Origin of the sequence: Companilactobacillus bobalius (assembly GCF_002179915.1) — a bacterium.
Lineage (GTDB): Bacteria > Bacillota > Bacilli > Lactobacillales > Lactobacillaceae > Companilactobacillus > Companilactobacillus bobalius.
This window is the reverse complement of record NZ_MYFM01000004.1, coordinates 1-57,671: the sequence shown is the minus strand read 5'-3', so window position 1 is coordinate 57,671 and position 57,671 is coordinate 1. Positions and strand designations below refer to the sequence as shown.

Annotated in this window: 56 protein-coding genes and 3 pseudogenes (1 of these 59 running past the window's edge); 33 read left to right on the top strand and 26 right to left on the bottom strand. The window is 34.8% G+C overall.

Features of this window, described 5'->3' with window-relative positions; translation table 11 throughout:
- The 5 genes in view from LKACC16343_RS06945 to LKACC16343_RS06925 are tightly spaced (at most 32 nt apart) and all read left to right on the top strand, a layout consistent with a single transcriptional unit that may run on beyond the window.
- A protein-coding gene (locus LKACC16343_RS06945) for a PTS sugar transporter subunit IIA (RefSeq protein WP_234032527.1) crosses the window boundary here: on the top strand, positions 1–426 show its 3' portion. 51 nt of this gene lie to the left of the window's left edge; only the last 426 of its 477 coding nucleotides appear in the window; the start codon falls outside the window, past its left edge; its stop codon occupies positions 424–426.
- Positions 427–445: 19 nt separating this feature from the next.
- Positions 446–739, top strand: coding sequence for a PTS sugar transporter subunit IIB (locus tag LKACC16343_RS06940; RefSeq protein ID WP_054643972.1), 294 nt, complete (start codon positions 446–448; stop codon positions 737–739).
- A 32-nt stretch (positions 740–771) separates the two neighbouring features.
- Entirely contained in the window at positions 772–2,142 is a 1,371-nt protein-coding gene (locus LKACC16343_RS06935) for a PTS galactitol transporter subunit IIC (protein WP_054643973.1), read from the top strand.
- Between the two features lie 19 nt (positions 2,143–2,161).
- On the top strand, positions 2,162–3,307 hold the full coding sequence (gene dgoD, locus LKACC16343_RS06930) for a galactonate dehydratase (RefSeq protein ID WP_056954784.1): 1,146 nt from the start codon (positions 2,162–2,164) through the stop codon (positions 3,305–3,307).
- A 19-nt stretch (positions 3,308–3,326) separates the two neighbouring features.
- Positions 3,327–3,902: a hypothetical protein gene (locus tag LKACC16343_RS06925; RefSeq protein WP_056954782.1), complete on the top strand. Its 576-nt coding sequence runs from the start codon at positions 3,327–3,329 to the stop codon at positions 3,900–3,902.
- Positions 3,903–3,961: 59 nt separating this feature from the next.
- On the opposite strand, the gene LKACC16343_RS06920 is transcribed toward LKACC16343_RS06925, so the two are convergent.
- Entirely contained in the window at positions 3,962–4,855 is an 894-nt protein-coding gene (locus LKACC16343_RS06920; protein ID WP_054643976.1) for an aldo/keto reductase, read from the bottom strand.
- Between the two features lie 135 nt (positions 4,856–4,990).
- On the opposite strand from LKACC16343_RS06920, the gene LKACC16343_RS06915 reads away from it, so the two are divergent.
- The 6 genes and pseudogenes from LKACC16343_RS06915 to LKACC16343_RS06890 all read left to right on the top strand — a co-directional run.
- On the top strand, positions 4,991–6,880 hold the full coding sequence (locus tag LKACC16343_RS06915; protein WP_056954780.1) for a fructose-bisphosphatase class III: 1,890 nt from the start codon (positions 4,991–4,993) through the stop codon (positions 6,878–6,880).
- Positions 6,881–7,019: 139 nt separating this feature from the next.
- Positions 7,020–7,439 carry a helix-turn-helix domain-containing protein gene (locus LKACC16343_RS06910; RefSeq protein WP_056954778.1) on the top strand — a complete coding sequence of 140 codons (420 nt, stop codon included), beginning with the start codon at positions 7,020–7,022 and terminating at the stop codon, positions 7,437–7,439.
- Positions 7,440–7,558: 119 nt separating this feature from the next.
- A pseudogene (locus LKACC16343_RS06905) lies at positions 7,559–8,401 on the top strand (IS3 family transposase); the annotation flags it as partial.
- 242 nt (positions 8,402–8,643) lie between these two features.
- Complete coding sequence (locus LKACC16343_RS06900; RefSeq protein WP_056954774.1) at positions 8,644–9,216, top strand: hypothetical protein; 573 nt, start codon at positions 8,644–8,646, stop codon at positions 9,214–9,216.
- 116 nt (positions 9,217–9,332) lie between these two features.
- Positions 9,333–9,752, top strand: a complete 420-nt coding sequence (locus tag LKACC16343_RS06895; RefSeq protein ID WP_056954773.1) for a helix-turn-helix domain-containing protein — start codon at positions 9,333–9,335, stop codon at positions 9,750–9,752.
- Between the two features lie 119 nt (positions 9,753–9,871).
- Positions 9,872–10,705: pseudogene (locus LKACC16343_RS06890) on the top strand (IS3 family transposase); the annotation flags it as partial.
- 89 nt (positions 10,706–10,794) lie between these two features.
- Here the strand turns inward: LKACC16343_RS06890 and LKACC16343_RS06885 are convergent.
- A complete protein-coding gene (locus tag LKACC16343_RS06885) occupies positions 10,795–12,123 on the bottom strand; it encodes a uracil-xanthine permease family protein (protein WP_056954770.1) in 1,329 nt (442 codons plus the stop codon).
- A gap of 212 nt (positions 12,124–12,335) precedes the next feature.
- Between LKACC16343_RS06885 and LKACC16343_RS06880 the strand changes: the two genes are divergently transcribed.
- From LKACC16343_RS06880 to LKACC16343_RS06870, 3 genes are all read left to right on the top strand, one after another.
- Positions 12,336–12,944: a histidine phosphatase family protein gene (locus tag LKACC16343_RS06880; protein WP_056954768.1), complete on the top strand. Its 609-nt coding sequence runs from the start codon at positions 12,336–12,338 to the stop codon at positions 12,942–12,944.
- A gap of 10 nt (positions 12,945–12,954) precedes the next feature.
- Complete coding sequence (gene ubiE, locus LKACC16343_RS06875; protein WP_056954766.1) at positions 12,955–13,665, top strand: bifunctional demethylmenaquinone methyltransferase/2-methoxy-6-polyprenyl-1,4-benzoquinol methylase UbiE; 711 nt, start codon at positions 12,955–12,957, stop codon at positions 13,663–13,665.
- Between the two features lie 230 nt (positions 13,666–13,895).
- The gene (locus LKACC16343_RS06870; protein ID WP_056954764.1) at positions 13,896–14,843 is read left to right on the top strand and encodes a LacI family DNA-binding transcriptional regulator; all 948 of its coding nucleotides are present in this window, start codon (positions 13,896–13,898) and stop codon (positions 14,841–14,843) included.
- Positions 14,844–15,566: 723 nt separating this feature from the next.
- Here LKACC16343_RS06870 and LKACC16343_RS06865 read toward each other — a convergent pair.
- Together LKACC16343_RS06865 and LKACC16343_RS06860 are read right to left on the bottom strand one after the other, a co-directional pair.
- Positions 15,567–16,004, bottom strand: a complete 438-nt coding sequence (locus LKACC16343_RS06865) for an Hsp20/alpha crystallin family protein (RefSeq protein WP_056954762.1) — start codon at positions 16,002–16,004, stop codon at positions 15,567–15,569.
- Between the two features lie 94 nt (positions 16,005–16,098).
- Positions 16,099–16,536 (bottom strand): Hsp20/alpha crystallin family protein, encoded by a 438-nt coding sequence (locus tag LKACC16343_RS06860; protein ID WP_056954760.1) that lies wholly within the window; start codon positions 16,534–16,536, stop codon positions 16,099–16,101.
- A 169-nt stretch (positions 16,537–16,705) separates the two neighbouring features.
- Here LKACC16343_RS06860 and LKACC16343_RS06855 point away from each other — a divergent pair, with 169 nt between their 5' ends.
- From LKACC16343_RS06855 to LKACC16343_RS06845, 3 genes are all read left to right on the top strand, one after another.
- Positions 16,706–17,065, top strand: coding sequence for a DUF488 domain-containing protein (locus LKACC16343_RS06855; protein ID WP_056954758.1), 360 nt, complete (start codon positions 16,706–16,708; stop codon positions 17,063–17,065).
- A gap of 27 nt (positions 17,066–17,092) precedes the next feature.
- On the top strand, positions 17,093–17,938 hold the full coding sequence (locus tag LKACC16343_RS06850; RefSeq protein WP_056954756.1) for a helix-turn-helix transcriptional regulator: 846 nt from the start codon (positions 17,093–17,095) through the stop codon (positions 17,936–17,938).
- A gap of 196 nt (positions 17,939–18,134) precedes the next feature.
- Positions 18,135–19,538, top strand: coding sequence for an APC family permease (locus LKACC16343_RS06845; protein WP_025085911.1), 1,404 nt, complete (start codon positions 18,135–18,137; stop codon positions 19,536–19,538).
- 14 nt (positions 19,539–19,552) lie between these two features.
- Here LKACC16343_RS06845 and LKACC16343_RS06840 read toward each other — a convergent pair whose 3' ends face one another.
- On the bottom strand, positions 19,553–20,323 hold the full coding sequence (locus LKACC16343_RS06840) for a TerC family protein (RefSeq protein ID WP_056954754.1): 771 nt from the start codon (positions 20,321–20,323) through the stop codon (positions 19,553–19,555).
- A 168-nt stretch (positions 20,324–20,491) separates the two neighbouring features.
- A complete protein-coding gene (locus LKACC16343_RS06835; protein WP_162255723.1) occupies positions 20,492–21,895 on the bottom strand; it encodes an Nramp family divalent metal transporter in 1,404 nt (467 codons plus the stop codon).
- A gap of 274 nt (positions 21,896–22,169) precedes the next feature.
- Between LKACC16343_RS06835 and LKACC16343_RS06830 the strand changes: the two genes are divergently transcribed.
- Positions 22,170–22,637, top strand: coding sequence for a hypothetical protein (locus LKACC16343_RS06830; RefSeq protein ID WP_056954750.1), 468 nt, complete (start codon positions 22,170–22,172; stop codon positions 22,635–22,637).
- A 226-nt stretch (positions 22,638–22,863) separates the two neighbouring features.
- Here the strand turns inward: LKACC16343_RS06830 and LKACC16343_RS06825 are convergent, their stop codons facing one another.
- The 3 genes from LKACC16343_RS06825 to LKACC16343_RS06815 all read right to left on the bottom strand — a co-directional run bounded on the left by LKACC16343_RS06825 (position 22,864) and on the right by LKACC16343_RS06815 (position 25,477).
- Entirely contained in the window at positions 22,864–23,160 is a 297-nt protein-coding gene (locus LKACC16343_RS06825) for a bacteriocin immunity protein (RefSeq protein WP_056954748.1), read from the bottom strand.
- Positions 23,161–23,834: 674 nt separating this feature from the next.
- Complete coding sequence (locus LKACC16343_RS06820) at positions 23,835–24,590, bottom strand: LytR/AlgR family response regulator transcription factor (RefSeq protein ID WP_056954746.1); 756 nt, start codon at positions 24,588–24,590, stop codon at positions 23,835–23,837.
- On the bottom strand, positions 24,587–25,477 hold the full coding sequence (locus tag LKACC16343_RS06815; protein WP_158106612.1) for a sensor histidine kinase: 891 nt from the start codon (positions 25,475–25,477) through the stop codon (positions 24,587–24,589). The genes LKACC16343_RS06820 and LKACC16343_RS06815 overlap by 4 nt, the downstream gene beginning before the upstream one ends.
- A 600-nt stretch (positions 25,478–26,077) precedes the next feature.
- Between LKACC16343_RS06815 and LKACC16343_RS06810 the strand changes: the two genes are divergently transcribed.
- The 3 genes from LKACC16343_RS06810 to LKACC16343_RS06800 are packed head-to-tail and all read left to right on the top strand — an operon-like array spanning position 26,078 to position 27,067.
- On the top strand, positions 26,078–26,392 hold the full coding sequence (locus tag LKACC16343_RS06810) for a bacteriocin immunity family protein (RefSeq protein WP_054642900.1): 315 nt from the start codon (positions 26,078–26,080) through the stop codon (positions 26,390–26,392).
- 16 nt (positions 26,393–26,408) lie between these two features.
- A complete protein-coding gene (locus LKACC16343_RS06805) occupies positions 26,409–26,702 on the top strand; it encodes a bacteriocin immunity protein (protein ID WP_056954743.1) in 294 nt (97 codons plus the stop codon).
- Positions 26,703–26,725: 23 nt separating this feature from the next.
- Positions 26,726–27,067: a bacteriocin immunity protein gene (locus LKACC16343_RS06800; protein WP_056954741.1), complete on the top strand. Its 342-nt coding sequence runs from the start codon at positions 26,726–26,728 to the stop codon at positions 27,065–27,067.
- Positions 27,068–27,131: 64 nt separating this feature from the next.
- On the opposite strand, the gene LKACC16343_RS14705 is transcribed toward LKACC16343_RS06800, so the two are convergent.
- From LKACC16343_RS14705 to LKACC16343_RS14700, 3 genes are all read right to left on the bottom strand, one after another.
- Positions 27,132–27,902: a CPBP family intramembrane glutamic endopeptidase gene (locus tag LKACC16343_RS14705; protein ID WP_056954739.1), complete on the bottom strand. Its 771-nt coding sequence runs from the start codon at positions 27,900–27,902 to the stop codon at positions 27,132–27,134.
- 71 nt (positions 27,903–27,973) lie between these two features.
- Entirely contained in the window at positions 27,974–28,312 is a 339-nt protein-coding gene (locus LKACC16343_RS06790; protein ID WP_056954738.1) for a bacteriocin immunity protein, read from the bottom strand.
- Between the two features lie 23 nt (positions 28,313–28,335).
- Positions 28,336–28,965, bottom strand: a complete 630-nt coding sequence (locus LKACC16343_RS14700; protein ID WP_420838536.1) for a CPBP family intramembrane glutamic endopeptidase — start codon at positions 28,963–28,965, stop codon at positions 28,336–28,338.
- Between the two features lie 220 nt (positions 28,966–29,185).
- On the opposite strand from LKACC16343_RS14700, the gene LKACC16343_RS06780 reads away from it, so the two are divergent.
- Together LKACC16343_RS06780 and LKACC16343_RS06775 are read left to right on the top strand one after the other, a co-directional pair.
- Positions 29,186–29,506 carry a bacteriocin immunity family protein gene (locus LKACC16343_RS06780; RefSeq protein WP_082604605.1) on the top strand — a complete coding sequence of 107 codons (321 nt, stop codon included), beginning with the start codon at positions 29,186–29,188 and terminating at the stop codon, positions 29,504–29,506.
- A gap of 222 nt (positions 29,507–29,728) precedes the next feature.
- Positions 29,729–31,315 (top strand): ATP-binding cassette domain-containing protein, encoded by a 1,587-nt coding sequence (locus LKACC16343_RS06775; RefSeq protein WP_056954733.1) that lies wholly within the window; start codon positions 29,729–29,731, stop codon positions 31,313–31,315.
- A 443-nt stretch (positions 31,316–31,758) separates the two neighbouring features.
- Here LKACC16343_RS06775 and LKACC16343_RS06770 read toward each other — a convergent pair whose 3' ends face one another.
- Entirely contained in the window at positions 31,759–32,754 is a 996-nt protein-coding gene (locus tag LKACC16343_RS06770; protein WP_056954731.1) for an aldo/keto reductase, read from the bottom strand.
- Between the two features lie 127 nt (positions 32,755–32,881).
- Here LKACC16343_RS06770 and LKACC16343_RS06765 point away from each other — a divergent pair, with 127 nt between their 5' ends.
- A complete protein-coding gene (locus LKACC16343_RS06765; RefSeq protein WP_056954729.1) occupies positions 32,882–33,679 on the top strand; it encodes a hypothetical protein in 798 nt (265 codons plus the stop codon).
- A gap of 30 nt (positions 33,680–33,709) precedes the next feature.
- Here LKACC16343_RS06765 and LKACC16343_RS06760 read toward each other — a convergent pair whose 3' ends face one another.
- From LKACC16343_RS06760 to LKACC16343_RS06750, 3 genes and pseudogenes are all read right to left on the bottom strand, one after another.
- A complete protein-coding gene (locus LKACC16343_RS06760) occupies positions 33,710–35,326 on the bottom strand; it encodes an ABC transporter permease (RefSeq protein ID WP_056954727.1) in 1,617 nt (538 codons plus the stop codon).
- Positions 35,316–36,238 (bottom strand): annotated as a pseudogene (locus tag LKACC16343_RS06755) (ABC transporter ATP-binding protein). The gene LKACC16343_RS06760 and the pseudogene LKACC16343_RS06755 overlap by 11 nt, the downstream one beginning before the upstream one ends.
- 223 nt (positions 36,239–36,461) lie before the next feature.
- A complete protein-coding gene (locus tag LKACC16343_RS06750; RefSeq protein ID WP_056954725.1) occupies positions 36,462–37,112 on the bottom strand; it encodes an endonuclease III domain-containing protein in 651 nt (216 codons plus the stop codon).
- A gap of 152 nt (positions 37,113–37,264) precedes the next feature.
- Between LKACC16343_RS06750 and LKACC16343_RS06745 the strand changes: the two genes are divergently transcribed.
- Positions 37,265–37,543, top strand: a complete 279-nt coding sequence (locus tag LKACC16343_RS06745) for a hypothetical protein (protein WP_056954723.1) — start codon at positions 37,265–37,267, stop codon at positions 37,541–37,543.
- Positions 37,544–37,607: 64 nt separating this feature from the next.
- Here the strand turns inward: LKACC16343_RS06745 and pcp are convergent, their stop codons facing one another.
- The 8 genes from pcp to LKACC16343_RS06705 all read right to left on the bottom strand — a co-directional run bounded on the left by pcp (position 37,608) and on the right by LKACC16343_RS06705 (position 46,629).
- Positions 37,608–38,255: a pyroglutamyl-peptidase I gene (gene pcp / locus LKACC16343_RS06740; protein ID WP_056954721.1), complete on the bottom strand. Its 648-nt coding sequence runs from the start codon at positions 38,253–38,255 to the stop codon at positions 37,608–37,610.
- A gap of 15 nt (positions 38,256–38,270) precedes the next feature.
- On the bottom strand, positions 38,271–39,188 hold the full coding sequence (locus LKACC16343_RS06735; RefSeq protein ID WP_056954719.1) for a DUF979 domain-containing protein: 918 nt from the start codon (positions 39,186–39,188) through the stop codon (positions 38,271–38,273).
- A 17-nt stretch (positions 39,189–39,205) separates the two neighbouring features.
- Positions 39,206–39,862, bottom strand: a complete 657-nt coding sequence (locus LKACC16343_RS06730) for a DUF969 domain-containing protein (protein ID WP_056954717.1) — start codon at positions 39,860–39,862, stop codon at positions 39,206–39,208.
- 137 nt (positions 39,863–39,999) lie between these two features.
- Entirely contained in the window at positions 40,000–41,466 is a 1,467-nt protein-coding gene (cls, locus tag LKACC16343_RS06725) for a cardiolipin synthase (RefSeq protein ID WP_056954715.1), read from the bottom strand.
- 112 nt (positions 41,467–41,578) lie between these two features.
- On the bottom strand, positions 41,579–42,274 hold the full coding sequence (locus LKACC16343_RS06720) for a zinc metallopeptidase (RefSeq protein WP_025085738.1): 696 nt from the start codon (positions 42,272–42,274) through the stop codon (positions 41,579–41,581).
- 6 nt (positions 42,275–42,280) lie between these two features.
- On the bottom strand, positions 42,281–42,730 hold the full coding sequence (locus LKACC16343_RS06715) for a hypothetical protein (RefSeq protein WP_056954713.1): 450 nt from the start codon (positions 42,728–42,730) through the stop codon (positions 42,281–42,283).
- 343 nt (positions 42,731–43,073) lie between these two features.
- On the bottom strand, positions 43,074–45,833 hold the full coding sequence (locus tag LKACC16343_RS06710) for a YhgE/Pip domain-containing protein (protein WP_179207688.1): 2,760 nt from the start codon (positions 45,831–45,833) through the stop codon (positions 43,074–43,076).
- Positions 45,834–45,873: 40 nt separating this feature from the next.
- Positions 45,874–46,629 carry an alpha/beta hydrolase gene (locus tag LKACC16343_RS06705; RefSeq protein ID WP_056954711.1) on the bottom strand — a complete coding sequence of 252 codons (756 nt, stop codon included), beginning with the start codon at positions 46,627–46,629 and terminating at the stop codon, positions 45,874–45,876.
- 68 nt (positions 46,630–46,697) lie between these two features.
- Between LKACC16343_RS06705 and LKACC16343_RS06700 the strand changes: the two genes are divergently transcribed.
- Entirely contained in the window at positions 46,698–47,390 is a 693-nt protein-coding gene (locus LKACC16343_RS06700; protein WP_082604603.1) for a ribonuclease H family protein, read from the top strand.
- Positions 47,391–47,526: 136 nt separating this feature from the next.
- Here the strand turns inward: LKACC16343_RS06700 and LKACC16343_RS06695 are convergent, their stop codons facing one another.
- The gene (locus LKACC16343_RS06695) at positions 47,527–47,985 is read right to left on the bottom strand and encodes an ASCH domain-containing protein (RefSeq protein WP_056954707.1); all 459 of its coding nucleotides are present in this window, start codon (positions 47,983–47,985) and stop codon (positions 47,527–47,529) included.
- A gap of 180 nt (positions 47,986–48,165) precedes the next feature.
- Between LKACC16343_RS06695 and LKACC16343_RS06690 the strand changes: the two genes are divergently transcribed.
- From LKACC16343_RS06690 to LKACC16343_RS06670, 6 genes are all read left to right on the top strand, one after another.
- The gene (locus LKACC16343_RS06690) at positions 48,166–50,730 is read left to right on the top strand and encodes a sigma 54-interacting transcriptional regulator (protein ID WP_056954705.1); all 2,565 of its coding nucleotides are present in this window, start codon (positions 48,166–48,168) and stop codon (positions 50,728–50,730) included.
- A gap of 122 nt (positions 50,731–50,852) precedes the next feature.
- Positions 50,853–51,278: a PTS sugar transporter subunit IIA gene (locus LKACC16343_RS14545; RefSeq protein WP_056954703.1), complete on the top strand. Its 426-nt coding sequence runs from the start codon at positions 50,853–50,855 to the stop codon at positions 51,276–51,278.
- A 12-nt stretch (positions 51,279–51,290) separates the two neighbouring features.
- The gene (locus LKACC16343_RS14540) at positions 51,291–51,782 is read left to right on the top strand and encodes a PTS sugar transporter subunit IIB (RefSeq protein ID WP_056954701.1); all 492 of its coding nucleotides are present in this window, start codon (positions 51,291–51,293) and stop codon (positions 51,780–51,782) included.
- Positions 51,783–51,809: 27 nt separating this feature from the next.
- The gene (locus LKACC16343_RS06680) at positions 51,810–52,634 is read left to right on the top strand and encodes a PTS mannose/fructose/sorbose/N-acetylgalactosamine transporter subunit IIC (RefSeq protein WP_056954700.1); all 825 of its coding nucleotides are present in this window, start codon (positions 51,810–51,812) and stop codon (positions 52,632–52,634) included.
- 19 nt (positions 52,635–52,653) lie between these two features.
- The gene (locus LKACC16343_RS06675; RefSeq protein WP_056954699.1) at positions 52,654–53,481 is read left to right on the top strand and encodes a PTS system mannose/fructose/sorbose family transporter subunit IID; all 828 of its coding nucleotides are present in this window, start codon (positions 52,654–52,656) and stop codon (positions 53,479–53,481) included.
- Positions 53,481–55,145 carry a glycoside hydrolase family 13 protein gene (locus LKACC16343_RS06670; RefSeq protein WP_056954697.1) on the top strand — a complete coding sequence of 555 codons (1,665 nt, stop codon included), beginning with the start codon at positions 53,481–53,483 and terminating at the stop codon, positions 55,143–55,145. The genes LKACC16343_RS06675 and LKACC16343_RS06670 overlap by 1 nt, the downstream gene beginning before the upstream one ends.
- Before the next feature lie 51 nt (positions 55,146–55,196).
- Here the strand turns inward: LKACC16343_RS06670 and LKACC16343_RS06665 are convergent, their stop codons facing one another.
- A complete protein-coding gene (locus tag LKACC16343_RS06665) occupies positions 55,197–56,138 on the bottom strand; it encodes a DUF1002 domain-containing protein (RefSeq protein ID WP_056954695.1) in 942 nt (313 codons plus the stop codon).
- Positions 56,139–56,386: 248 nt separating this feature from the next.
- Between LKACC16343_RS06665 and LKACC16343_RS06660 the strand changes: the two genes are divergently transcribed.
- Positions 56,387–57,547, top strand: coding sequence for a PTS sugar transporter subunit IIC (locus tag LKACC16343_RS06660; RefSeq protein WP_087721275.1), 1,161 nt, complete (start codon positions 56,387–56,389; stop codon positions 57,545–57,547).
- Positions 57,548–57,671: the final 124 nt, after the last annotated feature.

Below are 57,671 nucleotides of genomic sequence, written 5' to 3'. Positions count from 1 at the left end.
GCGGATGATAGCACTGATGTTATTGAACAACTTTCTTCTCAGCTTTATGAAAGCGGTTACGTGAAGAAGGATTATATAAATGCTATTAAAAAAAGAGAAATGGAGTATCCAACTGGCCTCCCATCAAAGAGTCCGGCAGTGGCGATTCCCCATGCGGATTTTAATTTAGTTAATAAGACAACTGTGGCGGTTGGTACCTTAGAGACGCCAGTAGAATTTCATGATATGGAAGACATAAAAAAAACAATTCCTGTTCAAATAGTAATCATGCTTGCAATTGGGGAGCCACATGGCCAAGTAGAAATGCTACAAAGAATTGTTGGAATTATACAGGATGAAAAATTACGGAATGATATTTTGAATGCTAATACATCAGAAGAATTATTGAATCTAATTGAACCATCATTGTTAGGAATTTTAAATTAATATTTGGAGGAATTATATTATGCCAGCACGTATATTAGTAGCTTGTGGAAACGGAATCGCAACATCAACAGTTGTTGCTTCAAAAATCAGAAGTTTCATGGAAGACAAAGGTTTGCCTGTAGATACTACTCAAACTAAGTTAATGGAAGTACCCGGTAAAGTTGAGGGTTTTGATTTATTAGTAACGACAGGAGAATTTGATGGAAAAACACATGGTGTACCTTACGTTAAAGGAATGCCAATTTTAACCGGAATAGGGGCAGACAACACTTTCAATGAAATTTATAAGATTATAAAAGAAAAAGAAGGTTAAATTACGATTTAACTATCAGGGGGTGAATAAACATGCATATTATAATGGATGTCTTTAACTGGTTGATTGCTGCTGGACCGACGGTATTATTACCAGTAATTATCACGATTATTGGTCTTATATTTGGATTAAAGATTACTCGTTCATTTAAATCTGGATTGACGCTTGGGATTGGTTTCGCTGGTATCAAATTGATTCTTGATTTTATGACAACAAATGTTGGACCTGCCGCTAAAGCAATGGTAGATAGAACTGGGGTTCATTTAACAGCACTAGATGTTGGATGGGGTTCAATCGCCGCTGTTACATGGGCATCACCAATTATTGCAATTTTGATTTTTGGAATTCTTTTAGTAAATATTATTTTATTGATTTTAAAGAAGACACATACCTTGGATGTTGATATTTGGAATTATCATCATATGGCAATTGTCGGAGTTATGGTTTACTTCGTTACTAAAAATATTTGGTTAGGTATTGGTTCATCAATTTTGATGGCCTTGATTACTTTCAAATTAGCCGACTGGTCTCAGCCAATTGTTGAATCGTTCTTTGGTATTCCAGGAGTGTCCTTGCCAACAGTTTCGGCTTTGTCATCACTAGTTATTGCTTGGCCTTTGAATTGGCTTTTGGATAGAATTCCTTTCATGAGAAATAATAAGTTTTCTATAAAGGATGCTCAAAAGTATTTAGGATTCTTTGGAGATTCAATGATTATGGGTCTGATTATCGGTATGGTCATTGGATGGTTAGCTGGATACGATCTAATGAAAGTTATGCAATTAGGTGTTTCAATGTCAGCTGTCCTAGTATTGATTCCAAAGATGACTTCATTATTTATGGAAGGATTAATGCCAATTTCAGATGCCGCACAAAAGTGGTCTGAAAAGAGATTTAAAGGTAGAAAACTCTTTATTGGTTTGGATGCTGCCGTTGTTGTTGGTAATCAAGATGTTATCACCACAGCTCTGATTATCATTCCATTGACTATTGCAATGGCTTTGATTTTACCAGGAAATTCAGTTCTACCATTTGCTGATTTAGCTGTTGTACCATTTAGAGTTGCTTTGGTTGTAGCACTTACAAATGGTAATTTGATCAAGAATATTATTATTGGATTAGTTGTAACAGCTTCACTTCTATGGTGTGGTACTGCAACTGCTCCAGTATTAACTGCAATTGCCAAGTCTGTTGGTATTAAATTAGGTGCAAATTCACTATATATTAGTTCATTTGCGGCCACATCAATGATTCAAAGTTTCATCGTATACTTTGCATTCACATGGCATCCACTTATTTCTATACCAGTATTAATCATTGCTTTCGCTGGAATATGGTACTTCTTTGATGGTATAAAGCATGTTAATAAGAATATGGAAATGCAGGATGCTGTAACTGATTAATAGATTAGGGGTAGATATTTTGAAAATTTCTGATATTAAAATTTATAAAGTAAAGCCACGTTGGATTTTTATTAAAATTCTAACTGATGAAGGTATTACCGGATGGGGCGAAATGATTTCAGGAACTAAAACTGAAACAGTAGTAGCCGGTGCTGAAGAGATGGGTAAGAAAATCATTGGACGTGATCCATTTGAAATTGAACGTATCTGGCAAGAGTTACATCGTTCATTCTTTAGAGGTGGTCCTATTAACGGAACAATTATTTCAGGAATTGAGATGGCCTTATGGGATATTAAAGGAAAAGCATTGAATGTTCCAGTTTATGAACTATTAGGTGGAGCTGTTAGAGACAAGATTAGAGTATATTCATGGATTGGTGGAGATCGTCCTAGTGATGTGGCCAAACAAGCCAGAGAACGTGTTGATAAAGGATTTACTGCAATTAAAATGAACGCAACTTCAGAATTACACTATGTTGATTCTTATAAAAAGGTTCAAGCAGTAGTTGATCGTGTTGCTTCGATTCGTGATGAAGTTGGCGATGATCTTGAAATTGGAATTGATTTTCATGGACGTGTTCATAGACCGATGGCTAAAGTTCTGGCAAAAGCATTGGAACCATATCACCCTATGTTTTTGGAAGAAGTTGTTTTACCCGAAAATTGGGAATCATTTGATGATATTGCTAGAGAAGTTTCAATCCCATTGGCTACCGGTGAAAGACTTTATACTCGTTGGGCCTTTAAGAATTTGTTCAGACAAGGTGCAGTTGATATTGTTCAACCAGATGTAGCTATGTGTGGAGGTATCTTAGAAACCAGAAAGATTGCTGCTGAAGCGGAATCATTTGATATGGCCTGCGCACCTCATGCACCATATGGACCAGTTTCATTAGCTGCAACTTTGCAAGTTGATGCATGTACACCAAATGTGTTCATTCAGGAACAAAGTCTGGGTATCCATTATAACCAAGGCTTTGATCTATTAGATTTTGTTAAAAATAAAGAAATCTTCCAATACAAGGATTCATATGTTCAACTACCTAAGAAACCAGGTTTGGGTATTGAAATGGATGAGGATATGATTAAGGATGTAGCTCAACAAGGTTTGGTTTGGAGTAATCCTTCTTGGAAGAACTATGATGGTACAATTGCCGAGTGGTAGTTAACAGGAGGTAGCAACAATGGGAGAATCTATCATAATGATAGTTTTAATAGGTGCCTTGTTAGTATTCGAGTTTCAACAGCAAGCATCAATTAAAATAAAAGCTAAGTCATCAAATTTGAAATACTTAATAGCAATCGTAGCAGCATTATTAATCGTCGTTTTATTTTGGTCACACTCCATGCAATCAAACATAAAAGTAGTTTTAATTGCTGTATTGTTTGCTAGTGTTGCGTTTTATAATCAAGGACTTGGAAATGATAAGGTCGTTACTTACGGTTCATTATCAAAGGCTTCTGATTATGGTAGATATGATCAAATTATTGTTGAACCTGTTAAAAAAGACACTATGGTAACATTTGCATCTAAAAAAGGTGGTAGTTATTCTTTAATGTTTACGGATAATGAGGAATCAATTCGACATTTTATTCGTAAACGCGTTCCTAAAACAGTCAAGGTATTGACTGGAGAAGAGTATCAAAGACAACTAACTATCAAAAATAGAAAGCATAGAAGTTTAGAGTCTAAGCAACTAGAAATGATTAGAAATAGACCGAATAGAAATAAATTTGTTGCTATTAGAAAAAAGAGTTAAATAAAAAAATAAGCTAGAAAAAATCTATCATAGATTTTTTCTGGCTTATTTAAGTAAATTTACTTTTCAGAGTCGTCCCATTCTTCAACAGAGTCAACATAACCATCAGGGTTACCGCTCCAGAAGAAGTCGCCGTACCAAAGACTTCTCTTATCATTATCGAAGCCATTGATTTCTTTCATATCAGCATCGCTTAATTCAAAGTCATAAACATCTGAATTTTGAACGATTCTTTCTTCGTGAACTGACTTAGGAATAGTAATAATACCATTTTGTAAGTCCCAACGAAGGATAACTTGAGCAACTGACTTGTTATACTTGTCAGCAATTTTCTTTAATCTGGCGTCACCTAGAACAGAACCACCACCAAGTGGAGACCATGCTTCAAGTAGAATATTGTTTTCGTCACAGAAGTTCTTGATATCAACTTCTTGGCAAAGGGGATGATATTCCATTTGGTTAACGGCAGGTTTGATTGAACAATTCTTAAGAATATCCTTTAATCTCTCAATATTGAAGTTAGAAACACCAATAGCACGTGCTTTGCCTTCTTTGTAGATTGTTTCCAACGCACGCCATGTGTCCAAGTATGTGCCATCTACTGGCCAGTGAATCAAGAGAAGATCTACATAGTCTGTTTGTAATCTCTTTAATTGACCTTCAAAGTTGTCGAGTGTTGATTGATAGCCTTGGTCACCATTAAAGATCTTTGTTGTTAAAAAGATATCTTCACGTTTGAGACCATTATCTGCAAAGCCCTTTTGTAATCCTTCACCAACACCAGCTTCATTACCGTATTGTTTTGCAGTATCAATAGCTTTATAGCCGTGTTTCAAAGCCCATTGTACAGATTGAGAAGCACCCGTATTGTTTACTTTCCAAACACCCATACCTAATTGGGGCATTTCAACACCATTATTCAAAGTTACAGTAGAATCCAATTTTAAATTCATATTCTAACCTCCTATAAGTATAATTTTAACTCAAATATAACTGTGATACTTGGAATATTGCTTTTCGTTTGGTATAGTTCAATCTGAATGCGCTATCATTAATATAGAATGTATTGTTCCTGGGGGAAGCTATTAATGAAAAATAAATTTACGAACGTAATTGAAAATAAAAACGAAATTAAATCTGAAATTATTAATCTATCTGCTACTCTGAATTTACCCAAGGGAACAGAAGCTTTTATCAGTGATGTTCATGGAGGATATGACCGTTTTTCGCACATTATGCGCAGTGGTGCCGGTAATATTAGTAAAAAAGTATCAGAAGTTTTTTCTGGTAAATTGATGCCGGTCAATCAAATGAAATTATCTTGTTTGATTTATTATCCGTCAGAAGTCCTTAAAGAAACCAAGAGTAAAATTACCGATGCAGATGAATTAGAACAGTGGTATATGGATTCATTCAATAATCTAATTGAGATGTTGCGCTATGTGGCTAATAAGTATCCTAAGAGCCTCGTGCAAAAAGCTATTCAACCGGATTTTTGGAATATTACTGAGAATCTATTGATGATCGATACTAATTTCAAAGATAAACGACTCTATTATCAAGGCTTATTGTCCAGTATTGAACGTTTGAATATGGCCGATGATTTTATCATTGCTATCAGTCATGCAATCCAACGTTTGGCAATTGAGAGGATTCACATTGTTGGAGATATTTATGATCGAGGTTCACGTCCTGATTTGGTCATTGATTATCTAATCAATCACTGGCAAAATTTTGATATCCAATGGGGAAATCACGATATTTTGTGGATGGGAAGTATGGCCGGCTCCAAATTATGTATGCTCAATTTGATCAGAATTTGTGCCCGTTACGACAATCTAAGATTACTAAATGATGCTTATGACATCGACATGACTTCTATGATTAAGTTAGCTCGTCACAGTTATCGTCCACTATCGAATTTTGATCCTAAAGTTGATTTGACTGAAATATCGGAAGAAGATCGAATCACTGATAATTGTGTCCAACAAGCCGCTGCTATTATGCAATTCAAATTAGAAGGTCAAGCTATAAAACGTCGTCCTGAGTTTGAAATGGATGATCGACTATTCTTGGACAAGTTGAGTCAAGATAAGAAGTCAGTCAAGATTGATGACAAAGATTATCCAATCGAAAATGGTTGTTTCCAACTAGTTAATCCCGGAAATCCCTATCAAATTTCACATCCCGAACAAGTCGTATTGATCGATTTAATTAATCAATTCATTCACTCAACCAAGTTAAACGAGCACATGTGGTTTATGTACGATCATGGCTCAATGTACCTTAAGCATAACGGAAATCTTTTGCTCCACGGTTGCGTACCAGCAGACGAACAAGGCAATTTTGTTAAATGGAAGATAGACGGTCGTAATTATTTAGGGAAAGATTTGAGTGACTACTTCCAAGTTATAATGCGGGATGCAATGCGCCATCCCACAACCGGAGATTGTTTCAATTCTGATGTGCTCTGGTATCTATGGTGTGGAAAAGACTCGCCATTATTCGGTAAGGATAAGATGACTACATTCGAACGTTACTTCATAGATGATAAAGAGTTACAAAAAGAAACCTTGAATCCCTTCTATAAATTACGTAAAAAAGAATGGTTCGCCGATCGAGTTAAAGATGAATTTGGAGTGGGAGAAGAAGGACATATTATAGTAGGACATACACCAGATATTGACGAAGAGAATCTTCCTATTATGTCCAAAGGAAAAGTTATTCAAGTAAACGGTGGCCGCCCCAAGATGGAACACAATGGAGGATTCACTCTGTTATACGATTCCTATGGAATGCAGCTATTACAATTGAAACCATTTATTTCCTTATCAACTTCATTGAAAGATTTGAACGATGTGATTTTGAAACGAAAGATCGTTGAAAATTCGGTTGAACGAAAAGTGGTCATGGATACCGATCGAGGAGATAAGATAAAACAACAAATAGCTGATTTGTCGGCAGAACTAAACGATTAGAGAGCGAAACAAACTCGTTTCTACTATAGAGCACAGAACAACGGTTACACTTAAATAGAACGTAAAAAAGGTCCAAGATAATATTGAAGTGCCCTAAAATTGTTAGACATAATCTAACAACTTTAGGAGCACTTTTTTTATGACCAAATACTCTTCAGATTTCAAAGTTAAATTAGTAAACGAATACCTTGATGGACAAATTTCTATACTTGGATTATCAAAAAAATATGGAATGCCCAGTAAATCACCGATTTATCGTTGGGTCCATGAAGCGGAGGCGAATGGACTTGATTATTTGATAAGTAAGAAATCCCATAAAGAATATTCTCAAGATTTCAAATTATCCGTGATAGAATATTATAAATTACATGAGATCAGTCGCCTTGATACTGCAATTTATTTCAAGATATCACCCAGTCAAGTTGATTCATGGATCTATAAATATAATCACTATGGTGTTATCGGATTAAGGCGTCGTCCCAGAGGGAGACGACCGTTAATGGCCAAGAAAAAAAAGAAACAAACACGTTTAAATTCCATAAAAGAAGAGAAATATTAACAAGAGATTCTCGATCTAAAAGCTAAACTACATGATGCCGAAATGGACCGTGATATTTTAAAAGCACTAAAGACCTTGCGAGAAAACGATCACAACTCGAAAAAGCAAAATTAGTCAAATCATTACTTAAAAAATACAAGTTGAATGAGTTATTAACTAAGGTCGATCTACCAAGATCAACTTATTATGAACGCCTTAGTAAAACTGATAAAACAGATAAATACGCTCAACTAAAAGAGTTTATTGTTAAAACATATCACGATTCAAACTCAACCTACGGTTATCGTCGAATCTGGAAGGAGTCTCTCAAGGTCGGATCCAAAAATTCTCCAGAAACAATTCGGCATTTAATGACCAAACTTAAATTAAAAGTAGTTATTTTTTCAAAACACACATCTGGTTACTGTTCCTATAAGGGTAACCTTGGGAAAATAGCTCCTAATATAATCAAACAGAAATTCACTGAGACAGAACCATTAAAAGTATTACATACGGATGTAACTCAAATACGTTTGCGCAAAGACAAATGGGGCTATATATCCGCCGTGCTGGACCAGGCCAGCGGCGAAATATTATCTTATTCAATAAGTTTGAGTCCTAATAAATTACTAATATTAGATACACTAGAAAAATTGAAGCAAAATATAGTTCCCTCTTTAAAACCAATTCTTCACTCTGATCAAGGATGGCATTATCAACTTAAATATTATCGAGATACCCTAAAAATAATGGGCATTGAACAAAGTATGTCTCGAAAAAGCAATTGTCACGACAATGCCCCAATTGAGAGTTTCTTTAATCTGCTCAAAAGAGAATGTCTTTATAGGTATAATATCGATGACCTAACCGAATTAAAGAACTTAGTCGCTAAATATATTAATTGGTACAACAATAAATGTATTTCTTTAAACAAAAATGGATTGTCCCCTGTAGAATACAGGGAGCAATCCATGATTTTTTAAAACTTATAAAAATGTCTAACTTTTTTATTGCACTTCAATAAATCAAAAATTATCTAGGTTCTTTTTATATTATTTAATTTTCCGATCAAGTTTCTTAAATCTTTTAGATTATATTTCTAAAAGATTTTCATTCACATTATTTTTTTTTTATTTTCATATACCATAATCGGGCTTTTATTACATTTTCAAATATGTGAAAATGAATTTTTAAGAAATGAATTTTTAAGAAATGGATTTTTTCTATGATTAAAATAAATAACAATTTAACAAAAGCAGATTGGAAATATGTTTTTTTATTGTTGAAGAAAAATAACATTCTAAGCTCTTTTAATAAAAGAATCAGATTTTGCCAGTTTCTCTCTGTAATAAGTTTTTCCTTTATTATAATTATCTCTCTACTTGATGACCCTCATGAACTAACACTAGTAAAATTGATATATTCCATACAAGATCTATTGGCAATGATTTTTTGTATTTTCTTTTTAAAATTTTTAATGTGGAAAATATTTATTAATAAGAATGTTCAGATTTTAGCAAAAAAAGACCACACTATTTTTTTTGACAATGGAATCAATATTGATAAAAGATCAATAAATAATTCTTCCTATGGTAAATTTAAGTATATTATTGATTCTGATTATTTTTATATTCTGGTTCGTCCCATAAAAATAGAATATTCTCTTAAAAAAAGATCACAAACCGTTCTTCCAATTGTGCCCATAAAAAAGAATAAAAATACTTTAAATACACTTCCATCAACGGATTCCATATTCCAATTATTAGGTTATAAGATTCCTAACATTATAAAAGTCTAAATATTTTCCAGTTTATTATATACGTCGTTAAAAAAAGTGACATGGTAAATAGCCAACTATTTGAAGTGCCCTAAAATTGTTAGACATAATCTAACAATTTTAGGAGCACTTTTTTTATGACCAAATACTCTTCAGAATTCAAAGTTAAACTAGTAAATGAATACTTTGATGGACAAATTTCTATACTTGGATTATCAAAAAAATATGGAATGCCCAGTAAATCACCGATTTATTACTGGGTCCATGAAGCGGAGGCAAATGGACTTAATTATTTGATAACTAAAAAATCTCATAAAGACTATTCTCAAGATTTTAAATTATCCGTGATAGAATATTATAAATTACATAAGATCAGTCGCCTTGATACTGCAATTTATTTCAAAATATCACCTAGCCAGGTTAATTCATGGATATATAGATATAATCACTATGGTGTTATTGGATTAAGGCGTCGTCCCAGAGGGAGACGACCGTTAATGGCCAAGAAAAAGAAGAAACAAACACGTTTAAATTCCACAAAAGAAGAGAAATATTAACAAGAAATTCTCGATCTAAAAGCTAAACTACATGATGCCGAAATGGACCGTGATATTTTAAAAGCACTAAAGACCTTGCGAGAAAACGATCACAACTCGAAAAAGCAAAATTAGTCAAATCATTACTTAAAAAATACAAGTTGAATGAGTTATTAACTAAGGTCGATCTACCAAGATCAACTTATTATGAACGCCTTAGTAAAACAGATAAATATGCTCAACTAAAAGAGTTTATTGTTAAAACATATCACGATTCAAACTCAACCTACGGTTATCGTCGAATCTGGAAAGAGTCTCTCAAGGTCGGATTCAAAAATTCTCCAGAAACAATTCGGCACTTAATGACCAAACTTAAATTAAAAGTAGTTATTTTTTCAAAACACACATCCGGTTACTGTTCCTATAGAGGTAACCTTGGAAAAATAGCTCCTAATACAATCAAACAGAAATTTACTGAGACAGAACCTTTAAAAGTATTACATACAGATGTAACTCAAATACGTTTGCGTAAAGACAAATGGGGCTATATATCCGCCGTGCTGGACCAGGCCAGCGGCGAAATATTATCTTATTCAATAAGTTTGAGTCCTAATAAATTACTAATATTAGATACACTAGAAAAATTGAAGCAAAATATAGTTCCCTCTTTAAAACCAATTCTTCACTCTGATCAAGGATGGCATTATCAACTCAAATATTATCGAGATACCCTAAAAACAATGGGTATTGAACAAAGTATGTCTCGAAAAGGCAATTGTCACGACAATTCCCCAATTGAGAGTTTCTTTAATCTGCTCAAAAGAGAATGTCTTTATAGGTATAATATCGATGACCTAACCGAATTAAAGAACTTAGTCGCTAAATATATTAATTGGTACAACAATAAACGTATTTCTTTAAACAAAAATGGATTGTCCCCTGTAGAATACAGGGAGCAATCCATGATTTTTTAAAACTTATAAAAATGTCTAACTTTTTTATTGCACTTCATATTGCCATCAAAGTGATAGCATTATCTTGGACCTTTTAAAATCAAAGAGATTTAAGCATCTTCTTTATTTTTCCAATCATCTTTCTTTTCATCCCAATTTTCTGAGAGGGCATGTTTAGGAAGAATCAAGTTAAGCACGATACCGACAACTGTGGCAACACCAACTCCAGTGAATTGGAAGGAACCCATTTGTAAGTATGCATTACCAATACCGATAACGAGGATAACAGAAGCAATCATTAGATTACGTTTTTCATTGAAGTCGACTTTGTTGTCAACCAGAATTCTTAGACCACTTGAGGAGATAACACCGAATAGCATAAAACTAATACCACCGATTACGGGTCCAGGAATAGTTTGAATCAAAGCACTTAATTTACCAACAAATCCGAACAAGACAGCGAAAACAGCAGCACCGATAACAACGTAGACACTGAAAATCTTGTTAACAGCCATAACACCAATATTTTCACCATATGATGTAACAGGAGGACCACCAAGGAAGGCGGCAACGATTGAAGCTGTACCATCACCAGCTAGTGTCTTGTGTAAACCGGGATCTTTGAAGAAATCACGATTAGTTAATTCATCAAGTACCATGATATGTCCCAAGTGCTCAGCCATAGTAACGAAGGCAATTGGCGCAAAACTCAGGATTGCACCCCAGTAGATTTGATGAGGCATGTAGTTAGCAAACATAATATCAAAAGCGGGTAGTTTGAACCAAGGTGTTGAAGCAACCTTAGAGAAATCAACGATACCGCAGAAGACAGAGAGAACGTATCCTCCGACAATACCTAGAAGAATAGCAATATTACTCCAAAAACCACGAAGGTACATGTTCAAAAGAACAGTTAGGAAAAGTGTAAACATAGCGATTCCGAAATACTTCAAGTCATAATGTGAACCGTTCATCATAGCATTATCAGCGGCACTTCCGGCAACTGACATACCGATAACTACGATGATAGGACCAACGACGATTGGTGGTAAAGCTTTATCGATCCAAGCAGAACCGGCAAAACCAACAATGATAGAAACAATCAAGTATACACAACCAACAGCGATAGTACCTTGAGCGACTCCTTGATAACCAACCGTCTTCATTAACGAGACCATCGGAACAATGAAGGAAAAACTAGAACTCATGTAAGCTGGAATTTTTCTGTGTGTAATCAAAATGTGAAGCAAAGTTCCGACACCGGAACTGAATAAGGCAATACTTGGATCCAATCCAACTAGTAGAGGTACAAGGACTGTGGCCCCAAACATTGAGAATAAGTGCTGTAATGATAGGAAAGCCCAACTGCTTAACGGTGGCTTTTCATAGACATCCAAAACTGCGTCTGGATTACGATATTGTTCTTCGTTTTTACTCAAAAAAACATCCCCTTAGTATTTTTTTGTAAAAAAATAGTCCCCTATCCCGTGTATGCGAAATAAAAGACTGAACGTGTTTCCTTATTAGCCTCACGGGACCAAAATTTAAAGGATCATTTATTTAATTACACTTAATATAATTGAGTTGCATTGTAAAGTCAATAATGAAATACTAAAAGGAGAATTTAAGCGTTAACAAAGAGGAGATTTTTATGGTTGAATTATATATTGTAAGACATGGTGAAACGGACACTAACTCTGAGGCTCGAATCAACGGAATGTCTACTGACAAACCCCTAAACGCCAAAGGTATCAAGCAAATTGAGGAATTAGAAAAGCATATTGATATCACTGATTTTGATGAAGTTTATGCAAGTCCAATGAAGCGTGCAATGCAAACAGCTGAAATTTTGAATCAAGGAGCACACGAAATTCAACAAGATAAACGTCTAGTTGAAGCCGACTATGGTTCATGGGATGGTTTGAGAGAAGAAGAATTGATCGTAAAACACCCAGATGCCTTTGATGAAAACAAATATTTGTTACCAAATTATACTAAGTACGCCGTTAATGGTGAAGAATACGCTGATGTTTACAAACGTGTTGAAGATTTCATGAATGATATGGCTAAAAAAGGTGACGAGAAGATTTTGGTAGTTTGTCACGGTTTCGTTAGTCGTTCATTTGTTAAAGTCACAACTGGTGCTAAAGATATTTCAAACATCATTCAACCTGATAACGGTGGTGTATCGAAGTATAAAGTTTCCGCTAGTGGCAAGAAGTATCTAATGTATTATGGACGTTTAAATAATATCGATTAGAGGGTAGACAATGAGTCTGACTAATAAAGTTCCCGAAAAGGATGTTCAAACGACTTTCAATAACATCGCGGGCAACTATGATAAATTAAATTCCATTATGAGTTTGGGAACACATCAAAAGTGGCGTAAGAAAGCTACTGAAAAAATCGTCAATCATCCTCAAAAAGTGTTGGATCTTTGTTGTGGTACAGCTGATTGGACGATTATGTTAGGGCAAAGATTTTATCATGCTCAAATTATTGGTGTGGATTTCAGTCAAGAAATGCTTAAATTGGCTCAACAAAAAGTTGCTCAATCCAAGTTAACTAATATTATTTTGGAAACTGGTGACGCCATGCAATTAAATTTTGCAGACAATAGTTTCGATGTAGTCACAATCGGTTTTGGATTAAGAAATGTGCCTGATGCCGATAAAGTACTGCGTGAAATCTATCGCATTTTGAAACCATGTGGGCAGTTGATCTGTCTGGAAGCATTCAAAGTCGAGACGCCAGTAGTTAAAATTGGTTGGAAATTGTATTTTAATAAGTTAATGCCCTTAATGGGAAAAGTTTTTGCGAAGAATAAATCTGATTATCAGTACCTAGATGATTCAGTTAATCGTTTTGTCAGTATCAAAAAACTATGTCAGATGATGCAAGATGCCGGATTCAAAGATATCGAAGTTACTGATTTAATGATGAAAGCAGCGGCTATTCATTCGGCAATTAAAAGTATTTAGACAAAACAAAAAGAACACCCGGGGAAGGTGTTCTTTTATTTTTTTAGGGGATTAAATATATATGTTATAGGGGGGATGAGATGAGATATCTCTCATCTACAAGTAATACTATAACCAATAAGTGTGAACCAATTATATTGAAAATGTGAAGATTTTGTGAAGTTCTATTTATTTAGAAATATTATTTTATAACTGTTGTAGCAAGCTAACAATTAAAAGGGGTGCTCAAAATGTCAAATATCAGAGATGTCGCCAAGCTTTCAGGTCATTCAGTTTCAACTGTTTCAAGAGTCATCAATAATCAAAGTTATGTTGCTACCGAAACTAAAGAAGAGATTCTCAAGGCAATGAAGGAATTGAATTATCATCCTAATGATATTGCTAGAGCCTTAAGTACCGGCAAAACTTACCGTGTTGGTGTCGTTATGCCTTATAGTAATCATCCTTATTTTCAAAAGTTAGTTTCCGCTATCACTCAGGCCGCCTTCAAAGAAAACTATCAAGTTACTTTATTGCCTTCTCATTATAATGTTAAAAGTGAGATTAAATATTTAGAAATGTTGAAGCATCAAGCATTCGATGGACTGATTTTTACTTCCAGAGCCATTCCATTTGAAACAATTGTCGAATATCAGAAATACGGTTCGATTACTTGTTGTGAAGATACCTTGGATTACCCCATTTCTTGCGCATACACTGATCGGGAAAAGTCTTATATAGATGCTTTTGGATTATTAAAGAAATTAAAATTTCAAAATATAGGCGTTACGGTAAGTCGTAACGAACAAACGAGTCGAAGTGCTAAATCAACGGTCGATTCTTATTGCAAAGTATTTGGAAAAGAGTGTCCGGAAAAATTATTAGTTCGAAATATGCAGTTTTTTAAAGACGGAATTGAGGCTGCTAAGGAGTTGACTGCTAAAAATCTAAATCTGGATGCAGTTTTTGCCAATGGCGATCAAGTTGCGGCTGGAATTATTTATCAATTAAAGAAAATGCAAATTGATGTTCCAGTTATCGGCCAAGAAAATTTGGATTATAGTTACTTAATGAATTTTTCAACGATTGATCATAAGTTGAATGAAATTGGTGAATATGCTTTTTGGTCTCTGTTTGAAAAAGAAGTCGTTAAGAAGTTGATTCCTGCCGAATTTATTTTACGAGGAGCATTAATTTAATATAAAATATCAAATAAAAAACACCCTTTTTTCGGAAAGGGTGTTTTTCTAGGGGATTAAATATTGTTTATAGGGGGGATGAGAGAAGAGTATTGGCTCTTATCTACAGTTTAATATTACTGGCTTATCAGAAGTTCATAGTTGTTTGAAAATTGTAAAGCATTTTTGGATAGCCCATAGTTGATAAGTCTTTTATATTTTTATAAATTCTTTGTCCTTTTGTAACTTTTAAAGTTACATCCCATGAGAGCAGAAAAAACTACTCTGCAAGGAATAGTATATCGTATTTTACGACTAACTACTACCAACTGGCACGTAAAAGACAATAAAAAAAGTACCTCGGGGAAAGGTACTTTTTATTTAGGGGATTAAATATATATATGTTATAGGGGGGTGAGAAAAGGGATTATCTATATCTCTCATCTACAATTTATATAATACTCAACCTTTATGAATTAAATATTTATAAAATGTGAAGATTTTGTGAATTCATATAAAATGCCGTCCTCCACAACAAGAAAATTTGGCTGGAACGCCATGGGCCGACTTGGAGCTAATTATTTCACACTTCGTGCAAAATAATGGATCTCTAAGTTCGGCCTTTATCTAAGCAATAAATTGCTAAGATAAATCTCATGGCTGAGCCAATTTTCTTGTTGTTCCGGACTAAATCCGGCTTTGTTTCTTAGATGTTTTAAAACCTAAATAGGAACTGCATCTATATTAGTCAATATCGATATGGTGTTCTGAGCTAGTTTTCTTTTCTAACTTAGGGAGGATAACCTTCAAGACACCATTGTCATAGTTAGCTTTGATGTTCTCAACGTCGGCTGCTGGTAAGTGATATTGTCTCATGAAGCGGCCACTTGTGCGTTCGGACATAATCATGTCGCCGTTCTTATCGTTATGATCATTAAAGCTGTCGCGACGGCCACTAACGGTCAAAACATCATCTTGATAATTGATGTCGATATTCTTCTTATCAAAAGCTGGCATATCAATATGTACTTCATAATCTTTATCTGTTTCTTTAATGTCAGTCTTCAAATTAGAACCTTCTAAAGCACTATCTTCGAATAATGATGGAAAACTAGTCATCCATTTGTCTCCATTGAAAAAGTCTCTCATTAAATTGTTACGATTCATAATTTCATTTACCATAAATAATTAACTCCTTTTTAAAAGAATAAATTTGTTTTTTAGCACTCATCGAGTACGAGTGCTAATGGAACTCCAAAAAAATAAGCTTAAAGCGTTAGTCAATATCGATGTGATGTCCAGAATCTACTTCCTTATTTATCTTTGGAAGAGTGATTTCCAAAACACCTTTGTTATATGTAGCTTTGATATTATCTTGATCAACTTGTGGCAATCTGTATTGTCTCATGAAATGACCACTTGAACGTTCAGACATAATTACATCACCATTTTTATCATTATGATCAGTGAAACTGTCACGGTGACCACTAATAGTTAAAACATTATTATCATACGTAATATCAATGTTCTTCTTATCAACTGCGGGAAGATCAACGTGTACTTCATAATTTTGATTATTTTCTTTAATATCAGTCTTTAATGTTGAATCTTCGGGAAAATTATTGTCAAATATAGATGGAAAACTATTCATCCAAGAGTCACTATTAAACCAGTTTCTCATTAAATCGTTACGGTCCATAATTTCATTTGCCATATTTTATTACTTCCTTTCCCTTAATTACAAATACAGTATAAAACCTGAATTATGGAAGTTCAAGAATTTAGCACTCTTAATTAACGAGTGCTAATTTTAGCAAAAAGTAAGTAAAAAATAACCGTATATTATGTGATACAATTAACTTAGTAAAGAAGAGGATGTTAAGATGACTAAATTAGTTATGAAACGTATTTACGACAAAGATTTACCAGCAGGGTATCGTGTGCTGGTAGATCGGCTTTGGCCACGTGGTATGTCTAAAGTACGTGCAGACCTTGACTTATGGGCAAAAGAGATAGCCCCATCAGCAGAATTGCGTAAGTGGTTTGGACATGATCCTGAAAAATATTTAGAATTTAAGAACAAATATTTAGATGAGATTAACAATAATCCATATACCAAAGAATTTCTAAAGTCCTTAAAAGAGGCTCTTCAAACACAAGACGTACTGATACTATATAGTGCAAAAGATGAAGAACATAATGACGCTGTAGTGCTAATGGAATATCTAAATTCGAATATTTAAGTATTGTAGATTGGTTGGCTAACAATTATGGAAGAATTTGATTTGCAATCTTTATTATCTAGTAGTGATAAGTTATTGATTCATCTGTTGCAATCATATGCACAGACCAATGATATAGCTATTTTTGTGTTAAACAATGAGGATCATTTACAGGCTGGAATTTTTGGTAAACTAACGAGGAAAACTGAATTAACACGGGTAAATAAAACTAGAGACTTATCTAAGTTGAGTATTAACAAATGTAAGTATGATATGGAATATGCTGATGCACCGTTGCGTATTTCTATAATCAATCAACGAATAGGAAAAATTTGTGTTGCTCAGGATATTTTGAAAAATACTGATCCGAGTAATATTGTAGTAATTCAAAAATTACAGCAACAAGTTGAATATTTAAGATATTTATTTGAGAGTGTATCAAAGCTGATCATCAAGGAGAGAGGAATTGATGATTTCATAATTAAATATTCACTAGATGTCGACGAAGCTATCGATGATCTCGAAAATGATGAGAGTGGTGCATTGAAGAGAATCAGACATCTGTCGACTTCAAATGAATCGATTATTTCTGCAATTGAGTTTATTGATAATAATTTAGATAAGCGTTTAACACTTGATCAAGTATCGGGCAAAGTTTATTTGTCGGATTATTATTTCAGTAAACTGTTTAAGAGGGAAACAGGTTTGAGTTTTTCGGTGTATTTGAATGCCCGAAAAATTCAAAAAGCCATGATTCTCTTAAAGGAATCAGATAACAGTATTAATGAAATTTCGGATGCATTAGGTTTTACTAGATTGAGCTACTTTAGTCAGACGTTCAAAAAGTACACTGGCTATGCACCGACGAAATATCGTATTGATGGAAAAGAGTAATAAAAATGTAGGGGGCATTCTTACTAATGCTTCCTGCATTTTTTGTTTACCCTGATAATTATTTCAATGTGTAAGCGATAACTAGACGTGTGTACAGGATTTATGCACAAATTATCTTTTTTTATGAAAAAAATTGTAGTAAAATTTAGGCTTAATGTAAATTACTTGTTTTTGTGTAATTTAAGGAGAGATATTTATGAAAAATGTCTTTAAGAAGGAATCCGTCGACACTTATATCAAGGCGGATTCGAGATTAACAAAGAGTTTAGGGGCAAGGGATCTCTTGTCACTTGGGATTGGAGCCGTAATCGGAACTGGTATTTTTATCTTACCAGGACATGAAGCGGCGTTACATGCCGGTCCAGCGGTGGCAATAGCATTCTTGATTGCTGCACTGGTCTCTGGCTTAGTCGGCATGGCTTATGCTGAATTTTCTTCGGCAATGCCTGTCGCAGGTTCGGCTTATTCATTTGGTTCCATTATTTACGGTGAAATAGTCGGCTGGATTCTAGGTTGGGCTTTGATTTTGGAATACTTCTTAACCGTTTCAGCGGAAGCAGTTGGTTTTGCTTCATATTTTAACAACAATATTTTGGGAGCTTTTGGAGTACATCTACCTAAGTTCTTATCGGCAGGTCCTCTGGAAGGTGGTGGAATCAATATTTCAGCCACATTGATCGTCTTATTGATTGCTATCATCATTTCCCACGGTGCCAGTCTTTCTAAGAAAGTTGAAAACGTTGCGGTTGTTATCAAAGTAGCGATTATCGTCCTCTTCGTTGTGGTCGGTTTCTTCTATATTAAGACTAGCAATTATGTGCCATTCTATCCTAAACAGTTCCATACTGAACCCTTTGGTTTAGGTGGAATCTCGACAGCTTGTGCTACAGTCTTCTTTGCTTTCGTTGGATTCGATGCTTTGGCAGCCAATTCAGCGGAGACCATTAATCCGAAAAAGGATATGGTTAAAGGAATTCTAGGAACAGTTATTGTCGCAGTAATCTTGTACGTTTCCTTCTCACTTGTTTTAACCGGAATCGTCAATTATAAGGACTTAAACGTTGATGATCCAGCCGCTTATGCGTTGAAAGTCGTACATCTCGATACTTGGAATAAACTGATCACCATTGGCGCCTTAGTTGGTATCTTCACATCATTGTTGACGATGTTCTTTGGTGGATCTCGTCTAGTTTACGCTTTGGGCCGCGATGGATTGTTGCCTAAGAAAATGGGACAAGTCGACTTCAAATATTCAGTTCCAAAGAATGCCATTTTAGTAGCGACAGTAGTTCAAGCTTTCTTTGCCGGCTTGGTACCATTGACTGAATTAACATCATTGATCAATGCCGGAACCTTGTTGGCCTTCGTCTTTATTTCTTTCGGTATTATTCCGTTACGTCATCGTAAAGACATTCCTAATACAGGTTTCAAGATGCCTTGGTATCCATTCCTACCAATTTTTGCTGGAGTAGCTAGTTTATACTTCTTATTGATGTTGCCAGCTATTTCTAAAATCAGTGTTGGAATTTGGATCTTGATTGGAATCGTCGTTTACTTCACTTACAGTTTGAAACATTCAAAATTGCAAAATAAAAAATAGCTTCCTGACGGAGGCTATTTTTTCTTGCTCTTGGGAGCTTTATTGTTGTTGATTATATGAATAATTAGGGTAACGATGATGGCACCAACTAAAACACCTACGAAGACAAGATTAGGTATTTCGATGTCAATTGCTGGAATCGACAAGAATAATTTTACCGAAATGAACATGATCAAGAAGTAAGCCATACCGTTTAGTTCAGGAATCTTACTCATCAAGCCCATGATTAGTTCAGCGATACCTCTCATAGCTAAGATACCGATCATACCACCAATTAAGACGATAACCGGATTACTAGAAATAGCCAATGAGGCCAAAACAGAATCAATTGAGAAGACGATATCCATTAATTCAATTGAGATAACGACTTGCCAGAATCTGGAAATGTGAAGATGCTTTTCTAGAGCATTCTCTTTTTTAGGTTCAGTTGGAACCTCAACTTTTTTATTCTTACTGAAGAAAAAGTGATTTAAGAAGAGATAGAACAAGTAGGCGGCACCAAAGACTTTGATCCACCAGAAATTAATCAAGTAGACCCCGACACCGATAACTAAGAATCTAAAGATGTAAGCACCGAATAGTCCGTAAAATAGTGACTTTTCCTGTTCAACTTTGTTAGGTAGTGATTGTGTTTGAGCGGCCAAAACTACCGCGTTGTCGACTGACAACATACACTCCATGACTACCAATGATAAGATAACTAACCAATCTTCCCCCGATTCAATAACAGTTGCCCAGTTATGAAGATCAAAGAATGGACCGTACATATTTATTAATGCATTCAATCAGTATTCCTTGCTTTCTATTTGTATTGTTGGGTAAATGATACCAGATTAGAGGATCGATTTACAATTAAGGTTTGAAAAAGAAAATGGAAGTATACTTCCATTTTGATATAAGGAGTAAATAAAAAAAGCAGTTCCCTCATTTTCGAAGAAACTGCTCTTTAACTTTTAAGCGGTTGGTACAAATGTTGTATAGATTAACCAAATATTCAAAATAGTTAGCACCACTGCAACAAAGTAACCTAGATATTCAATAAATTTATTATTGGCAAATTCACCCATAAGTTTCTTGTTACTGGAGAATCTGATCAATGGAAAAATTGAAAATGGTAAAGCGACACTCAAGAATACTTGTGACAATGTCAAAAGTGATTCGATCTTAGCTTCGTTACCATGGAAAATAATGGCAAACGAGATAACTGGAATAATGGATAGAAGACGAGTAATAACACGTCTTGCCCATAGTTTCATCTTCATGTGGATGAAACCTTCCATAACAATTTGTCCGGAAAGTGTACCAGTGATAGTTGAGTTTTGACCAGATGCCAATAGGGCAACGGCAAACAAAATACTTAGTACGGGACTAGCAACTGCACCAGCAACCTTTGGATTTTGAAGGGCGTTAAATAGATCAACGAAACGTCCCAAATCACTATTTGTACCATAGAACAATGCGGCACCAAGTAGTAATAGTAAAGTATTAACGACAAAGGCTAATGTTAATTGGATATTTGAATCCCAAGTTGAAAATCTAACGGCTTGATGAACACTCTTTGGATCATCACGGTCATATTTTCTAGCTTGTGAAATAGATGAGTGCAAGTACAAATTATGAGGCATAACTGTTGCACCAACAATACCTAATGATAGATAAAGCATACTCTGATTTTGTAAAATTTTAGGTTCGGGGATGAATCCAACCATCATTTGACCAACATCTGGTTTAGCCAAAATAACTTCGTACAAGAAGACTAATAGAATAACCATAATAAGTGTGGCTACGATAGCTTCAATTTTTCTGAATCCTAGTTTCATCAAGACCAATAGTAATAGAACATCAAAAGCCGTGATGATAACACCCCATAATACCGGTATATTAAATAGCAATTTCAAGGCAATCGCTGAACCGATAATTTCGGCGATATCGGTTGCCATGATAGCCAATTCGGTGATGATCCATAAACAGAATCCTCCGACTCGACTAGTTCGATCTCTCGTTAGTTGTGCCAAATCTCTTCCGGTCACGATACCTAGTTTAGCTGACATGTATTGTAGTAGCATCGCAATTAAACTAGAAATCAAGATAACGGATAGTAATTTGTACTTAAATTGGGCACCACCGGCGATAGATGTTACCCAGTTACCGGGATCCATGTAACCCACGGCGACCAAAGCACCTGGTCCACTATATGCTAACAAGGTTTTAAAGAAACCTGCGTCTGTCGGAACATCAACGGTATCATTAATTTCTTCCAAGGAAGGACCGTTAGCGTAATGAATTAGGCTTTCGTGTTTTTTATTTTTTTCACTCAAGCTGTTCTCCCCCTTTTTATTCTCAACATATAATATCATGTTAGAGGTGTCTTTTAAACCCAGTAAACTTAATAATTAGGACAACTTAACAAAATAATACTAAAAGCCGTGTTTTCTAGGGATAGATGGTGACATGGGATAATAATTTTGTGCCAATTATATTAATAATAAACAAATATTTATGTGTAAATGCATAATTTTACGTTTCTAATACGCAACTTCATGTATTTATCACATTGTTACGATACAATATAAGTGTAATGGAAATGGTAGGGAACAATATTTTAAATTTTTAGAAAAGGGATAAAGTCAAATGAATGTAATTTTAATAATAGTTGATATCATCTTTTTCCTTGGTGCAGCCTTCAATGTGTATTGGCAGTCCCAAATTGAAATCAAGTCAATTTATAAGGTTTCATCGCTGATTTTTGCGGCTTTCATTGGGGCATGGCTACTTTTCTCACCAACAAATCAATTATCTTACATCATCATGGTTGCTTTATTCATGTTACTTAACATTATGAATGGTGTTGGAGGAATTGGTTCGAAGAAAATCGTCATCAATGGATTCTATTCGGGCGTTTTGGATTACTCGCAGATCATTCACGTAACTTTGATACCAATCGAGTTGCAAGGTAGTAAACCAAAAGTAGCAGTTATTTTTAACACGAAGAGACCACAACAAGTGGAAATGAATTTTAATACGTCATATAAAGAGATTCAAAAATTCTTAGATAAAAAGTTATCCAATGAAGTTTCAGTTGAAGTTGGACAAATATAGAAATGGAAGAGACCTCGTTTGAGGTCTTTTTTAGTTGGTAAATATGTCGTCTTCCACAAAAAATCTGTGGGCCGCTGGAACGTAGCGGACGCGACTTGAAGCTAATGATTTTTTGTTCCAGACTGGATTCTGCTTCTAAATTTAGAATTAAAAAACGACGTCTATTCAGGAATCTCAATTCACTTTAATTTTGTGGATTGATTAATCTGAATGGACGTCGTTTATTTTAATAGCCGTATCTTATATTTGATAATTGAGTTAATTTTTGTAATTTAGATTGTTGTTCTTCTGTTAATGAGATTTTGTTCTTATGAAGTGCGTTAGAAATTGATATGTTCATCCTACTTAAGATGTAGGGAACGGCTGATTCTCTTTTTTCTAGTTCATCTTTGAATTCGATTAGTACCTCTTGTAAAGGTTGTCTGTTGGCATCGGTATTTAAATTATTAAGTAAGTCATCGATGATAGCAATTGCTTCATCACCACGATCTTTGCCACCAGCAAACCAAGTTAGTTTAGCCATTTGTTTTGTCACCTCCTTTATAAGAAAAATAGGGTTGTCGATATTATATTCAATAATTGATGTGAAAGGATATTACTGTAAATATTCTTAGTTTTTTCGAAGATAGTTGTGAGGAAGGTGCTGGTATGGTAAATCGTATTTTCTGGCAATGCGGATTAACACGTATAAGATAGCTCCAAACATAATTAGTGTAAAGACGATATTGCCTGATTTTGAGACCATGGTTAAGGCATTTAGCTGTATAAATATCGGTAATAGTAAAAGGAGTATTAGTTGGATTATTTTTTGCGGCATGATATCTCCCTGTGTTGTTAAGAAATTTTAGAGCCAATTAAAGAGTGAACCAAGTCCCAAGATGATAAAAATGATTGCGAGTATAAATGAGAACCAAATTGCCATCGGTGAAAATGCTGATGTGGATTTGCCACCTGATGTTTTGAGAGTTTTGAAATAATTTATCGTTGCGAAAAACTGCCAGATACCAATAATAATGAATAGTGTGCTAAATATGTTTTTCATAATATTCACCCCGTATCATAATTGATTCTTTATACTGATAATCTTAACAACTGTGTGATTATTTAGAATTAAAATGTCTTGGATGGGGGGATTATATGTCTTGAAAGTGGTAAAAATAAAAGGGCTCAAGCGTGATTGCCCGAATCCTTTTTTCTTTAAATATTAGTGATGGATTGCAGTTTCTTTTTTAATTTAGTAGCTTTCCCCATAGAAAATTTTTTAGTGGTGCCATTCTTTAATAGAATTTGACGGGATGGAAAATCAATCTGTCTGATGTTGATTGGATTGATAAGACAGGAACGACTAATTCTAAATAAGAAAGTGTATTTCTTTTCTAAATCATTGAGTTTGCCATAGAATTCGTATTGACCATTATCGGATATAAAAATTAATTGGTGAGGAATTTTGGACGATTCGATTGAATAAACTTCATTTTGATTAAAATTAAATATTTGTGTTCCAATTTCAAAGACAAAGTTTTGCTGATGATATTCTAATGATTTTTTTATTAATTTTTCCACATAAGCAAGTGCGTCATAAATTTCGTCACGATAGGCTTCAAGGTCTTGTTGTTTCTCGATAAAACCAATGGCACCAACCTTTCGCTTGAGAGTTTCTGGTGCTAACTCCTCATGCGTAGTAGTAAAAATAATATTGGCTTCTACATCAAATTCTCGAATTCTTTTTGCCAAATCGATACCGTCAATTTTTGCTTGTAAGTCGATATCCAAAAAGTAAATTCCACGGTTAGGTTGGGATGTTCGTAAGTACTGAAGAATATCTCGAGGGCTTTGAGCGGTACGTTCAATTTCGAAGAAATTATTATGAAAGAGGAGATAGTTTTCAATCAGAGTATTGAGTTGTTTCAGCTCGATTGGATTATCTTCACAAATAATAATAGGATAACTCATTTTTTCCCTCCTGATTTTGTAATGGTAAATTGCATGCTGAACCAATTATTGCGGGTATTGTAGGAAACCAAAAGGTTTTTATACTTCTTTTTAATATCTTGGATGTTAATCATACCAAGCCCGTCATGATTCTTCTTGGAAGAAAAGCCATATTGTTCAATTTTAGAAACGGAAATGTGTTTGACAATAGTGTTCTTAATCGAGATTTCTAATTGTCCATCAGTGTTAATCAGGATAATTTGGATCTTGCCACTTGGTTGTTCTTTAACAGCTTCAATGGCATTATCAATACTAGCTCCCATTAGTCTTATGAGATCAAAAATATTAAGACGCACATTGTCGATATCACTTTTGCATTCAAAATAGCAGTCGATATTGTTAGATTTGATGGTTTTCAATTTACTGATCATAAGTGACTTAATATAGGGATTGGAGATGTATTCCAAATCTTTGAAGTCATCCATAGAAATGTTACTGAAGTATGTAGTCGAGTAACCCTCCAATTCTTTTAGTGAGCTTTTCAAGTCGTTGTTGTCATTGACGGTAGCAATTTCGTTTAAACTATTAAGAATGTTTTTGTAATCATGCCGAAATTTATGCATTTCTTTTTGGTCACTATCGAGTTGTTTAGTATAATCGCTTAAATTATCTAATTGTTCAGACATCAATTTCTTTTCGTAAATCTCTTTTTGACGGACATTCTCATGAATGAAAATGAAGGCAATGGCGATTCCTTGGACAATCAGAAAAATTAGAATACCTGTTGTTAAGTCTAAATAAGCTTTGAATTTTTGGATGAAATACATAAAGGCAAGTATGACCATAGAAGAATAGGTTAGAACTATGCTTAGGGATGGTGAACTGAAATTTTGAATGATACTATTCAACTTAAGCTTTTTAAAGATAAAAATGATTATTAGCAAAATAATAAGCTGAATCAAGAGCGTACCAGTTATTAATAATAAATCGTTTATTTTATAAACAAGATAGATTTTTGTAATAATAACGGAAGCAATTATTGAAGAAGTGAATTCGAATAGAAGTGCCAGCAATATGGAATTTACCAGGTAATATTTGTTAGAATTTTTGTTTCTTAAAGAGAAGTAAATGACTACTAGAAGCACTAAATAGACGGTGTCGTTGACAAATACGGCAATAAAAATGGCGGCAAAATAAAAGGCGGGAAGAAAGAGTATCTTTTTGTAAAGTGGAATTAATTTCATGTCATAAACAGAATTAAATGCTAAAAAATAAAAGAGATATGATATAAACATATTTAAAATAAACAATCGAGTATCCACAGTAATCAATGCTCATCACTCCCCCCCAGTGAAAAAAAGTATATTTATATCGTAACAATGAAAAGAGAAGTTGACCAATAACAAATTTTTCATTGAGGATGTTGATAACGGTATTTGAGGATGTTTTTCACAAAAAATCTGAAAACTGAATTAAAATTATTGTAAGAAGTGACCAAGAAAGGATTAATTATGCCTGATAAAAATGAAAAAGAAGAAGAGATTTTATTGAGTGAGCTTTATGATTTTGTTTTGAATCCTAATATTTCTGACGACGAACGTAAGATTGGACTCATGGCTAAAGCTGATTTGGAAAAGGGAAGATATACTGTAGCTGTCCTCAACCAAATAATTGTAAGTTTTCAACAGTTAGACTTAAAGAATAAAGGATTAACACCTGATGCTTCTCACTTTTATGATGTAGTAAATCCAATTTTGATCAAGATGAAACCTATTGGAACTAACTTGGGATATATAGGTTTTAACAGTAGTTATTTAAGTTAAGAATTGGGGGATATAAATGTTAAAAAGTCGGGAATCGCAACTAAACTATTTAATAACTTCATCATTGAACGATGAAGCTGTACAAAATAATGAAGAATTAACTGAAATTTTACGTAACGCACAATTCAAGTTAGGTAAAGGCGATGCTGAAAATATAGTGGCAACTAAATTGGAACATGCAATTAGTACTTATACATTTACGCATGGTTTAAAAGCGCCTAAATCAATTGTTGAACTATCAAAATTTTTGCAAAATGATGCTAACAAATATAAAGGATTTATGTCGATACTGACTTGGTTCGCTAACTAAATTACACACGGGGAGAGATGTCTATGCTAGATATAAAAACAACGAAGAAAGTTATTCACGAGTTATATGACGCTTTACATGAGCATCCAGATCAATCACCATATTTATTGAATATCACGGATGTATTAAGTCAGGTTTATATGAAATTGGATACAGTTGATAATCCTGAAGCTTGGTTAAGCAGACTGGTAAATTACATATATATGGAAGCTTTCGGTCGAGTTCATTTTTCTAGGGAAGAAGATAATCTTTTGATTGAGTTGGGCGACCTCTCAAAGAGATCGGGACTCAATGGTAGAAATCGAGCAAACTTTAATGATAAATCTCAATTTTACGGTTTGTTTGAAAAAATGCCTCGTCGTTAATGGATAGTAAAAATACTCTTAAAGTTAATAGACCTGTGTCTGATGACTTTAAGAGTATTTTTTGTTATTGGTTTGAAAGTCTGATTCTAATAGGCAGTTCCCACTTTGATTTGTTATCAATGCTTAAGATATTGAAGGCAATGATGGAAAAGATAAGCATATATATAAGGGAGATAACGATAGAATATTTATATTGGGACGGAGAATTATTGACTATCTGTCCGTTTCCAATAGTTCCAGTGAAATCTATGAAGAAATGTAGTAAGAAAGATAGCAAAATACTTCCCTTACGTATATATACGGCGCCAAATAGACAACCCATTCCAAATGTTTCAAATACTTGCATTATAGTCATGGTCAAATTCTGTGAATGAATATTTCCGATATGATAAAGGGCAAAAAAGATACTAGATATAATTAAACAGAATAGTAACTTTCTTTTGTCCATATTTTTATTGTTATCATTTAAGAGACTACCTAGGACTATGCCTCTGAATAAGCATTCTTCGGGGATTGCTGCACATAATCCAATAAGTAACGAAATAAAAAGGTGATTGGTATTAGATATTGATGACAATATTGAAATCAATATGAGCGTTATTGAAAATATTTTAGTATTCTTACCAACTGATAATTTAAAGTAGATTTTCTGACGAAATATCAAATTATTTAGAATTAGTCCAAATATAAGTTCAACCAGTTTAAATGCAATTATATGTTGCCAATTATCTATTTTGAAATAATCAAAAATTGGTCTGGATATAAAATTGTCGAATATTACTAATAGTACAAAAAAGATTATTTGTTTTTTAGGGAACCTTATTGTGTTTGTCATAATTCACTACCAATCTAATTAAGTTGTTTAATAATTGTGTGATAACTCTAGCTACTGGGTTGCTAAATAGTTTAGGAGTGGAAGAATGCTGGACCATTTATTACAGTAGAAATTTGTTGCCAAAATGACTTGTGTTCTACAGAGTTAATCTCATGTATAATCTTATTTTGCTCAGGACTGAAGTGGTATGTCTTCTTTAGAGCAGCCTGCTGTAATGCGTTATTTAAAGTAATAAGGGCATCGTGAATTTCGTTATAATTTTTACTGACGTTATCGGACTTATTTATTTGAAGGTATACTTTTTGAATTGTGGACTTGAGATTGTCCGCATTGGGAGGTAGAGATGAATTTAGTTCTTTGAGTAATTTGTTTAATGATTTTATTTCGTTGATCTTTTGAGATTTACGCATGGAATCCTTTCTATAGTAATTATTTATAATATCGAAATGAATCCAATTATATTTAAAATAATATGCATGAGTATTGGATACATTAAATTATCATCTGAGTATTCGTATATGATAGCGAAGAAAATCAAATCAGAATATTGTAGGAAAGAAATATTTTGTATGTCTCTCAATTTGTTAATATGAAATATCATAAATAGAATTGTTGTGATTACGATGCTAATAATGGCGATTGCTTTTCTATTTAAATTGAATCGTGAGAGGAATCCTTTGAGTAGTGTATGTTGAATAAAATATTGAAAAATTACCTCTTCTACTATTGGGCCGGTAATAGCGATAAGAATGAATAGTATTAAGACGCCAATAGAACCACTGGAATGTACGCCTTTCTCTAATCCGCTTTGATTACTTGGATTTGCTGGAATGATATTTTGAATTATGATTTGATAGGCCAAATCTAGAACCACAAATATTGGAATAATGTATATGGCTTTAAAACTTCTAAATAGATGATTCAAATCATCTTTGAAATTACTTCTTAATAGATAGATCAAAGATATGCATATAAGAATATGAAGTGCTGTGAATATCAAACTTGAAGTAGTTTGACTTAAAAATTGCTCTAATATCTTCAGAAGAAATTCTGTGACAAACATATATATAAGTATTATCGGAAAAACTCTGTAATTTACTTTATTCATATTAATTGCTAACCCCGTGTTCTTTTTTGATAAAAAGGAAGATAGGTTTAATTATAGTAGAAATAATAATCCTTTGATTTAAAAGGATATTAACGTTGGGAAAAGCCGTATAAACGTGAGAAATATTTGGCATGATTTATAATATAGTTAGAAGTTAAAGATTGGGGATGTGAGTATGGAGAATCAAGAATTGTTCGATCTAATCGATACGGCATATAATGAGGATCTTTCTGAGCAACCTAAAGAGTACAAGGATTCACTTTTGAAAGCTGCTCAAAAGTTGTTAGCTGGTGGAAAAGAAGTTGAGGTATGTGCCGATATTTACCAAAGTTGCCACGACAATTACATTGTTCCTATGGGATTGCCTAGGAATAATCGAGCACTGTATCAATATATAAAGGATAAGTTACATAACCCTAGTGAAAAAGAAATGCGTGATTTGAATCTGGGTTATGGATTGATTTCAACCAATATTACTTTCGGTTCAATAAATTAAAAAGCAAACCTGTTGAGGCTTGCTTTTTTTGTACAATTCGTAATTAGAAATAATTTAATATGGTTGCTTGAATTCTAATTATCCAGTAGTAGAATATATAATTAAATCAAGATGATGTTTATATATTGGTATTTGTGGGGTATTGATTATTAAATGTTTTTAATACTTGATTGCTAAGTGAAGCAAAATATCTCTCGTTATGATATTTGGAAAAGGGGAACTATGGCAAATTTATCGTTACGTTTCACTTCTAAAGGGAAGATGATTTTGTACTTTCTACTATCGATTGTGTATGCTTTTGGAAATGTGGTCATCGCTTATATTACTAAGATCATGTTGAACATGGCACAATATCGGCAAGGAAGTGTCAAACAATTAATAACAGTCGCAGCAAGTGGTGCTTTAGCAATTATTCTAATTATGTTTTTCAATTTTGCCTATCGTTACCTCAAATTTGATATTGTCAAAGACATCAATGTACATTTGAAAGCAAAGACAATGGCCTACCTGATTGAACAACAGGATGATTCGCAAAAAGATGGTCTGAGTCTGATGACGAATGACGTTAAACAAATTGAAACTTTAAAAATATTGAACGAATTAACCATAATTACTGAATTCATGTCTTTTGTAGTCTCAGTCACAGTTGGTTTACTTAATTCTTGGATTTTAACATTACTATTCATCGTTACAACGGTAATTCCAGGCTTTGTTCAGAAATTCTTTACCAAAAAGATTCAATCCAAATCAGAAGCTTGGGAAAAGGCTAATGCTAGTTATACCCAGAATGTCAGCGATGGTTTAAATGGTGCCGCAACTGCTGATCTGTATGATGTTCAAATCCCAATCGTCGGTAGAGTCGTTGATGGTGCTAAGAGAATGGAAAATGCGCTTAAGAGTTTGAATTATACTCAAGCCGTAGCGGGTGAAATTATTATGGCCGTAGCGGAGATTTTTAGTTTTATTATTCCTTTCTTAGTCGGTGCCATTTTGATGTTCCAAGGTCATATCGGTGCTGGTACTTTGGTCATGATTGTTCAGCTTTCCAATGATTTTGTTAATCCAGTTATCAATATTTTTCAACAGATTAATTCAATTCAATCAACTAAACCCATGTGGGATAAAGTTGAGAAAGCTTTGAAATTTGATGAAGCAAAACCTGTATCAGTTAATAATACGAAGTTTACAGGATTGGATGTTGATAATCTAACTTATAAACTTAAAGATAAGACTTTATTCTCGGATTTGGGACTTTCAGTACATCCGAATGAAAAAGTTTTATTGATGGCACCTAGTGGTTGGGGGAAAACGACTCTTTTGAGATTAATACTGGGTAAACTCAAACCTAACGATGGAAAAATTTATATTGATAAAATGGACGTAACAGGTGATTGGCAAAAGGCTCATGACAGTTTCAGCTATGTAAATCAGAAACCATTCATTTTTGATGATACGTTGAAATTCAATATTTCTTTGGGGAGAAAAGTAACTGATTCTGAAATGGAAGAAGTGGTTGAAAAATCAGGATTATTTAGTTTAGTTGGGGAAAAAGGATGGGATTATCAAGTTGGTGAAAATGGAGCCAATCTTTCTGGTGGTCAGATTCAAAGAATTGAGATTGCACGAGCATTACTTTCTAAACGACCAATTCTGTTGGCAGATGAAGCAACTAGTGCTTTGGATCCAGAATTATCATTGGCAATCCACAATACAATATTGAAAAATCCTCAAATTGCGGTTATTGAAGTTGCACATAAAATTTCTGAACAAGAGAAGTCTATGTTTGATCGTATAATTCAATTTGAGTGATAAAAATCTTTTGTGTTTAAAACAAATAATAGCAGGTAATCAAATTACGGTTCTTTCTTAAATTTGGTTGTAGCTAAATACCAACTAATATGGTTGAAATATGCCGTCGTCCGCAAAAAATCTGTGGGCCACTGGAACGTGGTGGACACGACTTCAAGCTAATAATTCCGCACTTTGTGCGAAATCATGGATCTTGAAGCTCGGTCTTTTACTAACCTTGCTACGCAAGCTAAGTAAAATTGCACCACTGAGGGCCCACAAATTTTTTACTACCGACTGGTTCCTTAGTTCTAGTATTATGGATATTTTAGTATTTTTAATCTACGAATATAGAAATTAAATCAAAAGAACGGCCTCAATTAAGTATTCAAGATATATCTTCTACTTGAATTTCTTAATTGAGGCCGTTTCGTCTTATTAGACTAAATTATTTTTCTTTTTTATTAAAGAATGTTTGTGATAGCTGATACTTCATCACTACTGAAATCAAGATTATCTAGTGCTTTGAGGTTGTCATCTAAATGATCAACGTTGGTTATTCCAATGATGACACTGGCAACAACAGGATCTCTTAATAACCATGCTAGTGCTAATTGACTAAGCGTTTGGTTACGACTTTGAGCGATGTCGTTAAGCTTATTTAGTTTTTTAACTAGAGCATCTTTACCATCTGCGAAGAGTTCTTCGTTAGTAGGATGAATCTTGAAGCTTTCGGGAATACCGTTAAGATATCTATCTGACAATAATCCTTCGGATAGAGGTCCATAAGCGATAGCACCGGCACCAGCATCTTTAAGGACATCGATTAGACCACTATCTTCAACATGATGATTCAAGATATTCATACTCATTTGATCCAAAACAAATGGTGTGCCTAATTCTTTAAACATCTTAATAGCTTGTTTCATTTCAGGAACTTCGAAATTGGAAACTCCAACATATAGAGCTTTACCAGATTTGACAATATCATCTAAGGCTCTGACGGTTTCTTCGACTGGAGTTGTATCGTCATAACGGTGAGCGTAGAAAATATCAACATAGTCTAATTGAAGTCTTTCTAGGGAACCATCAATGTCTTGTAACAATGATTTTCTTGAAGTCCCAACACCATAAGGGCCATCGTGTATTTCATAACCGGCCTTAGTTGAGATAACTAATTCGTCACGGTATGGTTTCAAGTCACTGTTTAAGATTTGTCCCAACAATGTCTCGGAACTGCCTAAACCATCTTTAGTGCCGTCGCCATAATGGTTAGCAACATCGAAATGGAAAACACCTTTGTCAAAGGCATGCAAAATAACTTGTTTACGTTCGCTCAATGGATCAGCACTACTGAAGTGATGCCAGAGTCCAAGTGAGATTGGTGGCAACATCAAACCAGTTTTACCAGCATGACGAATATGTTTTCCTTGATAACGACTATCTGAAGCTTTAAACATAGAATCATCCTTTCGTAAAAAAACTCATTAGCTCAATAATATGTCACTGGAAACGTTTACGCAAATTTCGATTATACAATCTTTAAACATCTTTTTGATAACTTGATTGAGGAGGTGGTGGAGAAGGTTGAAAAAAATTAGTATTTCTTTGATATTTTTATTGATAATTATTTTAGCTATAAATATTACAAAGTTTAATGGAACCAAAGAAGCAAATAAAAGTGAGAATTCTGAAGAGTTGGTTAAGAACGAAGTCCAATGGAAGAGGTTAACTAAAGATATTCCTCAGATTGCTTATCATGATAATTTGTCCTTGTTAGAAAAGATACAGATGAATTATGAGAATCCTAAAGATGGTCATAGTTCAAAGTATGAGGATAAGTTTTCGTTGAAAGATCATTTTTACACTGGTAATCCAACTATTTTTGAAGGAGTGATATTAAATTTAGAGCCTATGTCAGAAATGGTTGAGACGAAAGCAACTATATTGGTTAAAAAAGTGTGGCATGGCGACCAGTCAGTCAAAAATAAGCGTATTTACACTGTCTTTAGAAGCGGTATAACAAAGGCCAAATATGCTTTTAGCAGTATTGAAGGTGAATACTTGAATAAAAAATTCGATCCGGACCAAAAAGTATTAATGGTTCGAAAAGATATTCCTGTTCCTAAGATAGGAAGTGTGATAATTGGTTCTTTTAAATCCTTCAAGATGACTAGTGAGGCTTATGATTCAACTCGTCAAAGTATTTATGGTAATAAGTATGGAATCAAATTTGATCAATTCTATCTATTGAAGAATCCAAGAACTAATTTGTGGGTTAAAGATAAGAAACGATTTGTTTTGAATAATCCTGAATTTAAAAAGCTAAAGGATAATATTGAATTTAAGAATCTTTATGCGTTGACCGATTACTGGAATGAGTAAAAAACTCTCAGCCGAAAAGTTGAGAGTTTTTTAATTAATAATCAAATCACGACGTCGATAACCTAAGTAACCAATAATGATTAAAATAACTGCTATTGATAACTGCCACCAAAAGGTAGTGGGATCAAAGTTCTTAACGGGAACTTTAGTGATATATCCAAAAGGTGTTAATTTATTTAACCAGTCGGGCAATTTGAGCAGTTTTCCAAAGTATTGAACGAAGAAAGCCGCAATCAAATATCCGTAATTTAAAGTGATGAGTTTTGGCAGCCAACCGACTAAGCAGGTTGATATTCCGAGAAAAATCATAATTGGAGGAGTGTAACCCCAGAATCCACGCATGAAAATATACCAGACTAAGTGTTGCTTCATAACGGCGTTACCACTGGCATAGAGACCGTAGTTTCCAGCTAGAAAGATCAGCAAACTAGTAATTGTAGCAAGCAAGATGGTTGAAGCATAGAGTTTGAGACGACTGGTTGATGTTGAATGGATAATTTCTAAGTATCCTTTGTTCTCTCCAGTCTTGAGATAGTTGATCAAAGATATTCCCGGAATTAAAGCAAGAACAGCGAAGACAATCATTAGAATCGATAGGAACTGCTTAATGATTAAGATATTGGCCGCATTGATAGCCTTAGTATCAAGTAATTGTTTGAACATGGGATTGGTTTTGACAATATCCCCGATAGTGTTGAAAACTGAACCATAGCTAGCACCCAAGATCATCACACCAAAGAACCAAACTAAGATGTTCAGTCGATTTAAACGCCAAAGTAGGGAAAACGGTCCGCGCAATAAGACACTGGCTTCCTTTCTTTCAGGTTTAGTGGCAATTAATCCTGAACCAATATCACGATGCCCATTAAGTGTGAAGGCAATCAATATTAGAAAAATCGATAGTAGTAACATTAAGAAAACTGGGAGCCAATTATTATCTTTGTAAGTTGAGAATTTTTCTACCCAACCCATAGGAACGTACCAAGTGTAACTAGGCTTAGTCACATCCGTGATCATTCGTAGAAGGTACATGAGACCAAAAACTATATAGGAGAGGATGGTTGCCGTTCGTGCATTATCCGTCAATTGGGATATTACAGCAGCAATACTGGTAAACATAAAACCACAAGCACCCAATCCTAGTCCTAAAAGAAAATTACCGTTAGTATCGGTTCCATTCAGATTGGCAAACTCCAGCCCCAAGGCATAAACCAAACCAATTCCAAAATTCAAAATAAAGCTTTCTAGTAAAGTTGCTGAAAGATTAGACAAGCGACCAACGGAATGGGCCTGAATCATTTCTAGAATGCCGTTTTCCTCTTCACCACGAGTATTACGAATAACGAAGTAGTAGTTCATGATGGCAGTAACGATAGCCATAAAGACAGTCATTTCTGAAGCAAAGACATCGGCAGTCGTATAAGGACCAGCTGGCATTTTACCAAAGAGTGAGATCATAGCGGGTGATTTCAGAGTCTTGATTATTTGATCAATTGAGGACTTATTACCATAGAGGTTAGTGAATTTACTAGCTACGCCAACGAACAATCCAATAAGGATGATGGCCCAAAGTATAAGTTTCACCCAATCACGTTTTAAGTTGAATCGAGTAAGAAAAAGCGTTTTTTGAAATTTATCATTTGGCATTATCTGACACCTCATTCGAGTCATAATAACGGAGGAATAAGTCTTCAAGAGTAGGTGGAGTTGCTTGTAATGAAAGAATCTGTTTTTGAGCTAAGTAGTTCATGATGTTATCAAGTTCTTCTGAATCAACCGCCAAAGTTGTAACGCCGTTATTATCAAAATTCACATTGTGAACTCCCGTTAGGTTTTGAATATCGGGTATAGCTGCTTTGGTTTGAACTTTAATAATGGTTCTAGTTAGATGTCTCATTTGTTCCAAAGTACCGGTCTCAACAATTTTGCCTTCTCGGATGATACCGATACGATCACACATTTTCTCCACTTCAGAGAGAATGTGGCTGGATAAAAGAACTGCTTTGCCCTTAGTTTTTAACTGGAGAACCTCTTTTTGAAAGATTTCTTCGTTTAAAGGATCAAGACCACTCGTCGGTTCATCGAAGATATAGAAATCAGCATCAGTTGAGAATGCAGCAATTAACGCTACTTTTTGACGATTCCCTTTAGAATAAGTACGTGCTTTCTTAGTTGGATCTAATTGGAAGGATTTAATCAATTGGTCAGTTTTTGCCGAATGTTTAGTGTGGCTTAATTTTAAAAAAAGATCGATAATTTCACCACCACTGAGATTAGGCCAAAGATAAACATCGCCAGGAACATAGGCAAGTCGACGGTGAATGGCAACGGCATCTTTGAATACATATCCTGTTCAAAAATAGTAGCCTTGCCACCACTAGCGCGTAGAATACCTAATAAAGTACGAATGGTAGTCGACTTGCCAGCTCCATTTGGACCAATGAAGCCAAATACTTCTCCCGGATAGATGTCGAAAGTAATATCTTTTAAGGCCTCAAATTTACCAAATTTCTTTTGAAGATGTTCAATATGTAAAGTAGGAATTTTTGCATTATCCATAATAATTACCCCTAAAAATGAAATATATATTCCTGAATAGTTCATTATTTATCGAGTATATTAGAGCCAGAAAATAAGCATGTCAATAAGAAGGAAAGTTGGAAATAAATCATTTTGACGATCTTTTTGGAGGATATCAGAAACAAAAAGGCTTCTATAGCAGAAATTGCTAAAGAGGCCCGAGTATCACAAGTTAAGTACTCATGAAAATGGCGTTATTCATCTATTCTTTTACAGTATTATTGGGCGTTAAATATGGTAAACGTAATTGATAATCGTCGAAGAAGTCACTTTTGAGCTTACCGAATTCATCAATCAAGGCGTGAAGTTCTTCAGCTTGCTTGGATGTTAATTTGAAATCTCGTTCAACGGCATTTTTCAATTGCATGTAAGTTGGTTTTTCAATGAAAGTATGCAAATGACGGAATAACTTCATGGAATAATTGTCAGCGACAAAGGTAGGACGATGAAAGTAGTAGAGTAATAGGACATCAGCTGTTTCGTTGCCAACGCCTTTGAGAGCAACTAATCGTTTACGCAACAAGTTGGTAGGGAGTTTCTCCCAATCAGCAAAATTATTTCGATAGGCCGTCAGTAGAGAACGTAAGTAGATGGCTTTATTATGAAAGAAGCCACTAGGTTGAATCAATTCTTGCAATTGATCTTGTGGTACAGCTAGCATTTTATCGACTTCAAAGTTGGTTACTTGCTTGAGATTAGCTAACGAACGATCGGCGTTTTTCCAGTTAGTATTTTGAATCAAAATCATACCAGTTAACATTTCTTCAGTATTTTCAGCGGGCCACCAGTTTTGCTCGCCCAATTTTTGGTGCAGTATATCTAATAAGTCATAAATCGTAATTTGTTTGTACAAAGTGAATATCCCCCTAAACGTTATTATCCACTTGCCGGCTAAATTTGTCCGGAATTACTTCTTGGAGACGTTTTCATAGACATATGGTTTTATTTCAGAAAATAAATAGTGTTATCATATTTATCGCTGAGTTAATTACAGGGGGTGTAATTATGTTAGGGACAATTTTTGTGATTGGTTCAATAGCCTCCTTGATTCTTGAGAAATATGTTTTAGCAAATAATTCACATGTATGGTTAGGAGCTATTGTGCCGGTACTATCAATTGGATTTATCGTCTGGTTGATGTTATCTAGCCTAATGCAATTCAACGCTACAAATATTCTACTTGCGATCATCTACGTATCGCTAAGTTTTATTTTCTGGGGACAAGGAAACGACTTGTATCACCAAAGAGTCGTTCACAAGGTTTATGAATCAAGTAATCTATAGTAAAAAAGTTCTAAGCAAAGAGTAAATTCTTTGTTTAGAACTTTTTTTGTTTTTTTGATAGCGTTTAATTCAAACTACCACCGATAACTTCAATATCACCTTTACCATCGCGCTCAACAATGGCTGTAATGGCGGCAGTAATTCCCTTAACATCGTCAGCTAGTGAAAGAGAAGGTGTTTCAGGACGATTCAAAACTTGATTAGGCAAGAAGGGAATGTGCATGAAACCAGCCTTTAAGTCAGGGAATTCTTTATCAATCATGTATTGAACTTGATACATGATGTGGTTGCAGACGTAAGTTCCGGCGGTTGTGGAAACTTGACTAGGAATTCCAGCTTCGATAATCGCCTGTGCCATAGCTTTAACGGGCAATTGTGTGAAATAAGCAGTCTGTCCATCTTCATGGATTGGTTGATTACGAGGTTGGTAACCAGCATTATCTTTAATTCGACCATCGTCAAAATTGATGGCAACTCTTTCAGGTGTTAAAGCGTAACGACCACCAGCTTGGCCAATGTCCAAAACGTAATCGGGTTTATTATCAAGAATAGCTTGATGAACGACTTCAGCACATTTATTGAAGATAGTTGGAATCTCTACTTTAATAATTTCAGCTCCAGCAATTGTATCGGGTAATTTCTTTACAGCTTCAATAGCCGGATTAATTTTGTCAGAACCAAAGGGATCAAAACCAGTTACAAGAATTTTCATAATAAAACTTCCTCCTTAAAATGCTAAAAAGTACATTAATATAATTTGAACGACTAATAGAGTTAGTGCAATTGGATATTGTTGTTTTATGACGCCTAGATTATCTTTCATTTCTAGCAATGCTACAGGTAAAGAATTGAAATTAGCAGCCATTGGTGTCATTAAAGTACCACAATAACCAGATGTCATACCTAATGCAGCAACTACAGCAGGGTTACCGCCCTGAGCTACAACAAAGGGAATACCGATCCCAGCTGTAATAACGGCAAAGGCAGCAAAAGCATTTCCCATTACCATGGTAAAAATTACCATAGCGACACAATATAGGACTACTCCTAAGAGGTGATTACCTGCTGGGAAGACACCTGAAATGGCTTTGGAAGTAACATCGCCAACACCAGAAGCAGTAAAAATAACACCTAGTGTAGCCAACAACTGTGGCAATACACCGGCAGTTCCGACGGAACGAACCATTCTTTCACTATCATGATAAGTAGTTTTAGCATCAGTTTTAGATATGATCATAGCAATAATCAAGGCAATTACTGAAGCAATACCGATTCCGACTTGACCGCCTAATTTAGTGAACTGACTGATTAGAATAGAGAAGATAGCAAGAACAACACTAGGGAAGAATAACCAAGCCCCTAAACGCTTAGCTGATTTTTCAGCAATTTCTTTATTAACTTCCTTTAGCTTACCGACTTTGATTTGCTTGAGTAAGGAAAGTACACCCACAAAAACAATCAAGAGACCGATGACAAGATTAGGTAAGTATTTTCCAACAGCAAAGATAATGCCCATGATTAACCAGAATAATCCGGTACCAATGCGAGCTGAATTATCTTTGTCACGGAATGATTCGATACTGGCGAAGACCATAATCAAACCAATTAGAACGTAGAAGATTTCTAGAATATTATTAACATTCATATATTTAACCTCGCTTATTAGACTTCAAATTGTTTATCAAAACGTCTGTTGTAATAAGCGGTAATTAAGAACGTGATGACAGCCATTGGAATTGAGTAAAGTACGATGTTAGCTGGTGTGGCAGTATAGCCGAGTGATTTCATGGTACTAGACATTAAGAGGACACCACTTGAAGCGATGAATAGATTTTGTGAGAAAAAGTTACCAAAGTTGTCAGTTGCGGCGGCACGAGCTTTGATCAAATCAACTTGTTTATCGGTTAAAGGCTTTTTGACACTAGCAGCGGCTTGAGCCATTGGATTGATTAAAGGACGGATGAATTGAACTTGACCAGAAAGTGCGATACCCATAGCATCGGTAATTTCACGAATTGCTAAATAAAGATTGAATATTTTTCCAGCAGAAAGATTTTTAATTTTGCTAATACCGTTGACGGCAGCTTGCTTCAAACCATGACTTTCAACGACACCAATCATTGGTAGAGTGAGGAAAAATAGTGAAACCATACGATTATCCATAAACCCTTTTCCAAGGATTGTCAGTACGTGAGTTATGGACATACCAGAAACTAAACCAGTTGCCAGAGCGGCAGCGACAACAACAGCTATAGTATCTAATTTGAAAGCAAAGCCAAGAATAATAATAACGATTCCAATTAATTTTAAATATTCCATTCTGTTTCCTCCTAATTATTAAATTTATTCCCTATTTTAGCACGCATTATTTAATAAAAGTTAGAATGATTAAAAAAAGTCTAATAAAAAAAGACGCAACCAAGATATTATCGGTTGTGTCTTTACGTAAGTTGAATTTAAAGGATAGGTGATAACAAACGAGAGAAGCGTTGTTTGAAATGAAGCCACATTCCTTGTTCTTTAATAATTTCTGGAGTTAATAATAGTGAATCTTTCATATCATTCTCAAATGAACGAGCAATTTGATGAGCCACTTTAGCATCGTAGATAAAGGCATTAGCTTCAAAATTTAGCGAGTAACTTCTAAAATCGTGGTTCATTGAACCAACGGAACAAATCTTGCCATCAAAGACAGAAGTCTTAGCGTGCAAGAATCCCTTTTGGTAGCTGTAAATCTTGATACCATAAGTAGTCAATAAATTGGCATAGTATTGCGTTGCACGATAAATGAAGGGATGATCAGGCATACATGGAATCATGATTCTGACATCAACTCCGGAACGGGCAGCAATTGTTAGAGCGGTAAACATAGCATCATCTGGTACCAAGTAAGGCGATTGAATCCAAACGCTCTTCTTAGCACTGACAATCATATCAATGAATCCGTCTTTTAAAATTTCTTCACGACTATCGGGTCCATCAGAAATAATCTGAATTGGCAGATTAGCATCAGAATTAAATTTATCGGATGGAAAGTATTTTTCCAAGAAAGCTAAAGGTTCAGCGTTACGGTCTAGGGAAGCATTCCAATCACGGAAAAATCTCTCCTGTAACAAGAGGGTAGCGGCACCAAAAATTCTGGAGTGGGTGTCACGCCAATAACCAAACTTTTCAGTCGTATTGACATATTGGTCACCGACGTTAAACCCACCGATCCAACCAGTTGTACCATCAATAACAACGATCTTTCGGTGCAAGTGATAGTTCAAACGAGTTTTAGCAATGACATTTTTAGAAGTGATAAAAGGTAAGACTTCACCACCAGCAGCTTGAAATTCCTTGAAATATCTTGGCTTAGTTCCACCAGAACCCCATGGGTCATATAGGATACGGACTTCTAATCCTTCTTTAGCTTTTTGTGTTAAGAGATCAAGAAATTTGTCTCCAATGTCACTCTTAATAAAAGCATAGTATTCGACATGAACGGTTTCTTTAGCTTGACGGATGTCCTCAAACATACCCTTGAACTTTTCTTGTCCATCAAAATAAAGTTTGATCTCGTTATGACGAGTTAACGGTGCTTCTTCAGTCTCATTGAAGAATCTTATTATGTGGTCCGCATAATGTGTCTCATCGTAACGTGAGGCGTTTTGCGGACGTTTTTGAGCGGCAATAGCCATTCTTTTCAGCTGGCTTAAACTATAGTGCTCTTGTTTACTGATATTAAATATCTTTTCTTGAGCAATCCCACGTCCCAGAAATGCATAGATAAGGAACCCCAAAATTGGTAGTAGAACAAGAACTAAAATCCAAGCCCAAGTAGTAACGATATTACGAGGTCTATGGAAAACAGTAATAAGTGCGGATATAGTATTGACTGTTAGAATTATGAGAATTAGCCAGATGATCCAAGTATCAATCATAAAATAAATTCCCCTCTATTTATTTATAAAGAAAGTTTACTTCAAAATACTAATAAAATCTAATTATTGAATATAATTTGGTAATAAAAAAAGCCGCTTTCGCGACTTTTACTTAATTTCTGTTATCACCGAAAATTAGTATCAAACGTAATAGTTGTAAGGCAGTTGAGATAACAGCGGCCACATAAGTTAAAGCAGCGGCGAAAAGAACTTGTTTAACCATTGGCACTTCGTCACTATCGACAAGTGTACTGGAACTTAAGATCTTTACGGCACGACCAGAAGCATTGAACTCAACTGGTAGAGTGACAACTTGAAACAAAACAACTAAAGCGAATAACCAAATTCCGATTTGAATCAGAGTTTGATTTGCACCCAAGATAACACCTAATAAGATGATTGGAATTGAGAAGTTAGATCCAAGATTTACAGCAGGGACCAAAGCTGATCTCAATCTCATAGGGGCGTAACTTGTTTGGTCTTGAATGGCATGTCCACACTCATGGGCTGCCACACCGATAGCCGCAACAGAAGTTGAATCGTAGGTAGATTCAGAAAGATTCAACGTTTTATTAGTAGGGTTGTAGTTATCAGTTAACTTACCACTAACTCTTTGAATTTGAACGTTTTGAAGCCCAGCATTATCAAGAATAAATCTAGCAGCATCAGCACCACTAGTTCCGTGGTGACTAGGAACTTCATCATACTTTTTGAAATTATGATTTACATACCATGATGCCCATAAACTGATAACAAGACCAATAATTATCAGGAGATAGCTGGGACCAAAGAAACCATATGTATACATATATTGTTAACTCCTCTTTAATAACTTTTTGTTAAAGATAGTATAACCATTATTTGTGAAGTTTTCTTGAACTAGGTGGTCCAAGTCGTTAATTTCAATATCTGTCAATAAGATTTGATCACGCAAGAAGATGAGTAGTCGATCGGAGATTTCTTTCTTTTCATCATCAGTTAGACCTTTGAAAGTTATCATCAATGCTGCTGAATGTTTTTCCAAATCAAGGTCACTGAGACTGATCAATGCTGAGATCTGCTTGGCATCCTTCTTTTGAATAAACCAGTAAATACCATCGTTCTTCATGATAACTTTAGCGGTATTAGAGATATATTCGGTTGTGGGGTCGATATCCTCATCTAGAAACTCACTAACTTCTTTTAGATTAAAGCGACTGGGAAAGTCCCAGCAGAAGTTATTTGTGATAAAAGGTCGATAATCGCGCATTTTTTGGTTTGTCATTAAAAAATTTCATACGGTGGTTGGTCGTATTACTTATCCCTCCCTTTTTCTTATTGTGGTTTGTGGTTCTTTTTTGGAATAACCATTGTTCTATGTTTAATAGTGGAAACGAGCTCCACAGGCCAGATTCTTGTGCTTTGTCTGACTTCACGAACTACCTGCTTCGCGGCTAATTCGCAAAGTCCTGCAAATGCTCGGAACTGTTCCGCTCTCTATTTGAAACGAGCTCCACAAGGGCAACCTCTTCCGGTTTGCTACAGTATTGAAATTGCCCACATGGTGCCGCGTGCGATTCCAATACTTAGGCAAATCCTCGGAGGCTAACCGCCCTTGCTCCGCCCTCTTATTCGATGATCATGCTCTTCTTAGCACTCTTATGTAGTTTATGCATAAATGGCTTCAATGGTTCTGTACATAGTAATCCTAATAGATAGAACCCAATTCCAAATGCTAACAATATAATAATATCTTTGGTTGCATTAGGCCAATATATTCCACCGACTGATTCTCTTATTAGATTTACCGCATATGTAAATGGTAGATATGGGTTGATTACTCTAAAGAATCCATCTGATAGTACTACTGGGAAGTTTCCTCCGGCTCCGGAAATTGATAGCACTAGGATAATAATTCCGAGTCCTTTTCCGACGGTTCCAAACATTTGGACTAACGAATATAGTATCGAGATGAAGACGAAACTTACAAACATACAGAAGACAACTAACCATATCTTCTCTTTGGTATAAGCATGCAAGATGAATAGGTTACCTAAGGCTGCGGAGATTGCTTGTAATTGGTTTAAGAAACCAAATGTTAAGTAACGGCCATTGAATCTTTGCTTGAATGTGTAGAGATATTGTTGTTTCTCGTCTAACTTGAAGTGAACGGTGAAGACACTGGATAGTAACAATGCTCCAACCCAAATACAGAGAGCTAAGTAGAATGGTGCACTGGCTGATCCGTAGTTTGGTACGTCATAGAGATTGTCTTGCTTCAATTTGACTGGGTTAGAGAAGAAGTCAGATTCTTTGTTGGCGTCGGACTTCATTAATCTAATAATGGCTCCGAGGTCAACGTCTTTCTTGCCCTTCTTCAATAGGGTAGCGGAATGATGAATGTCTTTCTTCAATTGTGGCCAATCATTTTCGGCAAAGTCGTTAGCGGTTGATAGTGCTTGTTCTAATTCTGGTGTCTTGGAGTTAACCAAATTCAAAGTTGTAGTTAACTCATTTTCAATTGATGGCAATTCATATTGAACAAAGAAGGTAGCCTTAGCTAGTTTGTTCTTCAAAGTTGGATAATCGTTGTCATAGAAATCATTTAGCATACCAATTCCGGTAACGATGTTGTTCATATTACCATTCAATAATTGGTTAGCGTCATGAATTTCGTTACCAACAGCAGGCAATTGTTTTTGATACTTTTGAAGGTAACTTAAAGCAGTGTTCAAAATACCTTCAGTATTGTTCAAGAGTCCTGGTATTGATGGGATGATATCGGTGTTGAAAGATCCTAGTGTGGAACTAAGTTCCTTCAAGAAGCTATTGATATCAGTAACGATTGTTGAAACTGAATCCATAATGTTGATGTTCTTAATTGTATTAACGCCGTCAGCTACTTGGTTTGCATGTGTTTGTAAATTAGTTAGCTTACTTTGCAATTCAGAAGTATCTAAGCTGTCATAGTTGTTCAAAATATCATTAGCTTTTGTAGCTAATGTATCGTTCAACGTAGCTAAATCGTTTAGATGTTGAATAGGTCTGTCGAGTAGAGTTAACTTATCCTTACCTAATTGTTCAGCTAGGCGGTTGAAGAAGTTTTGGAGATCAGTTAAAGCTGAAGCAACTTGACGACTGACTTTTGCCAAATGGGTTGAGTCGGTAGCGATGTTTTGAATAACGGTCTTCAATTGTTCTTTCAACTGCTGGTTAGTTGGATCTTCTTTGATCTTGTCGATTAAAGTATTGATCATCTCGGCAGAAGTACTGATTTGCTTACCAAGGTTGTAAACCATTGATAAACCAGTATCGATGGTTGTCTTGATAACAGGTAAGGCTTGTTGAATCTTAGGAATCAATTCAGAAGTTGTCTTATCAGTAGCGTTCTTAGCATCTTCGCCTAATTTTTGAACTTCAGGCATGACGTTTTGAACTTTCTGGATAACTTCTAGTCCGTTTTGGACTTGAGTGATACTGGAGCTCATTAAGCTAGAAATTTTACCAAAGTCCGTATCCACTTCGTTGATTTGAGTACCAGCGTTTTGGATTTCAGGAATCTTATTATTTAGTTGCTTAGCGGCAGTTCCACCAACATCGGCTAATGGCAAAATATTATTAACATTAACTAATTTATTAGCATCCTCATTTAATAATGGCAAATATCCATACATGTCATTAACTTGATTCAATTTTTGATTCAAGTTAGGTACTAGGGTATTAGCTTTTTGAACTTTATCCATAATGTCCTGTAATTCAGGGATGTTGTCATCAGTTGTGACTAGCAAGGATTCGAATCGTCTTAACATTGGAAGGTTATCTTTGATATCCATTCCCGACTTGTTCAATGCTTGTGTAATAGTTTTACTGATGGTTCCCACGAATTCAGAAGAAATTGTGTTTTGTAAGGTTGTTGCCCCGGTTTGAGTCAATTTCGGGGCTATCGCATTGATTTTCTGATTTACCTTAAAGACCAGCTTCGGTTTCTTAATAGTTCCAGATAAGAAGCTGATAATGTCCTTAGAAAAAGTTTTTGGAATATAAATTCCAGCGTAGTAAGAACCATCTTTGACACCTTGGTCTAATTCCTTTTTGGAGTTGACAAAAGTCCAACCTAGTTTATGATTCTTTTTAAGGTTGTCGATTAATTGATCACCAATTTCAATTTTTTGACCCTGTACTTCAACTGGCGTATCGGCTGAATAAACGGCAACTTTTAGACCACTAGTGTTAGAATAAGGGTCCCATAGGGCCCAAACGTTAAACCAGCAGTATAGACACGGTAAAATAACCAGTGCCAGCATCAATAAAGTTGCGGGCTTGGATTTTAATGTCCTCTTTAAATCTAATTTAAATAATTCCCAAGCTTTGATAGAAATCCCCTCCAAATCTCTGTTAAAACTGTAGTAGTAATATAATTATATAACGTTATGACAGCGGATTATAATAAATAAACCCGTTGACCATTTTTAGAATCTCTGAATCATCGTGAAGCATTGAGTGTTCTGCATTAGAGCCCTTAATAAGATATTCGGTGTATTCTTTTACTCGCGGTTTGAGAATGTAAGAAATAGACTTGGCAGATGTAACGGAAATGTATTTGTCACTATTAGAGTGATCGCCGACATTTCCAAAAATGTTCAAAACGCGTAAATCGTCTGAGATACTTTTTTCATTCATAAAAATTCTAAAGTAGGTTGGACTCATAAAAGCTGGACGTCCGTTTGGCTTGATTCGGTTGATGTTGGGAAGATCTCCCAAACCAATAATTCCGTTGAACGGTGCAGCGATGAGTACTAATTTTTTCAACCTAGGCATGTAGGGACGCATTTTTTCCTTCAAATTGACCAGTACCAATGAAACGGCACCTAGTGAATGACCAATTGCATCATAAGTTGTGAATTCATGTTCTAAGCGTAAGTTAAATAATAGCTTGGTTAACCAATATGCCATCTGGTTACTGCCAACCCATTTATTTTGAAAAACAACTTGGACAATGGGATGTTCATCCTCAGTCCAAACTCCCTCATATGTGACTTTTCCCTTCCAATCAATGATTGCTTTGAGAAATTGGTCTTTTTGTTTACCGTTACACTTTAAAGCGGATTCGATCATTTTCTTGGTCGTATAGTCTCCACCACGAAAACCGTGGATATAGAGAATCGGCCATTGCCCTTTTTTCATAAATTCACCCCAACAAGATATTATTATATAATTATTATTGAGAAAAATTAACCAAATGAGGTATGACATTGCAAAAATATTATGCAGTACGACGCGGTAAGAAACCTGGAATCTATTCAACCTGGGCTGACTGTAAGGCTCAAGTCGATGGTTTTGCCGGAGCTAGATATAAAAGTTTTCCTGATAAAGCGCAAGCACAAGCTTTTATTGATGGAAAAGATTCATATAATAGTAGAAAAACGACAACTAAAAAATCTGCCAACAAAGTTTCTAATATTGAAGATTTTGACATCGTTATTTATACCGACGGTGGTTCCAGAAATCATGGTAACTTTAAAGGTGGTCATGTTAAGGATTCTGATAAAGCCGCTTGGGCCTATCATATCAATAACAAAGGCCAGATATATGAAGGAACTGGTGGAGAATTTGGAGCGACAAATAATCGCATGGAGATAATGGCCCTAATTCAGAGTATTAAACGATTAAATGAGCTTAAAATCAACCAACAAAATGCGATATTTGTCTTAGATTCTCAGTACGTCCTCAACGCTATTACTCAAAATTGGCTCAATGGCTGGAAGAGAAGAGGCTTCAAAAAAGCCGATGGTAGTACACCGGTGAACGTTGAGTTGTGGCACGAGTTGGATCAACTTTTGCCAACCATTCCTAAGAAGACTTTTGAATGGACTAAAGGACACGCAACCAATGTGGGGAACAACCGTGTTGATGCTTTGTTAAATGAAACAATGGATAAAATGTAAAAATTGTTGTTCCGAACTAAATCCTGCTTTGCCTATTAGCTATTGTAAAATCTAAATAATAAATAAGAACAGCGTCTATTAAGAGATATTCAAATACATAACATATGTTTTGAATACTTAATGGAAGCTGTTCTTTTCATTTATAAACTACTTTGTAAACTTCACAGACACAGGGAAGTTCTTCATTGAAAGGATGGTGTTCGTCGGCATATTCTTGTTTGAAGAATTTCCAATGATCTTTACGCCATTCATCTAAACCACGAGTACCTTCGCCTTCGTGATAGGCATGTTCGGCTGAGACTTGATTAAAAGGGACAGTTTCTACAACGACTGTTTTGGTGATACAAGTTGGTTGATTGTGTCCATCTAAAATAATTCCGTATTCACCTACTTGCGGTAAAGGGTCAGTTTCATCTTGTTTGTAGAGATCATAAGCTGAAGTTGTAGCGGTTTTAATACCGTTTTTGATGAGATTAGCTAATGAGTCTTGTTCCTCAATGTCATCTTCGCCACCTAGTGAGAAGGCCTCGTAATCGTTAGTTGTGACTTCGGGATGTTCTGTTTTGAAGTTGTTCCAATATGTTTTTATGTCCATACGTATTTACCTCTACCAAATTATAATTAGTTTAATTGTAAATATAGTGGCAATTAAATCAAAGATTATTCGGAGATAAATATAAGTGCTTAATTAAAGATAAAAGATTAAACTAAAAGTAAGCACTTGCATGATTGAAAACAGTGCTTAATTATTTTTATAGTGCTTAAAAGGTGAACAATGACAAAATCAGTAGATAAAGTATATAAGGTGATTCAAGAGGAATATGGAGATGAATGGACTGATACTAAGACCATTGCCGATGCGGCAGGACTAAGTAGAAATGTCATTAGTATCTATTTGTCTCAACTTTATAAGGAAGGAAAATTAACTAAGAAGAGTGGTAGACCAGTATTATGGAAGATTGCTAAAGATGATGCTCCTTTTCAAAATTTGATTGGTCATTCTGGAAGTTTAAAGGACATTGTCAAAAAGTGTCAGGAATCAATAGTTTATCCTCCCAATGGTTTTCCTTTAATTATTACTGGACCTAGTGGTGTCGGTAAAAGCTTTTTAGCCAAAGATATTTATAATGAAGCTAAAAAAATGAAGGTTATTTCCGACGATGCTAAATTTGTGACATTAAATGCTGCAGATTATGCTAACAATCCGGAATTACTTTCCTCAGTTCTATTTGGATATAAAAAGGGAGCTTTTACTGGGGCAAATGAAGATACGCTTGGATTAATTGATCAGGCTGATAATGGTTATTTCTTCTTAGATGAGGTACATAGGCTACCTAAGGAAAGCCAAGAGAAGTTGTTTTCCCTATTAGATTTAGGCAAGTTTTATCCTTTAGGTGAGAATGAGAACGCTCATAAGGTAAATGTTCGTTTTATATTTGCTACAACAGAGGATTTGGATAATTTTCTTTTGAAGACCTTTGTTCGAAGAGTTCCATTGCATGTTTCTTTACCAGCATTTAAAGATCGTCCACTGACTGAAAGATTAGCGTTGATTACGAATGCTTTCAAGGAAGAAGCCGTGAGGATTGATCGTCGTTTTTATATAACTAATAAGGTAATTGAAGAGTTAACGAAAAACGATGCTTCGGGTAATGTTGGAGCTATGCAAAATGAGGTTAAATTGTTGTGTGCTTCAGCATATACAGAAAATTATCAGGGTAAAGATATTCATATAGGTTCTTCTTCGGAAAAGGACAATTACATAGTTATTGATAAAGACACTGACATTAATGATCGTACTGAATCAATTGATAATGAAATAGATTTGATTAATCAATTGCACTTGGCCTTGAAGAAATCAACGTCTAAAAAGGATACAATTTCTAATCAAATTTTATTGTTGATGAAATTCTTAAAGAAGCTTGATTATTTAATGGATACAAACTTGATTCAGTCCATTAGTTATAAGTTAAAGATAGGAATTGAATCGATATTAAATAAACGATATGGACTTAAACTGCAGTTATCAGATGCAGATATTAAGCAGATTAGTTTTGGCTTGTCATTGTATTACTTTACAGATTACGAAAAGGTTAATATGACCGAACTTAATAGTGATTTTGAAGAACTCTATCCACGGACTATGTATGTTTATAAACAATTGTTAAAAGGAATTAGTGAAGATAAGGATTTTGAAGAGTTCAATATACCTTGGTTAGTTTTATTATTTAAAGATAAAATTAATCAAATTGAGAGTATCCAATATACAGGAATTATTTTGGCACATGGAGATAGCACTGCTACAAGTATTCAAAGCGTGGTTAATAACTTGTGTGGTAATTATATTTTTGAGGCATTTGATATGCCAATCGATATTTCCATTCATGAGATTAATAACTACGTGCAAAAGTATATTAGACAACAAAAGGATCGAGATCATAAAGGGATTTTTGTGCTGTTTGATATGGGTTCTTTGACGCAGATGTTCTCGGAAATTAAAAAGTACTCTAATTGCGAATTGCTGGTTATTAATAATGTTACAACGGCAACAGCTCTTGATGTTGGAATAAGAATTCAACGTAATGACGGATTTAAAGAAATTACTCGAGCAGCTAATAAATTTGGTGAGGCTTGTGGTACTCAATATTATGAAGGGCTTTCCGATAATTCTAATATTGTAGTTTCCTGTATGTCAGGTGTGGGTCTGTCAGAAGAAATCAAGCGGATGATGCTAGAAAGCTTGTCCAATAAGTTCGAAATTATAACGATGGACTATAAGGATTTGAAACAGACTTTAGAGAATCATGAACAAAAATTCTTTGATAAAACTAAATTTGTTGTGACGACAACTGATATTGATACGAATCTAGACATTGATATCATTAATATTTACGACATTATGGAGAAAGATGGCTATGCTAGATTTGAAAAGTTGTTGATTAATTCGGGAGAACAAAAGCCTAATATTGAAGCATTGATGAATAAGATGCTAAAATTCTTTACAATTGAAGGCATAAAAGATCGATTACAATTCCTTAATCCAGATGTTGTTATTGATGAGGTTCAACTTATTACCCAGAGATACCAAGAATATTATGATATTTCTTTGGATGGTAAAACCAAATTGAATCTGTATATGCATTTGTCATTGATGATTGAGCGAATGCTAGTAAATTCTCGTAAACAGGAGAATCCAAGCGTTTCATTTGAAGGAGATAAGGAAAAAGAATTTTATTCTGTTTCTAAAACGATATTTAAGGGTATCGAATTAAAGTACAATTTTCAGGTTAACGATTATGAGATATCGTTGATGTATCAGCTATTACATTTTTATATTTAAACAGGGTAAGTGCTTAATCAAAATTAAGCACTTATTTTTTTTACAATTAAAAAGCTTTATTTAACGGCTTTTATAAAAGTTGGCACGTAACTTGCTTATATAAAAGTGAGGAGGGTAATGAGATGAAAAAAATAGTCGTTGCCTCACATGGCAGCATGGCCGAAGGCATGAAGAACACAATTGAACTTTTCGCCGGACATAATGACAATGTCAGTTACATTTCGGCATATACAAAAAAGAATGATGATTTGAATGAAACTATTGATAAATTATTCGATACATTCGCAGATGATGATAAAGTAATTATTTTTACAGATTTAATGGGTGGCAGTGTTAATCAAAGATTGACTGTCAAAGCACAAAATAATAAGAACGTCTTTATTATTTATGGATTTAATTTACCAGTTGTAATTGAAGCAATTTTATCCAAAGAGGACGTAAACGCAACATATATTAAGAAACTTGTAGAAGTTGGCAGAAATAGCTTAGGAACTGTCGAATTAAATAATAATGATTCAAAAAATGATGATGAGGATTTTTTCAATTAGGAGGAAATAATAATGATTAAAATTATGAGAGTTGATGAAAGATTAATTCACGGACAAATCGCAATGGTTTGGTCAAAGGAAATGAGTATTGATGGGATTGTTGTTGCCAACGATGCCACAGCTGGTGATGAGACACAACAAATGGCTTTGAAGATGGCTGTTCCATCAGGTATTAAAGTGATTATTAAAACAGTTGATAGTGCTATTGAATTATTGAATGATCCACGTGCACAAAATATGAAATTATTTGTTTTAGTTAGAACTGTCGGAGATGCTGAAAAATTGGCCGAAAAGGTTTCCGATATTCAATATGTCAATTTAGGTAACGTTGGTAAGGCATCAACCGATCCTAAGACAACTTTGACACAATTTGTAATGTTAACTAAACCAGAAATCGAATCTTTGAAGAAGTTAGTTGAAATCTATCCTGAAACAGCATTACAGAATCTACCAACAGATAAAAAAGAAAAAGCTACTGATTTTATCAAGAAAATGAATCTATAAAATTATCACAGATGAGGAGAAATAGACATGTATGAAGCATTTGCAGTTGCCATAGTTGTTTTTCTAACCGTAGGTGGTCAGGAATTATTAGGTTTTTCAATGCTAGGAAGACCAATCGTTATTGGACCATTGGTCGGTTTATTATTGGGAGATGTAAAAACTGGTTTGATGATCGGTGCATCTCTTGAAACTATTTTTATGGGTATCGTTAATATTGGTGGTGCTAGTGCCGCTGAACCAGGACTTGCTAGTGCCTTAGCCGTGGCTTTCGCCATTATGATGCATGGTGGTTTGGGAGTTGCACTACCACTTGCAATTCCTTTAGGTATTATTGGATTACAAATTAAAACTTTGATTTATGTTGCTGTTGTCGGTCCATTTGCAAGTAAGTTCGATAGTATGGCCGAAAAAGGAAATCAAAAAGGAATAGTCAGGTTGCACTTTGGATTGTGGGCTTTGCAATGGTTCCTCTATTCATTGATTCCATTCTTTGCAATGTTATTTGGTTCAGAAGCTACACAAAGAGTTTTAAAGATGATTCCTACTATTATTGTTCATGGATTGACGGTTGCCGGTAATGTATTACCAGCCGTTGGTATGGCAATGTTAATGAAGATTCTTTGGGATAAGAATATTTCAGCCTTTTATTTCTTAGGATTCTTAATCGTTGCATATTTGAAGATGCCACTTATTGCTGTAGCTGTTATGGGAGCTATTATTGCCATCTTAGTTGCACAAAGAGACTATCAATTGCATGGACTTGTAGAAAAGGTTGCAGCAAGACCTGCTACCACAAATACAACTACTACTGAAACAAAAGATGAACAGGAAAATGATGATTTCTTTAGTTAATGATTAGGAGAAGGATATTATGAGTAAATTATCGAAAGATATGTCAAAAGATGAAAAGAAACTAATGAGACAAATGTATTGGCGCTCATTTACCTTATATTCAGCCGTTACTCCTGCTAAGCAAGGAGCTTCAGGTTTCGAATATTCAATGCTGCCATTCATTAATAAGTTCTACAAGAAAGAACAAGATAAAAAAGAAGCTATGGTTCGTCAGATGTCATACTTCAATACTAATCTAGCTATGGCTCCCTTCGTCATGGGAGTTACAGCTTCCATGGAAAAGCAAAATAGTGAAAGTGATGATTTCAATGCTGAATCTATTAATGCCATTAAAACCAGTTTGATGGGACCTTTGGCAGGAATTGGGGATTCTATTTTCTGGGGTGTTTTGAGAGTAATTGCCGCAGGTATTGCAATTAGTTTGGCTAAGAATGGTAATATTGCTGCGCCAATTATTTTCTTGCTATTATTCAACATTCCTGTACAACTAGTTCGTTGGTATGGTGGTCAACTTGGATATACATTGGGATCAAATTATATCGGTGAATTGTATGAAAAGGGCCTAATCAATATTTTGACAAAAGCCGCAAGTATTGTTGGTTTGATGATGGTTGGTGCTATGACTAGCAACATGGTTAAATTCGATTTGAAATGGAATATGGTTGTTGGTGGCAAAACTATTCTTAAGTCACAACAAATGTTGAATCAAATTTTCATAGGTATTTTACCTTTAGCAATTACACTATTATGTTTCTGGTTATTAAAGAAAAAGAACGTTTCAATTAATTGGTTAATTCTTGGCACAATTGTTATTTCAATCTTATTAGCATTAGTAGGTGTTGTTTAATGAATAAAGAATGGTGGAAGAACGCGGTAATTTATCAAGTATATCCTAAGAGTTTTTTTGACACTAATGATGATGGCATTGGTGATTTGAAAGGAATTGACAGTAAACTAGATTATCTAAAAGAATTAGGCGTTGATGCTTTGTGGATAAGTCCATGCTATTTATCACCACAAATTGATAATGGTTATGACATAGCCGATTACCGAAAGATTGATCCAATGTTTGGAGATAACTCTGACTTGGAAAAACTAATGCAGGATGCGCACTCTAAGAATATTAAAATTATTATGGATATGGTGGCCAACCATACTTCTGATAAATCAGTTTGGTTTGAAGAAAGTCGTAAATCAAAAGATAATTACTTTAGTGATTTTTATATTTGGAGAGATCCTAAAGAAGATGGTAGTGAACCTAACAATTGGGGATCTAACTTTGGTGGTTCAGCTTGGACTTATGATAGTAATCGTAAGCAATATTATCTTCATTACTATGGTAAGCAGCAACCGGATCTTAATTGGGAAAATCCCAAAGTTAGACAAGCTATTTATGACGTTATGAGATACTGGAAAGCTCATGGAGTTGATGGATGGAGAATGGATGTTATTACTTCTATTTCTAAAAATCAGGATTTTCCCAATAATCCTAATCCACATAATTTACAATATGTTGTTGGCAATCAAAATAACGGACCAAGAATGCATGAATTCATTCATGAAATGAATCAAGAAGTGTTTAAACCATTTTCCATGATGAGTGTTGGTGAAGCCCCGGATAGTAAGAGTAAAGATGCTAGATTATTAGTTGAACCTGATCGTGAAGAATTAAATATGGTATTTACCTTTGAACATATGCATGTGGATCGTAAACCGGGGGATGTAAATGGTAGATGGGCAATTCAACCTGTTGATATTGTTCAACTTAAAAAGACTCTATCCAACTGGCAGAACACGCTAGACGGCCATGGTTGGAATGCACTTTACTTTGAGAATCATGACCGTGCTAGGACGCCTTCTAGATGGGGAAATGATACTAAGTATCGTTATGAATCAGCGACTGCTTTTGCAACGGTATTGCATGGATTGAAAGGTACACCCTTTGTTTATCAAGGTGAAGAAATAGGGATGACTAATCCTCATTTTGAACTAGAAGATTATGAGGATATAGAGTTAAAAACTAACTACGACAAACTGGTAAAACAAGAAAAAACTATTAACGATGTCGATTTTTTGAAAGCTGCTAGAAAGATTAGTCGTGATAATGCCCGTACTCCTATGCAATGGGATGACAGTAAGAATGCTGGGTTTACTAAAGGAAAACCATGGTTTAAGTTAAATCCTAACTACAAGGAACTGAATGTTTCTAATGATTTAAGATCTGATAAATCGGTATTCAAATATTATCAGGAACTAATTAAATTACGGCATGAAGAACCAATTTTAAAAGATGGTACTTTTGAATTGCTATTGCCAGATGATAAAAATATTTTTATGTACACTAGAACACTGGACGATAAGCAATGGCTTGTGATTGCTAATCTATCTAGTGAGACGCAAAAAGTAGAGACATTGAATAAATATGTTGATTTTAAAACAGTTATAACTAATTATGATGGTAAAAATGGAGAAATCCTCGGACCATATGAAGCTAGAATTTTGAAGAAATAAAAAGAACTCGTACGTTATCAAATTACGTACGAGTTCTTTGCGTATTACAGATTATTTAAACAAACCACTGAAAAATGAAACGATACTGTCCCAAATTCTTTGTAAGAAGTTACGATTCTCTTGAGTATTTAAGTTATTGAAAATATTTTTAGCTTTACTCATGATATCGCTACTTAATTTTTGAGCTTGTTGTTTAAAGTTTGAATTCTTCAAAGCACCAGAATCTCTGATTTGTACCATCAAGTTGATGATTTGTTGTTTTTGAGTATCGTTGATGATGTTTTGAAGATTATTCTTTTGTAAGTTGTTATTAACGATTGTTGTGATTTGGTTAACAGTAATATTGTCACCTTTGTTTGCCAAATCAGATTTCATACCGGCAACGGCATTGTTCAATTGTTTATCAGAATATCCATCAGTACCTTTATTCGCATCGGTAATATTACTTAAGACATTCATTTCCTTTTGCGCAGCGTTAACTTGGCTTTGATTCAAGGTATCACCACTATTTGCATAAGCGGCGTAGATTCCGGCTAAAGCACCAGAACCATCAATTGGTGTAGCTGATGTTACATAGATGTTGGCATCGCTGATACCGGCAGTTACGGCAGCATTACGATATTGGTCGGCTGTAATGGTAGTAATATTGTTCTTTCCATTATAATCAACGATTTTGACATTAATACCAGAACCGGATGAAGTCTTTTGAATCAAGGCTGATGACCAAACACCACTGTTACTTGTGAAATTACTACCACTAGGGTTGAGATATTTCACTAAAGTATCGCCAGTAACGGTGATAGTTTTGTAATCTCCACTAACTTGTGAAGAAAGGGCATCGATTGTTCCTTGACGCTGACTTGATGTTAACGAAGTTCCCAAAGTCATTACGGGTTGATCACTTAGATCGTCCGCTTTGACAGTCTGAGTTGAGAAAATCCCAACTGTGATTAGAGAAACTAGTCCTAATAAAATGATATTTAACTTTTTCAAGGTTTTATCCTCCTTAAACTCTATTAAACCAAATATGTATGAAGAATTCGAGAAGATGAGAAAAATTCTTGAATGTCTGTATGAATATATTAATATATTGGCGAATAAATTAATAAAAATGAATAGTTTTTTGACAATATGTCAATGATTTAGTAAAAATGGTATATACCTATTGAATAATAGCGCTTACAAGAATATACTTTTCTTGTTGTAAAACTATTTTACGGCAGAAAGAGGGGTACAGGCTTTTGAAAAACTTTATGGATTGGCTTCAAAATAAAATCATGCCACCGATGTCAAAAGTCGGAAACAATAAATATCTAGTTTCCATACGTAATGGGTTAGTCTTGACATTACCAGCTATTATCAGTGGTAGTGTATTCCTAATTGTTGGGAATATACCAATTACTGCATGGGCTAATTTCATCAAACCATATATGAATATGATTGGTGTAGCCGTTAATGGATCATTTGGAATTATTTCATTATTAGCTGCAATTGGGATTGGATATGAGTTATCTAAGGAATTGGGAGTTGATCCTATTTCCGGTGCTGGACTTTCAACTATGGCTTTTGTCATCGTTTCGTTTAATGATAAGTTCAAATTAGATACTAATAATTTTTCATCATCTGGATTATTTACCGCAATTATTACTGCTATGATATCAGTTACAATTTTTAACTTCTTTATTAAGAAAAATATTATTATCAAATTACCTGATGGTGTACCAACAGCTGTCTCGAATTCATTTGTTTCATTATTACCAGGTTTCGTTATCTTAGTTCTATTCTGGTTTATCCGTATGCCACTACATATTGATATTAATTTGGTTATTCAATCAATTTTCCATCCATTACTATTCGCAATGAATACTTTGCCAGGTATTTTGGTTTACACATTCTTGGTAAGTTTGCTTTGGGTTTGTGGTATTCATGGTGATATGACTTTAGAGGGAATTGCTGATCCAATTTTCTTACAATTCTTAGCTGCTAACGGAACTGCCTTTGCACATCATCAACCACTTCCTTATGCCACAGCCGCTGGATTTTCTAGTTTAATGGTTAACGTTGGTGGTACTGGTGCCACAATTACTTTGGTTGTTTTGATGTTATTCTCAAAGAGTAAAACTTATCGTGATCTTGGACGAGTAGCATTCCCAGGTGCTTTGTTTGAAATCAATGAACCAGTTATTTTCGGATTTCCTATTGTTATGAATCCTTTGACGATGATTCCATTTATCGTAATTCCATTGATCTTAGCTACAGGTAGTTATCTTTTGATTCATTTAGGATTAATGAATGCGCCAGTAGCAATGGTACCTTGGACAATGCCTCCAATTATCGGACCACTAATGGCAACTGGTTGGGATTGGCGTGCTGCTGTTTGGTCAGCCGTCGAGTTAGTTTAGTTCTATACTTTCTGGTATTGATGAATAATCAATACCAGTTTTTTAATCTCTAGAAAATAAAAAAAGAACATCACTGTTCTCATGTTAAGATTTAAGCGACCAAACCCAATCAAACATGGAGAAA

Coding starts and splice junctions, on each gene's coding strand:
- LKACC16343_RS14545 (WP_056954703.1), top strand. CDS start 50,853: ATGAAAAAAATAGTCGTTGCCTCACATGGCAGCATGGCCGAAGGCATG.
- LKACC16343_RS06825 (WP_056954748.1), bottom strand. CDS start 23,160: ATGGCTAAACTAACTTGGTTTGCTGGTGGCAAAGATCGTGGTGATGAA.
- LKACC16343_RS06935 (WP_054643973.1), top strand. CDS start 772: ATGCATATTATAATGGATGTCTTTAACTGGTTGATTGCTGCTGGACCG.
- LKACC16343_RS06705 (WP_056954711.1), bottom strand. CDS start 46,629: ATGAAAAAAGGGCAATGGCCGATTCTCTATATCCACGGTTTTCGTGGT.
- LKACC16343_RS06895 (WP_056954773.1), top strand. CDS start 9,333: ATGACCAAATACTCTTCAGAATTCAAAGTTAAACTAGTAAATGAATAC.
- LKACC16343_RS06940 (WP_054643972.1), top strand. CDS start 446: ATGCCAGCACGTATATTAGTAGCTTGTGGAAACGGAATCGCAACATCA.
- LKACC16343_RS06690 (WP_056954705.1), top strand. CDS start 48,166: ATGACAAAATCAGTAGATAAAGTATATAAGGTGATTCAAGAGGAATAT.
- LKACC16343_RS06770 (WP_056954731.1), bottom strand. CDS start 32,754: ATGTTTAAAGCTTCAGATAGTCGTTATCAAGGAAAACATATTCGTCAT.
- cls (WP_056954715.1), bottom strand. CDS start 41,466: ATGATTGATACTTGGATCATCTGGCTAATTCTCATAATTCTAACAGTC.
- LKACC16343_RS06695 (WP_056954707.1), bottom strand. CDS start 47,985: ATGGACATAAAAACATATTGGAACAACTTCAAAACAGAACATCCCGAA.
- LKACC16343_RS06870 (WP_056954764.1), top strand. CDS start 13,896: ATGTCAAATATCAGAGATGTCGCCAAGCTTTCAGGTCATTCAGTTTCA.
- LKACC16343_RS06915 (WP_056954780.1), top strand. CDS start 4,991: ATGAAAAATAAATTTACGAACGTAATTGAAAATAAAAACGAAATTAAA.
- LKACC16343_RS06680 (WP_056954700.1), top strand. CDS start 51,810: ATGTATGAAGCATTTGCAGTTGCCATAGTTGTTTTTCTAACCGTAGGT.
- pcp (WP_056954721.1), bottom strand. CDS start 38,255: ATGAAAATTCTTGTAACTGGTTTTGATCCCTTTGGTTCTGACAAAATT.
- LKACC16343_RS06760 (WP_056954727.1), bottom strand. CDS start 35,326: ATGCCAAATGATAAATTTCAAAAAACGCTTTTTCTTACTCGATTCAAC.
- LKACC16343_RS06855 (WP_056954758.1), top strand. CDS start 16,706: ATGACTAAATTAGTTATGAAACGTATTTACGACAAAGATTTACCAGCA.
- LKACC16343_RS06835 (WP_162255723.1), bottom strand. CDS start 21,895: ATGATATTATATGTTGAGAATAAAAAGGGGGAGAACAGCTTGAGTGAA.
- LKACC16343_RS14700 (WP_420838536.1), bottom strand. CDS start 28,965: ATGTTTGTCACAGAATTTCTTCTGAAGATATTAGAGCAATTTTTAAGT.
- LKACC16343_RS06865 (WP_056954762.1), bottom strand. CDS start 16,004: ATGGTAAATGAAATTATGAATCGTAACAATTTAATGAGAGACTTTTTC.
- LKACC16343_RS06910 (WP_056954778.1), top strand. CDS start 7,020: ATGACCAAATACTCTTCAGATTTCAAAGTTAAATTAGTAAACGAATAC.
- LKACC16343_RS06735 (WP_056954719.1), bottom strand. CDS start 39,188: ATGAATGTTAATAATATTCTAGAAATCTTCTACGTTCTAATTGGTTTG.
- LKACC16343_RS06845 (WP_025085911.1), top strand. CDS start 18,135: ATGAAAAATGTCTTTAAGAAGGAATCCGTCGACACTTATATCAAGGCG.
- LKACC16343_RS06720 (WP_025085738.1), bottom strand. CDS start 42,274: ATGTATACATATGGTTTCTTTGGTCCCAGCTATCTCCTGATAATTATT.
- LKACC16343_RS06675 (WP_056954699.1), top strand. CDS start 52,654: ATGAGTAAATTATCGAAAGATATGTCAAAAGATGAAAAGAAACTAATG.
- LKACC16343_RS06900 (WP_056954774.1), top strand. CDS start 8,644: ATGATTAAAATAAATAACAATTTAACAAAAGCAGATTGGAAATATGTT.
- LKACC16343_RS06800 (WP_056954741.1), top strand. CDS start 26,726: ATGCTAGATATAAAAACAACGAAGAAAGTTATTCACGAGTTATATGAC.
- LKACC16343_RS06920 (WP_054643976.1), bottom strand. CDS start 4,855: ATGAATTTAAAATTGGATTCTACTGTAACTTTGAATAATGGTGTTGAA.
- LKACC16343_RS06820 (WP_056954746.1), bottom strand. CDS start 24,590: ATGAGTTATCCTATTATTATTTGTGAAGATAATCCAATCGAGCTGAAA.
- LKACC16343_RS06850 (WP_056954756.1), top strand. CDS start 17,093: ATGGAAGAATTTGATTTGCAATCTTTATTATCTAGTAGTGATAAGTTA.
- LKACC16343_RS14705 (WP_056954739.1), bottom strand. CDS start 27,902: ATGACAAACACAATAAGGTTCCCTAAAAAACAAATAATCTTTTTTGTA.
- LKACC16343_RS06860 (WP_056954760.1), bottom strand. CDS start 16,536: ATGGCAAATGAAATTATGGACCGTAACGATTTAATGAGAAACTGGTTT.
- LKACC16343_RS06670 (WP_056954697.1), top strand. CDS start 53,481: ATGAATAAAGAATGGTGGAAGAACGCGGTAATTTATCAAGTATATCCT.
- LKACC16343_RS06830 (WP_056954750.1), top strand. CDS start 22,170: ATGAATGTAATTTTAATAATAGTTGATATCATCTTTTTCCTTGGTGCA.
- LKACC16343_RS06730 (WP_056954717.1), bottom strand. CDS start 39,862: ATGGAATATTTAAAATTAATTGGAATCGTTATTATTATTCTTGGCTTT.
- LKACC16343_RS06790 (WP_056954738.1), bottom strand. CDS start 28,312: ATGCGTAAATCTCAAAAGATCAACGAAATAAAATCATTAAACAAATTA.
- LKACC16343_RS06745 (WP_056954723.1), top strand. CDS start 37,265: ATGTTAGGGACAATTTTTGTGATTGGTTCAATAGCCTCCTTGATTCTT.
- LKACC16343_RS14540 (WP_056954701.1), top strand. CDS start 51,291: ATGATTAAAATTATGAGAGTTGATGAAAGATTAATTCACGGACAAATC.
- LKACC16343_RS06805 (WP_056954743.1), top strand. CDS start 26,409: ATGTTAAAAAGTCGGGAATCGCAACTAAACTATTTAATAACTTCATCA.
- LKACC16343_RS06775 (WP_056954733.1), top strand. CDS start 29,729: ATGGCAAATTTATCGTTACGTTTCACTTCTAAAGGGAAGATGATTTTG.
- LKACC16343_RS06780 (WP_082604605.1), top strand. CDS start 29,186: ATGGAGAATCAAGAATTGTTCGATCTAATCGATACGGCATATAATGAG.
- ubiE (WP_056954766.1), top strand. CDS start 12,955: ATGAGTCTGACTAATAAAGTTCCCGAAAAGGATGTTCAAACGACTTTC.
- LKACC16343_RS06925 (WP_056954782.1), top strand. CDS start 3,327: ATGGGAGAATCTATCATAATGATAGTTTTAATAGGTGCCTTGTTAGTA.
- LKACC16343_RS06880 (WP_056954768.1), top strand. CDS start 12,336: ATGGTTGAATTATATATTGTAAGACATGGTGAAACGGACACTAACTCT.
- LKACC16343_RS06715 (WP_056954713.1), bottom strand. CDS start 42,730: ATGACAAACCAAAAAATGCGCGATTATCGACCTTTTATCACAAATAAC.